We start from the raw sequence: 57,671 nt of genomic DNA, 5'->3' as shown, positions 1-57,671 counted from the left end.
AAGAAGGGCTTAGTCAATTCGATGGCCTATTGAGTGATAATCAGGCGACAGAAGCGGTACTATCTGAAGACGGCAGTACTATCACCCTGTCCATTGCGGGCTCTAATGAAACCGTCTTAACCATCAGTCTGAATACTGATGGTACCTACCAATTTGAGCAATTTAAGCCGTTAGAACAAACAAACGGTGAAGATACGATTGAGCTCTCTTTGCCAACCACAATCGTCGATTTCGACCAAGATACGGCAAGTAACACCTTTACGATGAGCATCCTTGATGGCGATAATCCGGTGATTGCAAACGTGACGGGATTGTCTTTAGACGAGGCGGGGGTTGACCAGGGTTCACAGGAAGGCGCGGTAGTAACAAGTGGCTCTGGGTCGATCACGACAGCGGTCGGTAGTGACATCATTGATCACTATGAGTTGGAACCTACAGAGTTTAATGTTGGTGGTGAACTCCAATCTCAAGGGCAGGTTGTCCAACTTGAACTAGCATCCGAGAGTAATGGCGTGCGTACTTACGAGGGCTTCATCGAGCTGGATGGCGTGCGTATCACAGTATTTGATGTGGCGATTGATGCCCCTGCATTGGGCGAATACCAATTCAACTTGTATGAACAACTCGACCATACGGGTGCTAACGATGACTCGCTTACTTTCTCACTGCCAGTTTACGCAGTAGATGCGGATGGTGATCGCTCCTCGATTACCGACGGTTCGAACACACCAGAAGCGGCGCAAATTGTCATTCAAGTTCAAGATGACGTTCCTACGATTGATGGCGTTGATGCGCTAGCCGTCGATGAAGATGATTTATCAAGCATCGGCTCCGATCAAAGCGACTCTGTGCTCGCGCAAGGCAACTTCACGACGACTCAGGGCTCAGACCGTGTCGTAAGTTATCAATTAGAGAGCGGCACTGATCCACTCAATGGGTTGGAATCACAGGGTCGATCTATCTCTCTGACGGAAACAGCCAACTCAGATGGCAGCTTTACCTATTCTGCAACGGCAGAAGGGGACGCTATCTTCACCTTACAAGTGAACCCTGATGGCTCTTATTCATTTACTCTTGAAGGTCCAATCGATCATGCTGTGGGTAGCGATAGCCTAACCTTGGATTTCACGATTGTTGCAACGGACTTTGACGGTGACACCAGTTCACTTGTTCTACCGGTAACCATTACTGATGATGTGCCAACCATTAACGACGTTGTTGCTCTTGCCGTCGATGAAGATGACTTAAGTTCGGTAGGCTCTGACCAATCACAGCCAACGCTGGTTGAAGGCCAGTTCACGACAACTCAGGGCTCTGATGGCGTCGTACAGTATCAGTTGGATGTAAACGCTGATCCTTTAAATGGCCTGCAATCTCAAGGGCAAACCGTCTCCATTGCCGAAACGCAAAATGCAGACGGCAGTTACACCTACAGCGCAACGGCAAATGGCAGTGCAGTTTTCACATTAATTTTGAATACTGATGGCTCGTACAGTTTTGAGCTGCAAGGTCCAATCGACCATGCGGCAAATAGCGACAGCTTAACCCTTGATTTTAGCGTTATTGCTACCGATTTCGATGGTGACACAAGCCAAATCGTACTGCCTGTTACCATCGTGGATGATAAACCGACCATTACCGATGTCGGTGCGATTACCGTTGATGAAGATGATTTAGGCACGATTGGTTCGGATCAAACTGACCCGATTTCAATCGATGGCAACTTCACTACCACACAAGGCTCTGACCGAGTGGTGAGCTATCAGCTTGATGCTTCTGCAACACCAGTTGACGGTCTTACATCACAAGGCGTGGCAGTCACGCTAACTGAAACCGCAAACGGCGATGGCAGTTTTACCTACCAAGCAACAGCAGGTACTGAGTCGGTCTTTACACTGACAGTGAACACTGATGGCTCTTATAACTTCACGCTAGAAGGGCCAATTGATCATGCTGTCGATAGCGACGAGTTGACGCTCAACTTCCCAATCATCGCGACCGACTTTGATGGTGATACCACAAACGCCACGCTCCCAGTGACGATCGTGGACAATAAGCCAGTGATTACTGATGTGGATGCAATTACGGTTGATGAAGATGATCTAGCATCAATCGGTTCAGACCAAAGTAATCCAATTTCTATTGATGGCAGCTTCATAACCACGCAAGGCTCAGACCGGGTGGTGAGTTACCAACTTGATGCTTCTGCAACACCGGTTGACGGTTTAACATCGCAAGGTGTGGCTGTCACGCTAACAGAAACGGCAAATAGTGATGGTAGTTTCAGTTATGAAGCGACAGCGGGTTCTGAAGCGATCTTTACGCTGACTGTGAATACTGATGGTACTTACAACTTCACGCTTGAAGGGCCAATTGATCATGCGGTTGATAGTGATGAGTTGACACTGAACTTCCCAATTATAGCCACCGACTTTGATGGCGACACAGTAACTGAAATCATTCCAGTCACGATTGTTGATGATGTACCGACTATTACAGCGGTTGGTGCGCTGAATGTTGATGAGGATGACCTTAACGTTGTAGGTTCCGACCCAGGCGGCGATCTGTTTGTTGAAGGCGCATTTACCACCACTCAAGGTTCTGACCGAGTGGTGAGCTATCAATTGGATTCAACAGCCGATCCTGTTGCGGGCCTGACGTCTCAAGGTGAGGCGATTACCTTGGTGGAAACCGCGAATGGTGATGGCAGCTTTACCTATGTCGCGACCGCAGATGGTAATCCTATTTTTACCCTAAACGTCGCAACGGATGGTACGTACGACTTTACGCTTCAAGGACCAATCGACCATGCGGCCAACAGCGACAGCCTAACCATTGATTTCCCGATTATTGCCACCGATTTTGATGGTGATACGGCCACGGCAACTATTCCAGTCACGATCACGGATGATGCACCAGTCATCGATAACGTCGTGCCGCTGGCTGTGGATGAAGATGATCTCTCAGGTATTGGCTCAGACCAAAGCGACGCTGTTTATGTAGAAGGTGCGTTCACGACCACTCAAGGGTCAGACCGTGTGGTGAGCTACCAACTTGACTCAACGGCTGATCCTGTTTTGGGGTTAACTTCGCAAGGTGAGCCTGTTACCTTGGTAGAGACTGCGAATGCCGATGGCAGCTTTACTTACGTTGCTACCGCGGATGGTAACCCTGTCTTCACCATGAATGTGAATGCAGACGGTACATACAACTTCCGTCTGGAAGGGCCGGTCGACCATGCGTTAAATAGCGATGAGTTAGTACTGAACTTCCCAATCATTGCAACAGACTTTGATGGCGATACGACGACCGCGACCATTCCAGTCACCATTACTGATGACGTTCCAAGCATCGACAACGTTGCTCCACTGACAGTAGACGAAGATGATCTCGCCACAATAGGCTCAGACCAAAACGATGATGCGTTTATGTCGGGTTCTTTCAGCACAACTGAAGGCTCGGACAGTGTTGTTAAATACCAGCTTGATGCAACAGCAGATCCAGTAGCAGGGTTGACCTCTCATGGTGAATCTGTCGTGCTTGCTGAGACGGCAAACGGTGATGGTAGCTTTACTTACACTGCTACAGCGGATGGCAATGCCGTATTTGAATTAGTGCTGAAGCCAGATGGCAGCTACACCTTTACTCTGCTAGGTCCACTAGACCATGCGATGAATAGCGACAGCCTACAAATCGATTTCCCGATTATCGCAACAGACTTTGATGGCGACACTTCAACTAAAATACTGCCTGTCACTATTGTTGATGATCAGCCAAGCATCACTAATGTTGATGCGATCAGCGTGGATGAAGATGACCTGGCTACGATTGGCTCTGATCAAAACGAGTCCGTGTCGATTGATGGTCACTTTGTCACGATGGGTTCTGATCATGTTGTGAGTTATCAGTTAGACGCGTCCTCTAACCCTATTAATGGCTTAACCTCACACGGGGTAGTGGTGACAATGACGGAAAGCGCGAATGCGGATGGCAGTTTCACCTATACCGCTACCGCAGGATCAGAAGCCGTATTTACCTTGACGGTGAACAGCGACGGCAGTTACAACTTCACGCTTGAAAGTCCAATTGACCATGCAACAGGTAGTGATGAGCTGACGCTGAACTTCCCAATCATCGCGACAGATTTTGATGGTGATACCACCACAGAAACGATCCCAGTCACCATCGTCGATGACAAGCCGACTATTACTGATGTCGATGCGATTACCGTTGATGAAGATGATTTAGGCACGATTGGCTCAGACCAAACTGACCCGATTTCAATCGATGGCAACTTCACCACAACGCAAGGCTCTGACCGAGTGGTAAGCTATCAGCTCGACGCTTCTGCAACACCAGTGGATGGTCTGACATCACAAGGCGTGGCGGTCACGCTGACTGAAACCGCAAATGGCGACGGCAGCTTTACCTACAAAGCAACGGCAGGCACAGAAGCAGTCTTTACGCTGACGGTGAATACTGATGGCTCTTACAACTTCACGCTAGAAGGGCCAATTGATCATGCTGTTGATAGCGATGAGTTAACGCTCAACTTCCCAATTATTGCGACCGACTTTGATGGTGACACCTTTGCTGAGACAATTCCTGTCAAGATCGTTGATGACAAGCCGACACTTGGTGGCATTGAAGCAACCAGTGTGCAAACGGTTGATGAGGACGATATCCCAACACTCGGATCTGATGGTACGCAGTCGAACAGTATTGCCGGTAACTTCATCGCGACTGATGGCTCTGATGGCATTGTAGAGTACGGTGTTTCTGACCTAACGACGCCAGTACAAGGCCTGACCTCTGGTGGTCAATCACTGGTCATGGTTGAAGTATTGAACACTGGTGGCGTTTCAGTTTACGAAGCACGTATTGATGGCACGACGACACCAGTATTTCGTGTGACCCTTGATGCTTCTGATGATAGCTACACGTTCGATTTGCTCGCTCCTCTCGATCATCCAAATGCTGATGACCAAAATGAACTGGTCATCAATTTACCGATAAACGCGACGGACTTTGATGGAGACGTGTCGAACAACATCACCTTACCAATTACGGTTGTGGATGATGTTCCGACCATTGATGGTTTATTAGCAGGCAGCGAACAAACCGTTGATGAAGATGACCTACCAGCAGGTACTGATGCTGCAAGTGCAGAAGGTACTGTTATTTCAGGTACTTTTGATATCACCGAAGGTGCTGACCAAGTTGCTTCTATTCAGCTGAGTGACCTGACCACGCCTGTTGCCTCTCTGACTTCAGATGGTGATGCTATCACCTTAGTTCTGTCTTCTAGCGCAAATGGCGTGAACGTATACCAAGGTGTCGCTGGCAATCCTGCTGAAGTGGTGTTCGAACTGACGTTGGATGCAACGAACAACACCTACGAGTTCGATTTACAGAAGCCGCTTGATCATCCAGATGGTAATCAGCAAAACGAGATCATTATTAACCTCCCTGTGACGGCGACGGATAATGATGGTGATACGTCACCAGCCTTCACATTGCCAATTACCGTTGTGGACGATGTTCCGGTTGTTACCAATATTGAAAGTCTACGTGTCGACGAAGATGACTTACCTCTTGGTTCTGATGGTACTAAAGAGCCATTAACGGTATCAGGTGAATTTGAAGTCACTAGCGCAGATGGTATTGATGCTTTCGAATTGGATCTAAGCTCAAATCCTATCCCGAATCTGAAATCGGGCGGAGAAGAGGTAACGCTTTCTCAAGACGTTAGTGCATCAACTGCTGACGCACTTGTTTACGTAGGGCAAACTCCGGGTGGAGTGACGGTCTTCACGTTGACACTTCATCAAGATGGTAAATACGACTTTGAGTTATCTGGTCAGTTAGATCACGCGGTTAATTCTGATGAGATTTTGTTGAATTTACCTGTGAAGATTACGGATGGCGACAACGATACCATTACTGCGACCTTGCCAGTGACTATCGTAGATGACAAGCCAACCATTGATGCAATTAGCTCTGGTAGTACCTTGTCTGTGGATGAGGATGATATTCCAAGCCAAGGTTCGGACGACACGCCAGAATCCAATATCATTGGCGGCAATTTTGACGTTACTGATGGTGCCGATTCTATCGTTAGCTTCCAGTTGGATAGCTTAACGTCACCTGTATCTGGACTTACCTCAGGTGGTCAGCAGCTTGAATTGGTTGAGTTTTCAAATTCAAATGGTGTGATTGAGTACCGAGCTTACGTACAAGGTACGACGGATACCGTCTTTAAACTGACGCTAAATGGCTCAGCTGACAGTTATGAATTTGAACTGTTGGGTGCACTTGATCATCCTGCGGGTAACGATGAAAACTCGTTAGTCATCAACTTCCCAGTCAACGCGATCGATTTTGACGGTGATGTATCAAGCAACATCACTTTGCCAATCACGGTTGTGGACGATGTTCCAGCGATTGTGAAATTGACAGACTCTAGTCAGCAAACGGTAGATGAAGATGATATTGCTGGTGGCTCTGACACGACAAGTGGCGATTCGACGGTACTGACTGGCGGATTTGAAGTCGTTGATGGCGCAGATGAGATTGTCAGCTACCAAATTTCTGATCTCAATGCAGTTGTGTCTGGCTTAACTTCGAACGGCAGCAGTATCGAGTTGAATGTGGTGAGCTCGGTTGGTGGTGTAACCAGTTACGAAGCGGTGATTACTGGCACATCAACTAAGATCTTCACGCTGTCTCTTGATGCGAATAATGACAGTTACCAATTTGAACTGTTGGGACCAATCGACCATGACGCTGTTCAAGGTGAAAACAACCTTGTCATTGATATCCCAATTACAGTTACAGATTTTGATGGTGATACGTCATCATCATTGAACCTTCCAATCACCATTGTTGATGACATTCCTGAAATCACATCAGCAGATCCTTTGGCTGTTGACGAGGATGACCTTGCTAATGGCTCTCAGGCAACCAATAAAGACAGCCTAGAAGCAACGGGTAATTTCGATACGGTGGAAGGGGCAGATACGGTTGTCTCTTACCAGTTGGATCTTACTTCTAACCCGATCCCAGGAGTAACTTCCGGTGGGTTAGCGGTGACACTTGTTCAAACTGCAGTAAGCAACAACAACTACACTTATCAAGGTCAAACACCTGATGGTAACTCAGTGTTCACGCTAGTTTTGAACGCTGACGGCTCTTACAAGTTTACGCTTGAGGGGGCGCTAGACCACTCAACCCAAGGCGAAGATACACTCATACTTGATCTCCCAGTCTTCGCGACCGATGTCGATGGCGATACGGCCGGTATTAACTTACCAGTGACGATTACCGATGATGTTCCAACCTTGTACGATGCATCTATTTCGCGTGTTGAGGGGCAAGGCAGCCGCACGGTTCATTTATTCCAAGACCCTGTAGAAGGTGATGACGATCTTGGTGCTGACGGCGCACAAATAACTTCATTTTCGGCTGATGATTCAGGCATTTACTTTAAGCAAAACGGTGTTGATTCTGATTCTGTCGATTTGAACGGCAGCGACCAAGTCGTATTTGTTCACAAGGTTCTTGACGGAGTGGATACTGAAATAGGTCGTTTGGTTGTTCGAACTGATGGCAGTGTGTCATTCCGTCCGAATGACGATCTTGACCATACAGAAACCGACTCGATTGATTTCACCATCAACGTTGTTGCAACCGATGGTGATGGCGATATCGCAGATGCCGATGTGGATATCTCGATAAGAGACCGCAATGCACAAATTGACACGTCTACCGTTATTGCGTTCGAGGACCAAGGGCGTGATGGTGTCGTTGTGGGCGTTGACTCTGCAAATACGCAGGACAACTTGTCGACGCTGGATGTGACGCCGGCGAAAGTCGACTTGGTTATCAATTTACACGATATCGACCGTAACGAGAGCTTAGGTGACATCACGATTCGAGATGCAAGCACGCACAACGGTACTTTCTATTACCGAGATGGCAGCGGTAACTTCATTGAACTGACACCAATAGGCGATACGGTTGTTCTTGATGCCTCGAATGTCGAGCAATCATTTAGTGGCGAGCTTGTCTCTTTAGATAACTTGTATTTTGTCCCAGATCGTCATACCTCAACCGATGCTTCTGGTATCGATCCTCGTATCCGTGTGGAAATTCTTAACAATGGTACGCCAGATCATACGATTAATGGTCGTTTAGACATTGAAGTTGCTGCCGTTGCAGATATTGCAACGTGGACGGCAAACAGTGAATTTAACTACTCGGTTGATGAAGACGGAAACAACGTCTCACTTAATATCACGGCTGAAACTCAAGATACTAGTAACCCTGAAGGCATTGTGTACGAACTCGTCTTTACACAAGGGGAAGATAACGCAGAGTTAGTATATTCGGATGGTAGCGCGATTTCAAAAACTGGTGGTGTTTATCTCGTAGATGCCAGCCGAATTGGTGACGTTCAAATTGATCCAATCGATAATTTCTCGGGCGAAATCAAGATTGATGTAACCGCGATTACAACAGAAAACAATAATCCGTTATCAGGGAAGGAAACGGCACGTTCAGAGACAGAAACTATCATCATTGATGTTAACCCAATCGCGGACCCAGGTAGTTTTACGGTCAACCGAATCAATGTCTTTGAGGATAACGCTCGAACTCAAGATACCGTCAATCCTGTCACGGATCATGATCCACTTCAGTTAAGTGAAGTGATTACCATGAAGCCGTCTGCGGATTTAGATGGTTCTGAAGCACTATTTGTGCGTATTTCTGACTTCTCAATTGATGGCGTTACGTTAGTGTGGCTTGATTCAGCAAACCCAATCCAAATCGTAGAAGTAACCGATTCAAGCGGCAATGTACTCTATTACGAAGTGCCAGAATCTGAGTTAGCCAAGGTCGAAGTGCTTCCTCCGTTGCACAGCAATGATGACTTTACTTTCAACGTTGAAGGTATCGTCAAAGACACGGCATCCTTATCTAATGGGGTTGCCGAAGATATTTTGTCACTAGGCAGCAAAACAGTGATCGTCGGTGTGAAAGGCGTAGCTGACATACCATTTATTGAGCTGAATGATAAATCAGGGATCTGGCATGAGTTTAATGACGGCAATGTAAGAGGTATTGAGACTAATATCGATGAGAATGGTCAAGTAGAGTTGGGCTTTAGTGTCATCTCTGGCGAGTTACCAGATAACCCGAATGACCACTCAGAGTCGGTTACGGTTCTGCTGTCCAATATTCCGGCAGGTGTCGAGGTATTTGATAGCGATGGTGCATCCGTCGATCTGACCTTTGTAGGCTATGACGCGCAAAATCAGCCAATCTATGAAGCCAATATCACCACGGCGAATATTAATTCTGGAATTGTTATTAAACCGGAAGCGTCATCGACGGAGAACATTCATATTACAGCAACGACGATCGTCACAGAGAATGATGGTCACAGTCGAACCTCATCGGGTGAGATCCGAATCATTGTCGCTCCTGTCATTGATGCGCAAGATAACTACACGGTTCAATCAGAAGGTGATGAAGATACACGCTTTAATATTGATTGGAAGCCAACGTTGGCTCAAAGCCCTGATACAGACGAGTTCTTTAGTGATGTGACGATTTCTGGATTTCCTCCAGGCAGCACGGTTTATGTCGATGGCGTAGCACAAACATTGGTTTCTGGAACATTAACACTTTCGCCACTAGCGAACGAGTCGGAGCAAGACTTTTCTGCTCGAATCTCTCAAAGCGGGTATGTCCAGGTGCAATTAGAGCAAGACTCCAGTACTGACTTTGATTTGAATACTACGGTGACGGTAAAAGAGATTGACCACGAATATGTCGATGCTTCTAATCCAGGACAGGGAATTGCAGAAAAAACCATCAATGGCATGGTGCATGTCCAAGTCAATCCAATCGTTGAGCCAGAAAATACAACAGGATCGCTAGACGCCCAGACATGTTTGCTTGTTACTGAAAGCACTGGCGTTGTCACTGACATCGTGAAGTCAGACGGTCAAGGGAACATTGATTTTACGATCAATACTTCAACGGGTGGGGAGTCTGGTGCGAATATCATCAAATACCAAGAGTTTGACGCCTCTTCAGATGAAGTGGTGACTCAGCTTGTTGTTCAGTTCCACAATGTCGACCCTGAGATTCTCAATCAATTGGTCATTGTTGGTGCATTGAACGAAGGCGGCGGTCGATGGACAGTCATTGACGAAGAAAACTTCTCGATTAAAGCGCCTTCGGGTCTTGATTTAACGCCAAACGACGACAGCGATGATGGTGACAACGGCGGTCTATCTCAAATTGGGTTAACCATCTATGCCGAGGTCAACGATTTAGGTGAAGATGCCGTTGAAAAAGACGCAACAGTGGTAAGAGAAACTGACGTGACACTTGAGTTTCCGACGGTTCTCACGCCGCAAACGAGTGTTGCCGCTGAAATTCAGGTGGCTGATGACGTCCAAATTGAAGCATCGGAAGATAATGCGATCGACCTTGGCACTCAATTGACGTCGAAAGTCGATGCGATTAATGCGGATGGTGTGGAAGATGTTTTGACTGTTGTTATTGATCCATCCGCACCCGGTATTCCTCCAGGCTTGGTGATAACAGGCACTGATATCGATTTTGTCAATGGTAAATACGTTTTCCAAGCAGATATTGATGCTAGTGGCAATATCACAGGTTTGGACGGTTTAACGATGCACTTGGCGGAAGATTACGCTGGTGATTTTGAATTGCCTGTGAGGTTTGTCACCAAAGACACAGAGTCTGGCGACGAAAAAGAAAACAACGTGCGAATTCCAGTCCAGGTTTTACCGATCGCAGATGTGCCTAGTTCGGCGGGTGATCAGCCACTAGATGGTGATATTACACCAAATGTGACAGTGGATATCACAGGTACTCTCGGTTTAGACGCGAACAAACAACCTGTTGATGACCTAAATAACGATGTACCAACGGCGGATGGCGTGGGTTATGAAGATGGTTTAATCCAGCTTAATCTGAATGTCGATTTTGCCGACCGTTATAACAATATCCAAGGTGGTCAGGAAACGCTAACGAATATCAAGTTAGAGCTCGATGACACAACACTGGGGGAGTTTGTTGACGCAAATGGCAATAGCTTAGGGACAAGTATTGCGTTTAATGAAGCTGAGATTTTAGCGGGTGCGCTTGATAATGTTCTGTTTAAGCCGAAAGAAAATTATCCCGTAGGTGGGGGACAAAACACCGTCAAGATTAATATCGAAGGAGAGATCACGGACGAGGCTGTATTTGATCAGTCTATCCTAAATAACCCTGGTGATAATATCGACATAAGAACTTTTACTGATGACGTGACATTCGAAGTTACGCCAGTGGTGGACGATATCACGATTACAGGTGCCGATCCTACGCAGCCAATTACCGTGGTTGGTGACGAAGATACTTTAATTTCGTTGAATCAATCGGGCTCAGGGGTTTCGATCAGCTTAAACGATAATGATGGCTCTGAAAGTTTCGTTTCACTCAAGTTAACAGGGATCCCTGATGACTTTGTCGTGCAATCCAATTCCTCTGATTATGTTGTTAAGAACAACGGCGGAGGAGAATGGAGTATTCAGCTAAAAGACCTTACTCAGACATCCGTTGATTTGAGTGACATCCAAATCAAACCGCCGAAAAACTTCAGTGGTGAGGCAGAGATTGGCATTACCGTGTTCATCCAAGAAGAATTGTTACAAGTACCAACTGAGCGAACTAATAACTTTACGCTGGTTGTGAATCCTATTGGCGATGATGTTGATGTGAATCCCGATACTTCAGCTGCGGGGAATGAGGGAGAAGATATTGTTATCAACGTCAATGCGTTGGTGGTTGATAACAAAGAGTCCATCGGAGATGGCGCAACCTATCAGGAAAATGATCCAGAGACGCTGAGAGTTGAGATTTCAAATGTTCCTGATGGGGCGAGTGTTTCATTACCTGATGGAACGGTGTTTACTGACCAAGGAAATGGCGTCTTCGTATTAGAAATCGATGCTCAAGATTTGGATCAAGTGGTCTTTAATTCTGGTGATCGAAACGATAACTCATGGGGAGGGTCACTGCATTTCAAAGTGCAAGCCGTTGATACCGGGCTCAATGGTCGCCAAAATTTAGGTTCAGCCGAGGAGTTTGACGTAGCCGTTGATGTTGAAGCGGTGAATGATCGACCGGACTTCGTGAATGTCATTGACGTTGAAACACCAGAAGACAACGCTATCCTGCTGGATACATTTGGTATTTCGGATGTGGATGCGGTACTTGATGATCCTACCGCAGAGTATGTCTTGAATATTGCTGTCGATAGCGGTTACTTGGCGCTCGAACCATCGATTATTGCCAATTACGGATTGACGATTTCTGGAGACGGCACGGGTTCAATTGAACTGAAAGGAACCGTATCTGACCTTAACGCCGCTATCGCTGATGGTTTAGTGGAGTTTAACCCAGCGTTTAACTTCTTTGGTAACGTCAATGTCGACATCTCTGTCGATGACCAAGGCAACGAAGGGATTGTGATTAGCGGTGTCGATGAAACACTCAATTCAAATAGCAGCCAATTTGTAATTGAAGTCACAGAGGTGAATGATGCGCCAACAACATCGGAAGTGACGCTGACAAGTATTGATGAAGACAGCGGCGCTGTTATTGTTACCGCAGCGGACTTGCTGGTTAATGCGGTTGATATTGAGTCGGACAATTTAACCGTTAGCAATGTTACGCTTGTCGACCCTGCAGCAGGGACGCTTACTCAACTGAGCTCAACGGAGTGGAGCTTTGAACCTGCTCCTGATTTTTACGGGGATGTAAGCTTTAATTACGATATTACGGATGATGGCATGACCAATGGCGTCTCGGATCCGAAGACCGTCAGTGGCTCAGCCGTGATGACAGTGCAGGCGATTAACGATGCTCCGGAGGTTGATGGCTCAATGGTCACAAATACGATTGTGGAGTCATCGGATCAAAAAATCTCAGGTATCGAAATTACCGATGTTGATTTTGCAGGTGTTCATGAGAATGAAATCATGACGGTGTCACTCAGCATCGATGAGGGTGATATAAGTGTCCTTGTCCCGGCTGGGAGTGGCATTACTCAAGGCGTTGGTTTAGCAGGTGAAACTGTACTGATGGGGACTTTGTCTCAGCTTAATAGTCTTTTCGCTTCGACGGATCCGGATATCGGTGTATTTATTGATGCCAGTGACGTGAACAGCAATTCTATTGCGCTTACCGTTACCGCTGATGACAACGGTATCTTCTATGACAACTTAACGGGTACCTCACTACAAACATCAGAAACGTTTGATATTAACGTAACGCCGGTCGCTGACGTACCAAACTTGGCCATTGATCAGAACTTTAGTTACATTCAAAGAATTAGTGCGAGTCAAAGTGCAAGCCGTCAAGGCATCGCGCTGGTGGGTATTATGGCGGCGTTGACCGATGTCGATGAAGTACTGGCCTTAGAGCTCACTGGCGTGCCAAGAGGAGCCACGATCACGAGTGAAGCTACAACATCGAATATCAGCTTTGATGGTACAACATGGACTGTTCCAGAAGATGAAATTGATACGCTACATATCAATAATGCGATCCCGGGAGATTACGATATTACATTGACTGCGGTTTCTACAGCATCAAATGGTGACCAAGCGTATTCAACGCCATTAGATATTAATCTAAACGTTACACTAAATAGTCAAGATATAGATCAGTCTGCTGAAAGTGAAGACAGCTATCTTATTGGTAGTGATGCAGGCATTACTTTAGCAGCAGGTACGGGAGATGATTATATCCTAGGAGGAGATGGAGATGACGTGCTTATCGGCGGACTAGGCTCTGATATTCTGACTGGTGGTGCGGGTAGCGATATCTTTAAATGGACAGAAGACACGGTGGATAATGGTGCGATTGACACCATCACTGACTTTAGCGTCAATGAGGACACCATTGACCTCAAAGACGTGATCGCTGATTTGAATGACCCAACGGCGGGTATTGATGATTTACTTGCGCACATTCAAGCCGATTACGACGCATCAACAGAAAATGTTTCTCTGAACATTACGACGGATGCAAATGTCCAGCAAACCATTGTGGTGGAAAACTTAGGTACATCGATAGACTTCAACGGTCTTAGCTCCAATGAGATTGTAGAGTCATTGCTGAATCACGGTGTTATTGATAACGGATAAATTTGGATTCAACATAAAACGGGCGGCTTTAACAAGGCGTCCGTTTTTATTGGGAGTTATTGGTTTTTATCGAGACTTATTGAATCGAAATAGCACAACATTAGGTAGCAAAAGAGGGCTTGTTACGGATTTGTAGTGACAGGTCGGAACTAAGAAGTTTTAGACGTGAATATCGAGTAAGCTGCCAATGACTTCATTGTTTTTCTCAATGACGGACGCACCCACTCGGTTGTAACCTGCAGCTTGCGTAAGGTTGATGAGTGATTCAACTTTTTGAGAGGGGAGGCTAGGAGTTGAAGCGGTTATTGCGACATCTGCCACTTTAGCCAAATCGATGTTGTGAGAAGCGATCTCTTCTTTTACTTTACCTAAATTATCATTAATGCCATGCGCGGCTTTTTCAGCCATCTGCTGTGACATCTGAACAATTTGGTGCCCAGATTGAATTCCTGATACAGGCATATCACCACTCCCAATACTATGCTAATGAGAGCATAGGTGGAGTTTATAAAACGTTCAAGTGTTTTATATCAATGATTTGATTAAGCAAACAGTTTAGAAAGCATTTCTCGCTCTTCAACTGAAAGTACTGGGTTTTGCGTTTTGTTTAACTTTACGCTTATCTCACCCTGTAATGATTTCAACTGACTCGCTGTTAAATCACTGAGCTTTTGTTTAAGTTCATTAAATTGTTGTGCGTTCATCTCAATACCCTCGTTGTAATTCGGTTTATCCTTCATTTCCCGAAATTCTTCGTCCTTTGGATACAACATATTTATTCAACCTAGATAGATTAGAATTTGATCGATTGCTTTTTGTCCGAATATTGTCAAGGTGCGTTAAGTGATACGTCAGATTTTTCCTATGAAGGTACATAATTACCCACTTTGGGGTAGATAGAAAAGTAGAAAGAAAAAAGGAAGCGACAATCCGCTTCCTTTTTATATGCGTGTGTTATTAGTTAACCCTCACTGCAAACTTACTGGCGAGTGAATGTAGCTCTGGGAGCATGCGATAGATAAGGTGAAGTTGCTGCAATACCATGCGAGCGGAACTATCATCTTCATCTCGCCACTCATTCAAGCGTTGCTCAAGTCCTGCGTCGTCAATATTAGATAAATCGCACTCTTCGCAATGCTGGTGAAGCTGTTTATGGAGAACGTCTAAATGCTGATGAATACAGCGGTGTGCATCTAAAACGAGCTTATGAATTGACTCATCTTCAATGCGAGTTCGGTGCGCACCAAGAGCAGAAATATAGTTTAGCATTGCGTGATTTAACGTTAAGAAGCGGAAGCTCTCATCAACGGCAGCACGATATTTACCAGGTTCCGCAAGCATTGTACTGATGGCAGAAGAAAGTGAGGCATCACTGTTATGGGCCTGACGACGAGCAATGCGATAGCTCAAGTTGTCCTTTTTACCAATTCGATACTGACCAATGATCTGATCGAGATACTGTTTGTTAGCATCTATCGCATCCGACATGACTTTGTGCAGCCTTCTTGATTGCCAATCTGGCAAAATAACCAGCACGGCTCCTACAGCAAGCACACACCCGATGAGGGTATCAGCTAGTCGAGGAAGCACAACCGCGTAACCTTCACCTAACTGGTTGAATAAGAAGAGGACCAGTAGTGTGATAAAACCGGTTGCGTATCCGTAATTGTTCATCCGAAAGGCGAAAAACATCACGCCAGAAATAACGATGAATACTAACTGGCTTTCTTGAGAAGGGAAGAAAGTCAGTAATGGTACGCCAATTAACAAACCAGCTAATGTGCCTATGACTCGCGCTGTCAATTTTTGACGTGTTGCGCTGTAGTTCGGCTGACACACGAAGAGAGTGGTTAAGAGTATCCAGTAACCTCGGTCGATGTTGAATACTTGAATGATTCCATAACCAATCGTCAAGGCAATCGACATACGCAATGCGTGTCGAAACAGCATCGAATCTTTGTGTAAATTCGCGGATATACGCTGCCACATGGCTTTTAATGTGTGCGGGTTAGTATCGGCGAGCGTATCTTCCTCTAGGCCCTCAACATCTGGGTTGTTAATGTTATTCAGTTGCTTTTCTACCGTCGCTAAATTATTGAATAAATATGTTAACTGCATTAGCAGACGTTTCCAGTGTCCTTGCTTTTGTTCTTCTAAGTAAGCAAGTGAATTTTGCACTTCAGCTAAGGCCAAGATGGACTGATCGGTATGTGAGTATTCATTCCCTAGCTGAATCGCTAATGCAATATCACGACACGCTTGGGCTTGAGATTCCAAAAGATATTTAAAACGAAACAGCACATCAGAACGTTCAAATTCAGTTGCTAAATCTTGATAGCGGTAATGGCTAGAGCTGACTCGTTCGTGGATGTCTTGAGCGATGAAGTAGATATTTAAGAATCGGTCACTAGGGCCATCAATGTGGCCGCGTTTCGAGCGGTTTAGTAATGTGGCTTTGCAAGCGTTTAGCGCCATCACCGTCGCTGCGTTGCACTTGGCGGCTTCAATCCGAAGTGGCTGTGGCGTTAGGTTGGTGACAGGGTGAAAAAGCTTGGCTTTCGCATCGAGATAATTTGCCATTTGAAAGAACACATTGGCTAAGCTTTGTTGCACAGGCTGAAGAGGCCAAAATATCTGCCAAATCATCGACATGAAGTAATACCAAGCCGCACCAGTTAAAAGCAGTAGTGGCTGAAACCAAATGTTAGTACTTTCATGCGCACCAAGCATGGTGTAAATGGCGATCAGCAAAGAGCCAAAAGCAATGCTCGCATATTTAGGACCTATCGCCCCAAGAATGATAAAACCAAAGGTTGAGATAAATAACCCTAATGCAAATGCCCAAGGGGTGTCGAACAAGATTTCAATTGAGAAAGCGGCGAGCGCAAAACAGAGAAAGGTCAGAATCAGCGCCTTGATGCGCCCAGTGAAGCTGTCATCACTCTCTGCCAAAGCAGCAGCAATAACGCCCAATATTAGCGGCGTGATCAGCGTGTTTTGCTCGAAGTACCAAGTCGGGATAACCACACCCAGTAAGGTGATTAGGATAAGAACGCTGTAATTTATGGTCTTGTTTGCCCAATAGAGCCGAAATTTAGAAGTTGCTTGCACAATGCGCCTTATGTTTCCGATGAAGAACGGGGGAATACTACCAAACCCACTATAGCGCGTTTATGATTTACTTTAAGAAAAATTCGTTGTTGCTGATAAAATCAACAGGGATGTCATTGACTTATACTAAAGCAGCCATGCAATGTGTCTATAATTGTAAAGTCAGCTTCAAATAGAATGAGCTTTAGGTTACTAAATCGACAGTAATGTGAATTTTATTAAAGAATAAAAGAAGATGCTTACTTAGGTGCTCGCCATTGCTACAATTTGGCGCCTTAAAATGATATAAATCGACAACTTCTAAATTAAAAGGCGCACGTTTCATGCAGCTCACTGCCACTAGCAAAGCACAGTTTTTTATTCAAAATGAGTACCATCACGTCGAAATAAAAGAGAACAGTGTTTTATTAAGCTCAATAGGCAGTGAAGAACATATTCCTTTTACGATCTGGAATGGCAAAGTTAGCGTAAAGCGTGGGTTGTTATGGAGCTCTTTGCAGTTTTTTGCTCATGAGCACGAAGGCAAACAACAAAGCTGGCTAGTACAAGGGCTACCGTGGCCACAATGCCGTAAGTTTGCTCTTGAAGCTGTTCGTCAGTATCAAGAATGGCACAATACTCAGTGCCGAAAACTGGCTGAGTATCTACCTAAGTGGGAAGAAGAGCTCTACAAACTTAAGCATCTTCCTGCCTATCTATCGCACTCTCAAGTGGTCTCCTGGGTGGAAAGTCTTAACCAAGAGTTAAGCGAAATGAAAACCACTCTAGAAGAAGCCAAAATGCGGATGCCGAATCGCATGGCGGAAATCGAACCTTGGCTTGTTGATACGTCTGCGACGCTTGGTGAGCGTAATCGTGATTGGCTTGAGGAAGAACGTCCGAATTGGGAAGTGCTGTTTAATCGCATAGAATCTTCGCCTTTAAACTTATCCCAGCAATATGCGGTGTTGCTCAACGATGATCACAACTTAGTCCTTGCTGGCGCAGGCTCTGGCAAAACCAGTGTTTTAACGGCTCGAGTTGCATACTTGCTGCAAAGCCACCAGGCTCAAGCAGAAGAGTTGCTTATGCTGGCTTTCGGTCGTGATGCCGCGACTGAAATGAAAGAGCGTTTAGTGGATAAAGTAGGCATGGCCGCAGACGGTGTGCGTGTGAATACGTTCCATCAACTAGGCTTATATATACTCAATCAAGTTGAGCAACAGCCTGTTGAGATCAGTCCGTTGGCGTTAGATGACAACCAGCGAACAGCATGGTGTGTAGATTGGCTGAAAAAGCATTGGATGACGCCTACTAACTTTAAACGTTGGCAAAAACATTTAGACAAATGGCCGATTGCCTATTTAAAAGGGGACGATGAGTTAGGAAGTCACTCAGAAAACCCAAAACTGATCGCGTGGCTAGACTCTCAGTTGTCTCACTTAGCTGCGGTAGGGCTAACCAAAAAGCAAGTGCAAGAAAAGCTGGTAAATCACCAAGACTATACTCGTTTAAACAGCGAACTCGCCTTGTGTTGGCCATGTTTTACTGCGTGGCAGAAAATGCTTAAAGAAAGCAATCAAGTGGATTTCCCTACCATGATCAGTCGTGCGACAGATTATGTAAATAAAGGGAAATTTGTCTCCCCATGGCGCTTCATTATGGTCGATGAGTACCAAGATATCTCTCCAGACCGTTTAGCACTGATTGAAGCACTGTGTGAATCCACACAGAAACAAGCGGGTGCGACGTTGTTTGCGGTTGGTGATGACTGGCAGGCCATCTATCAGTTTGCTGGTGCGGACGTCGATCTTATCACTGGGTTTAAAGAGCGCTTTGCTCACTCTACCGTTCATCATCTAGATACGACTTATCGTTTCAACAATCAGATTGGTGATGTGGCAAACACTTTTGTTCAGCAAAACCCATCGCAATTGCCGAAAACACTAAATAGCCACAAGCAACGTAAGCAGAAGAGTGTGCATACCGCACCGAGTAACCAAGTTGAAAAGATCTTGGATCAATTGAATCAACAAGCCAAGCAAACCAAGTCAGTCTTATTGTTAGGACGTAATCATTATCATAAGCCCGACTTGTATGACGATTGGTTGCGACGTTTTCCTAATCTCGATATTCGTTTTATGACTTGCCATGCGAGTAAAGGGCGAGAGGCTGATTTTGTCATTATTCTTTCTGTGGATGAGGGGCAATTCCCTGCGAAGAAGAAGCAAATTCACATTGATGGCGCATTGACCGAGCCCAAAGACAAATTCCCTCACGCAGAAGAGCGCAGGCTGTTTTACGTGGCGATTACGCGTGCGAAAGAGAAAGTTTGGATTACGCACACTGGCGCTGGGTCCGCATTTGTTCAAGAGCTCGTCAATGGTGATTATCCGATCATCACTTCGCGTTGAAGGCAGAGTTCTGAATTTTAGAAATAATAAAGGCGATACTCAGTATCGCCTTTACGTTATTCGGTTGGCATCAAAGCTTACATGCGTTCAGCAAGATACGCTTCGTAATCCGGTACTTCAATATCCACTTCTTGTTCAAGAAGAGGGGAGTTAAACAAGAACTTAGCGGTGGCTCGGTTCGTTGCCACAGGAATATTCCAAACGCTAGCAATACGAAGAAGCGCTTTAACGTCTGGGTCGTGAGGTACGGCGTTTAGCGGATCCCAGAAGAAAACGAGAACGTCGATCTTACCTTCTGAAATGAGCGCGCCAAGTTGTTGGTCACCGCCCATTGGGCCACTGATCATGCTCTTAATCGCCAGTCCAGTTTCTTTGCTCAACATGTGTCCGGTTGTGCCAGTCGCGTAAAGAAAGTGACTCTGCAGTTTTTCTTTGTTTTCTTTTACCCAGCGAAGTAGCTCAGGTTTGCAGTTGTCATGGGCAACCAAAGCCACATGTTTGTGGGTTGGCATGGTACGAATGGTTTTTTGCATCAAGATGTTTCCGTTTGTATGATTTTAAAATTGTTGTTATTTAATAGAACACGTTTTTTGTCTTTCAATCAACAGCCTTAACACGGAATGTCGGCCTATATTCTGACGGAGATAACGATTCTTCGATCGTATCGTCATGAAGTGTCTTCGGAGTCAGTGGTTTGATCGTTGGTGAGGCATGTTTGTCATACTCTTTTCCCCTTAAGTAATGCGCTGCTTGCATGACGGAAAGCCTGCCTTGCTGCACCATTTTATCTGTTGGTGCGAAGAGCACTTTGTTACGCAATAGTCCTCGGTAAACACCATGACTTAAGTACACAGAAACCAAACCGATCTCCTCAGCTTTGCCTGCGCTACGCAGTTCACTGATAGCGGCTTCAATCGCAACCGCGCTGCCAACGATATAATCTATATTTCCCATATCAATCACACGTTGAACCAGATTACGCTGTAACTCTTTGTCGTTGTCTGCCCAAAACGAGTCAACGATGTTGATATCACTTCCTTGGATAGCTTCATAAAATCCGGCAGTCACGGGCTTCGTGCCTCCACGAGTACGCGGCCCCAAAAGTAAGGCAATGTTTGTTTTTCCTGATCCCTTTGGATGGCGAGCAGCCAGATATTTTCCTGCTTCGTATCCCATCCAGTGCCAGTCAACACCGACCGTACCTTTTAACAGCTTACTTTGCTCTTCATCCAGATCGAGTTGGTTTACAGTAGCAAAGACAGGAATGTTTCCGACCCAATTCTTAAGCGAATGTTCATAGGCCTGTGGGTCCACGGTCCCAAGGACAATCGCATCTGCTCCCCATTGGCTGCACAGTGCGAGTTGTTGCTCTTGACGCGTTTTGTTTGGGTAGCCACCCGCTTCAAGGACTCTCAGCTCGACGCCTTCTTTTTTCGCTTCGGACACCATTCCATAGTTTACTGATAACCAGTATGAATCCTTTAGGTGAGGGTAAATGGCACATACTTTTTCTGCTGCAACCACTGGTAAAGAAGCGACAAGGGCTAATGTGACTGCAGAATGTTTGAAAATTGTGCGAAATGCGTGTTGATTTTTAACCATGAAATGAAGTTCGTTGGCATAGATTAAGTAAACACTGCAAAATATAACGTAATATGTCGCTGAACACGAACATTAAGGTCATGAAAATATGTTGCTAGCAACCGCAAGCATCGGTCGTAAACTCTTGTTGTCTTTCATTGCGATGGCAATGCTGGTTATGTTATCGGCACTTATTGGTGTGTCTGGATTTTCTTTAGTTGCCAAGACGGAAAGAAATGTCGTGGATTCTGCAATTCCCGCCATGATTGAAGCGAGGCAAGTCTCTGAGTTGAGTACTCGCATCATTTCGTCTGTACAACTGTTATCAAACGCAAGAAACGAGCAGGAAAGAAAAGAGTCTGGGCGTGTGCTTTTCGAACAGCTCGAATCATTGCTTACTCATATCAAAGAGCTGGGGAGTGAGTCGTTTGATTCTCAATTGCTAGAAAATCTCGAGAGTAACGTCCAGAACGTTATCGACAACTTGGCAGAACTTGGTGTTTCGGTTGAAAGAAAGCTGTGGCTGGCAAAAGAGATTGATACTCGTGTCGAAGAGATGCGCTTACTGAGTGAAGAGTTGGAACAGCTAACTCGCACGCAAGTTCAGAACACGAGCACCATTGCCGTTGCTAACGTCACACATATCTATGACTTATTAGAATCGAATAAAAAATCGCAAGTTTATCAGGCACTAGATGCGCTGGTGGAAGTGGATCTAGATCTGACGGAGCGATTGCATGAGCTGCACTTATTGGCTTTTAAAATGCTGAATCAAATTGAAGAGGCTCGCACATTAACCAATATTGAGCGAATCCAGCAGGTGCAAAGTGATTTTGAAAGTAATCTCAAAATCATGAAGCGCCGTGTGCTTGCGGTGGAAGATCCCACTCGCTCTAAACAAATGAGCCAACTATTAACGGAGCTCGGTAAGCGTCAAGTCGTGTTCACTATTTTGATGCAGCAGTATGAGAATAATGAACAATCTCAACAACTGATGCAAAAGACACTGGAATTGTTTTCGGAGCTGAATGGCACCGTAAACAAATTGGTTGATGACTCAAACAAAACGACAACCGTCGCTGTGGATGAATTGACGAGCACGCTGAAATTCGCTCAGTGGTCTCTAACGGTGATTTCAATTGTTGGTTTGATTGTGTTGGTGCTGATTTTATGGCGTGTTGTATACCTTTCTGTGGTTAAGCGATTGGCAGAGTACTCTGCCGCGCTGCTTTCTGTGGCGCAGGGTAACTTAGCCGTCGAGCTGGAAGTAAAAGGCAAAGATGAGCTAGCGCATATGGGGCAAGCTATCATCACGGCTCGAAATACAGCGCAAGCGCTAAAAGTGGTCGCAGAGGGAGAAGCTCAAGCCAAGCGAGAGCTCGAAGAGCACAAAGAGCATTTGGAAGAGCTCGTTGAGCAACGCACTTCACAGTTAAAACAAGCGAACCGCCGTTTGAATGAAGAGGTTTTGAATCACGCGAAAGCTCGTAAGCAAGCAGAGCAAGCGAGTCGAGCTAAATCAGCATTCTTGGCGACCATGAGCCATGAGATCAGAACGCCGATGAATGGAGTGCTCGGAACGGCACGTTTGTTGATTGATTCAGGCCTCAACCCTATTCAAAAGCGTTATGCGGAAATCATCAACCGCAGTGGTAAAACGTTGCTCGCGATTCTGAATGATGTGCTGGACTACTCCAAGATTGAAGCAGGGCATTTAGAGATTCGCCACATGGGCTTCGATTTACACCAAATGGTTGAAGACACTTTCCAGTTAATGAACAGCCGAGCTCAAGAGAAGAAGCTGTTGTTTTCCTATCATATTGAAAGTGATGTAAGTCGCTATTGGAAAGGGGATGTCACCAGAATCAGTCAGGTGCTGAACAATCTCGTCGGAAACGCGATTAAATTTACTGACGAAGGTGAAATTGATATCTACGTTAGCCTCAACCCAGAGGATGAGTCGCAAGTCCTATTTGAAGTATCAGACACCGGGATAGGTATTGCCAAAAAAGATCAGAGAACGTTGTTTGATGCCTTCACGCAAGCCGAAGGTGGGATGAGTCAAACTGGAGGAACGGGGCTTGGCTTGGCCATCAGTAAACGAATCATTGAAGCGATGGGCGGTATTTTAGAAGTCGATTCTGAAGAAGGAGATGGCAGTCGATTCTGGTTTTCCATTCCATTAGAGGAAAGTGAGCCTGTTGAAACCGGTGCAGTGGCAACCGCGCGCTGCAAAGTGAAAGCGAAAGTCTTGTTGGTAGAAGACAATGAAGTAAACCGAGTGGTTGCGGAAGGCTTTTTAGAAAGCATGGGCCACCAGGTCGTGATGGCAGAAAACGGCTCACAGGCAGAGCAACTGATCAGCACGCAGGATTTTGATATCGCTTTAGTCGACATCAACTTGCCAGACTGTGATGGAACCGAGTTAATCCAACGTTTAAAACAAATTGAATGTAACAAACCAGCCAATAAAGCCCTTGCTGCTACGCCTATGATCGCAGTGTCTGCGCACGTTTTTGCCGAAGAAGTTGAGCGCTATTTAGCTGCAGGTTTTGACGGGTATTTACCTAAACCATTGGCAAAAGAAGCTCTAGCGGCATTGATTCAGGACGTGCTGGATGGAAAACCGTTGTTGTTGCCACAAAATGCCGACTGTACCCCGTTTGATCAAACTTCGCCTCAAGAACAAGCGATACAATCAAAGGTTGTTCAAGTCCCTAAAACAGAGGAATCAGATGTGGTCATCATTAACCCGAGCGTGATTGAGTCCGATATGAAAATCTTGGGCAGAGAGAAGATGTTGCACATCATTAATCTGTTTAGAACGACCAGTGCCGATGTACTAAGCAAGCTGCAAGCGTCTGCTGGTGGTAATGACAGTAAAGAAGTGAAGAACCTTGCTCACAAACTAAAAGGCAGCGCAGGGAGTTTAGGGCTTACGGCATTAATGAACTCTTGCCAAGCAATTGAAGCTGCGCCTCAACCTTTAGAAACCTATATGGCGACTAAAGATCAATTGGCGTCTCAAGTGTCTGAATCAATTCAAGCTCTTGATGAGTTGATGGCGAAGTAAATCAATTGCATCCCAAAAACAAAAACCTCCGGCAAGCCGGAGGTTTTTTCTATTCGGTCATGTCATCTTCCCACTCGAATCGAGTGTCTAGGGCATAAGGGTCGTCATCAAAAGGATGCTCCACTTTGCCACGCAAGTATTCGAGTTGATGCTCAAGCATGTTGACCGTTTCGTAGTCTCCCTCAGAACAAGCAACGTAAATCTGTTGTTCAAGAGCGGCAATGTTATCTCGGATACCCATGAGAACCCCCTTGAATCATCATCGATTCTCAAAACGATTATAGTCAAGTAATCCAAATTCGATCGGTTGTTTTGTACGGTACCAATTGTGCAGACGATCGCTAAACGGCCAGAATTTTTCTGAGCTTCTGCGAATCGCAAAATTATCCAACAACTTAACGTAATCGGATTCATTTTGGATGGCACTAAATTGATCGACAAATTCTTTTACTTGATTTTCGTTGATCGAGAAAAATGCCGCTGGGTAGCTTCCCACAACGCCACGTACGATAGTCATATCATCGTTAGCAAAGTCCCGGTTGCTTTCTTCATCAAACAAGCTAGAAATATTCGTGTGTGCATTATTGTGAAGTAGGGTGAACAACTCATCTTTTCCAGACTGGCTTCTCACCATAAGCATGGTGATTTGCGGAACGGTCTTCAGACCTTCTCCACGAACTTGGCCAATACGTTGGAGCTGTTTTTCACTTTGAGCAGAAAGCTCAGTATCTTTAACCTCGTAGCGCGGAAGAAGAACATCTGAAACTCGTCCTCTAAGCAACTCGACTAACTCTGTTTTTGGATCGTCAGTTTTGTACTCGACGCTGGTTGGTTGGTTAAATGGCTTCACGTTGCGTTGTAAAAAGTCACTTAACTGTGGACTTTGATCTTTATACCAGCTTGATTGCAGTTCATGACGCATGTCGGTTGGCAGCAAAGATATAAAGTTACTTTCGCCTTCCAGACGCAAGAAGTCCATGAACATTCGTGTCATGAGTTGGTGGCCGAAGTTGCCGTACACATCAAACCCAGCAACGAGCAAATAGTGGATGCGTTCTAGTAACGCGTAGTCAAGAATCCATACCGTTTTCGGCTGCTCGCCAACTAACCCTTGTACGACTGACGCGCTGTCAAAGTGGCGGAAAATCGTTAATGCCGCATTGTGGTTGGTGCCATTACCGTCCCAAATTACGTCGGTGGATAGGTTTTCGCCTTCCTTAAACCAGTTATTGGTAAATTCAGACTTGGCTTCTAGGTAGCGAGCTTGCTGACGCGCGTATTTAACCCAGTTGGTAACAGGCAGCGTGTTGCTTTCCTGCTCTGCTGGCAGTCTTAGGTTATCAGCCTGAGAGCGGTAAAACTCATTTACTTCAGGGATATCTGCTTTATCTGGATCTAGAAAGAATATCCAAAAGCGATCATTGATAACGTTCAGTGCAAGTTGGCCACGACAAACAGGCCCTTTAATGTAAGCCATGATCGTGTTTTGCGCGTTGTCCAACATAAACTTGAAGCGTGATTTAACCGGAAGGTCGATAAATGATGTCATCGGGTTTGCAGCAACTTCAGGTTCATAACTCGGTAGTTGATTAACTGTGTAATCAGCATCGATAAACCATGTGTTCCAGTTTTCAATACGTTGCTTGTTTAACGCGAACGGCATGTGCGTTTTATCTACAATCGTCCCTTGTTCTGGAATAATTCGATAAAACACGCGCTCAACCCCGGGGTCATCGTACGGGCGACGTGTTGAAATACGTTTTACTGGTTGCCCCGGTGGAGTAGAAGAACGAACTAACGTAAAGAATCGAGGATCTTCAGTGAGTTCTGAAAAGTAGAGGTGAGACAAAAACAAATGCTCGTAAATATAGCGAGCCATCAGTTGATTTTTTAGATCAGCGCGATTGAGTAAAGTTTCATACTTGTCAATTTGAGCTTGCTCTTGTTCACTAATTGGTTGGTGAACGTTCATTATCGCGCCGTTTTCCAGCCAAGTCATCAGTGTGTGGTATTCACTGTTTGATAGGTTTGGCATACCAAAAGGCATTCCCCAGGTTGGGTTATCTTTTTCGTACTGTTCGTACTCTTCAATTGTTGGACAGGTTTGTTCTCGGTCTATCGAAAAATCAAAACCTTCTAACTGGACTTGATCAGGCAGCGGGTGGCGTTCTTTTTGTTGTAGCAAACGTGCAATGAGGCCTGCATCAATGTTGGCCGCCATGCTCTGATCACGTTCGTTAAGTACCGGATGAAAAACCGCATCGCGCCACTCTTGGGTTGTTTCTGCATCTTCGAATAAGCGTGTTGGCGCGGCGGCAGTAAGTCTTGTTCCTTCATATACCAGTGCTTTGCTCGCGCCACGGTCAATACCCTCAACGGAAGAAAGCTTAAGCTGACATGGTGCATCGTAGCACGCATGACAGACGACACAGCGGTTATCCATAATGGGTTTGACTTCGCTTTGGAAGAAGTTTGCTTGAGGTGTAGCTACGTCTGCCGTACGTTCACGAACGAGCTGTGGACCAAACAGTTGGTCATAGTTAAGGCCCGCATAGGTTGCACAGCCAGCAAACAATGTAGCAATGCAAAGTATAAAAATTAAGCGCAAATTCATTGAGTTATTTTACGTGATTAGAATTTGCATTAATTAAAGCAAAATAAGCGGTCAATTACCAAAAGTTGGAGCAATTCGCCGCGATTTCTTTACTTTTTCGCATGCTTAAATACATAACCTTGTCGATGAACGGTCTGAATTCGATCCGCGTTAATCCCTTCGCTAACCAGTCGTTTTCTTATTCTACTAATGTGCATATCGAGTGCGCGGTCATGCTCTGAGAACGTGCGCTTCAGTACCGTTTCATAAAGGAAAGGTTTGCTAAGCACTTGATCTTGATAATGAGTCAGAGTACGGAGCAGCTCAAATTGAACGCTTGTAAGCTGAACTAACTTTTTGTCTGACGGACGATTTATCATCACAGTATGGCTGTGCTTATCCAGTACGAGCTCATATTCATTATTGAGACCGTTATCGGAAGCTGCCGTCTTAGGAGCCGACGAAAGGGTATACTCAAACATATTGGCATTTTAATTATTAATGATAGTAAAAACTATTATCATTAATGCTAACGTGAAATCAATGCTGTATTTTATTTGTAATGCAATATGTCGGAGTCATATCAAAATTCTGATATGGAAGAAATAACTCTACAGCGGAAAGAGCACCAATTTAAATCGCCAAATCAATAGGTATTACCACAATTTCTAAAGCAAATAATCAGCTATTTTGGGGACTAGAGCAGCTTTTAATGTCTCTAAAGTTCTTATTTCTAAGATTCGCTTATCCACTATTTCTAGACTATACATTCTGTTGCAGGAAGCTCTTTTCTAATACACACAGAGGTTTATATGACAGCGAAATATGGCGTAAAACGTCGATTAGCGATTCTTGCCGCCGCCTTAATTGGCGCGACAAGTAGCAGTATCGCGGCAGAGAAACCTAACATTCTCGTCATTTGGGGTGATGATATTGGCCAGTCCAATCTCAGTGCTTACACCTTCGGCTTGATGGGATACAAAACACCAAACATAGACAGCATCGCGAAAGAGGGCATGATGTTCACGGATTATTACGGTGAACAATCTTGTACTGCGGGCCGTTCTACTTTTATCACCGGCCAGACCGTCCTTAGAACGGGTTTAAGTAAAGTAGGGCTTCCTGGCGCAGATCTTGGCTTGAAGGAAGAAGATGCCACCATTGCCGAAATGTTGAAGCCGATGGGCTATATGACGGGTCAATTTGGTAAAAATCATTTAGGCGACAAAGATGAACACCTGCCTACTAACCACGGCTTCGATGAATTTTTTGGCAACCTTTATCACTTGAACGCCGAGGAAGAACCAGAAAACGTCGATTACCCTAAAGATCCAGAATTTCGTAAAAAATTTGGTCCACGAGGTGTTATTCGCTCGTACGCTGACGGCAAAATTGAGGACACCGGGCCTCTGACTCGCAAGCGTATGGAAACCGTGGATGAAGAGACGTTGGATGCGGCTCTCGATTTTATGGATCGTGCCGTCAAAGCTGAAAAACCTTTCTTCGTCTGGTGGAACGCAACGCGTATGCATTTCCGTACCCACGTGAAAGAAGAGAATTCGGGAAAAACAGGCATCAGTGAGTATGCAGATGGTATGGTTGAGCATGATAATCATGTCGGCCAACTACTGAAAAAAGTGGACGATTTGGGTATAAAAGACAACACGATAGTCTTTTATTCAACCGATAATGGTCCGCACATGAACTCGTGGCCAGATGCAGGTACAACGCCATTCCGTGGAGAGAAAAATACCAACTGGGAAGGTGCGTATCGAGTCCCAGCGATGGTACGTTGGCCGGGTAAAATTAAAGCTGGCTCTGTCTCGAATGATATCATGCACCATATGGACTGGATGCCAACTTTCGTTGCTGCCGCGGGTGATGACAGTATCAAAGAGAAATTACTCAAAGGCTATAGTGCGAATGGTAAGAAATTCAAAGTGCATCTCGATGGTTACAACTTCCTGCCATATTTAACTGGCAAAGAAGAGAAAGCACCGCGTGAAGAGATTTTTTACTTCTCGGATGATGGAGACTTAACCGCACTTCGTTATAACAAGTGGAAACTGGTTTTCATGGAGCAACGAGCAAAAGGTACGCTGCGCATTTGGGCAGAACCATTCACCACACTTCGAGTTCCTAAGATCTTCAACTTACGTATGGATCCTTACGAAGTCGCTGATATCACTTCCAACACCTACTATGATTGGATGCTAGACCGTGCTTATATGCTGGTTCCTGCCCAAGCTTACGTAGGACGATTCCTCGAAACGTTTAAAGAGTTCCCACCAAGGCAAAAAGCGGCAAGCTTCTCACTCGATCAGGTGATGGAGAAATTAAAAGAGAACCCAAATAAGTAGGCTAGTGCTACGTAAGCAATACGATGCAACCATATAGAAAAGAGGCTCATATGAGCCTCTTTTTTTCGTCTAATAAAAGCTTGCAGAGCAACGAATGGCAAAGAAAATGCGAATCAACAAGGCCTACAAGGAAACAGGCTCGTAGTGGGCTGCCGTTAAGTTCGCTTTAATTTTTTCACGTAGCGCAATATGAGCAGGGTTGTTCATCTCTCGCTTGTGGTAAACAAACTTGTAAGGGATAGCGCATATAGAAATAGGGCATTGCAGAACTTGAAGCTTAAGGGCTTTACTCCATTTGTTTGCAAAAGATTGAGACACTAAGCCTAAACAATCGCGTTGCGCGACGTACAACGCCATACCAGCAAGCGAAGATGTGATCAAATCGACTTTTCTCTCTTGAATAGTTTCTTGGGATAGCTGCTCAAAACCGCTCATGTTGTTCCATTTCCCTGAAAACAAACAGTGAGTTTCCTCATAAAACTGTTCTTTTGAGAGCGAGCCTTGTACGCGGGGATGATTCTCACGACAGATAATCACCGCCTCTTCTTCGTAGGCATCTTCAATAATAAACGCCGCATCTTTTGTGATAACAGTATCAATGACAAGATCGACTTTTTGTTGTCTTAGAAGCTCAAATAATAAGAACTTTTCAGGAGGCGATTCATAAAAAATAGTGTTCTTTATCGGGTCCATAATGTGCAATAAAATTTCGGAACAACACACTTCAAAATGATTCTTATCGGATATCGCATTGTCAATGATATTAACCGCTTGCTGGAATTGCGGTAGCAGTTGATAGGCGGTGGATGTTAGTGCGATACCTCGCCCTTTTTTGACAAATAATTGCTTATCGACCACTTGTTCTAAACGCTTTATTGCAGCGCTCACAGCAGGTTGCGTAAGCCCCAATTGTTCCGCGGCTTTTGTATAAGATTGGAACTCCGCGACAACAAGAAAAGTTTGGATCAAATTCAAGTCCATAACGTTACTCATAAATTTAATTTATAGGTTAACTAATTCTGACTGCATTTATCGCCTGAAATTAGTGCTTTATCTTATATCAACAATGGTATTGAAAAGCGAATACCATTTTTACGCACTAGCGAACTCTTGGAGATAATATGAAAAATGCGACCAAAACGAGCAGTAAAAAACTCGTACTTAACGCATGTACGTTAGCATTAGGCGCTGCATCTGCAGTTGCACACGCAGCGGACAAACCCAACATTCTTGTCATCTTTGGTGATGATGTTGGTTACTGGAACCTTAGTACCTACAACCAAGGCATGATGGCGTACAACACGCCGAACATCGATAGCATTGCTAAAGAAGGTGCGAAGTTCACTAACTTCTACGCACAGCAAAGTTCGACAGCAGGCCGTTCTGCATTCATTACTGGTCAAATGCCAAAACGTACTGGTCTATCAAAAGTGGGCTTACCAGGCGCTCCGCAAGGTATCTCGGAAAAAGATCCAACGATTGCAACCGTGCTTAAGCAAATGGGTTATGCAACCGGACAATTTGGTAAGAACCATTTAGGCGACCGAGACGAACACCTTCCTACCAACCACGGTTTTGATGAGTTTTTCGGCAACCTATATCACTTGAACGCGGAAGAAGAGCCAGAGAACGTGGATTATCCTAAAGATCCAGAGTTCAAGAAGAAATTTGGCCCTCGTGGCGTAATCCACTCTTACGCTGACGGCAAAATTGAAGATACCGGTCCACTTACGCGTAAGCGTATGGAAAATGTTGACGGTGAATTCCTTGATGCTGCGGAAACCTTCATAGAAAAACAAGTAAAAGCGGATAAGCCGTTCTTTACTTGGTTTAACACCACTCGCATGCACAACTTCACGCATGTTCCTGAAGAATACAAAGGTAAAACAGGTGCTGGTTTCTACGCGGATGGTGTTAAGCAGCACGATGATCAAATCGGTCAGCTACTTAATAAGATCAAAGAGTTGGGTGTGGATGACAATACAATCATTGTTTACACCACTGACAACGGTCCTATGGTTGATTTGTGGCCTGATGCAGGGATGACACCATTCCGCTCTGAGAAAAACACTGGCTGGGAAGGCAGTTTCCGTGTGCCGATGTTGATTAAATGGCCAGGAAACATCGAAGCAGGTAAAACGTTCAACGGCATGATGTCATTAGAGGATTTCTTCCCGACATTGGTTGCTGCAGCGGGTGACACCAAAGTTAAAGATGAATTACTAAAAGGCAAGAAAGTTGGTGATATGGACTATAAAGTTCACCTAGACGGTTATAACCAACTGCCATATCTAACGGGTAAATCAGACAAATCTGCTCGTAATGAGTTCGTTTACTGGAGCGATGACGGCGATCTTGTGGCATTACGCCAAGGAAAGTACAAGTTCCACTTTATGATTCAAGAGAATGAAACGGGCATGGATGTATGGCGTAAGCCTTTCACTAAACTTCGTGTTCCATTGATCTTCGACTTGAGCATCGACCCATTCGAACGTGGTGACCAAGGTATGGGTTACTCTCGTTGGATGTACGAGCGTTCATTCTTAATGATGCCAGCGATGGATACAGTGAAAGAAGTGATGGGTACATTCAAAGAATTCCCACCTCGTATGGAAGCAGGTTCGTTCGTACCTAAGTCTTCTAAGTAATTAATATTATATAGCGCTTTTCGGAGCGCTATATACCCAAATAGCTTCAATTCCTGCTGAAATGTGATTACGAGGTTATTTGGGTATATTAAATAGTGAGAAACGTATGAGTAAGATTTCCCCTCGCCATTCTACTACCATGCCTATTGTTCCTCTTAAAACGGCTTCTAAAGCACCAGTTTCGGGCGCGTATGACCGTCGATTCCATGTGATGGCAAAGCCGGGCGGAGCAAAATGCAACATCGATTGTCAGTACTGCTTTTATCTGCATAAAGAAAATCTACTGCACCAAGAAAAGCAGCCCAAAATGGACGACGCAACATTGGAAGCGTTCGTGAAAAGCTACATCGAAAGTCAGGATGGCGAAGAAATTGTATTCTCATGGCAGGGCGGGGAGCCAACGCTACTTGGGTTGGACTATTTCCGCAATGTTGTAGCTCTGCAAAAGAAACATCAGCCGAAAGGCGTTCGCATTGAAAACGACCTTCAGACCAACGGCATTTTGCTAAACGATGAGTGGTGTGCGTTTTTAAAAGAGCACAACTTCCTAGTTGGCTTGTCGATTGATGGGCCACGAGAGCTGCACGACAAATATCGCAAAACCCGCAGCGGTAAGCCGACGTTTGATCTGGTGATGAAAGCGGTAGATAAGCTCAAAGCGCATGGCGTGAAATTCAACGCGTTGGTCACGGTGAATCGTCACAATGCGAAATACCCGCTCGAAGTGTATCGATTTTTAACCCAAGAATTGGGTGTGACTTACATTCAGTTTGCACCGGTGGTAGAAGCGAACGACTTCCAAACAACCGCACCGCAGTTTTGGAACGAACAGATGATCCCAACCAAAGGCAGTGATCTGGCGAAACCGGGTCATCCAATGTCTGTTGTGACGGATTGGTCGGTCGATCCTGAAGACTGGGGACGCTTTTTAATGGCGACCTTTGAAGAGTGGGTGAATAACGATCTTGGCCGTGTACTGGTTAACCTGTTTGAAACCGCGGTAGCGCAAGTAATGGGGAAACCGTCTCAGCTTTGCGTGACAGCTGAGTTTTGTGGTAAAGGCTTGGCGATTGAGCACAATGGCGACGTGTTCAGTTGCGACCACTATGTGTACCCAGAATACAAACTCGCCAACATTCATGAACACTCATTGAATGACATGGCCTTCTCTACACGACAATACACCTTTGGCATGGCAAAACGCGAATCTTTGCCGACGTATTGTAAGCAGTGTCCCTACTTGCCTTATTGCTGGGGCGAGTGTCCGAAAAACCGTCTGATCAAAACGCCGAATGGCGAGGCTGGACTAAACTATCTGTGTTCGGGAATCAAAATGTTCTTTGATTACGCGTTACCGATGTTGGTTGGTCTTGCACAGCTTCTCCAATCTGAAGAACCGCAAAGATAACATAGTGAATATAACCTTAAGTTATTTCATTTGTTCTTATACTTAACTATTGAAAAGACGGCTTAAACCACTGAAAAGGTACCCTATGAACCACGCACAACAAGCGATAAAAGAACTCATCGAACAAACAGAAAAAAGCGTCATTGGACAAAGCCACGTGGTTCGAGCTTTAGTCATCGGGTTATTAACGAACGAGCACATTCTTCTAGAGGGTTTGCCGGGAACGGCAAAAACACGTTCTGTAAAATCGTTGGCCAACTTGTTAAACACCAGTTTTGGTCGAATCCAGTTTACGCCAGACCTTTTGCCATCGGACGTGACGGGAACCGAGGTTTATCAAGAGTTGGATGGCAAGCCGCAACTCCATTTTCAGCCAGGGCCAATTTTTAACAGCATAGTGCTTGCCGATGAGGTCAACCGCGCGCCAGCCAAAGTACAAGCAGCACTACTTGAAGCCATGGCCGAAGGCACAATCACGGTAGGCGATAAAACTCACGTATTGCCAGACTTATTTATGGTGCTTGCAACGCAAAACCCAGTAGAACAAGAGGGCACGTACCCGCTGCCAGAAGCGCAAATGGACCGTTTTATCATGAAGGTTACCGTCGATTACCCAGAAGACGACGCTGAACGTGACATCATCCGTTTGGTGCGCAGTGAAGAATTAGGTGCGGAAACCAGCAGCGAAATTATTACGCCAAAACACATCGAGCCAGACGTGGTGCTAGAAGCGCGCCGTCAGTTACCAAACATCGTGGTATCAGACCTAGTGGAAAACTACATTGTAGCGTTAGTGATGGCGACTCGTAAGCCAGAGCGTTATGCCGATTCAAACTTAGCAAAATGGATTGAGATTGGCTCTAGTCCCCGTGCCTCCATCGCACTAGACAAATGCGCTCGTGCGTATGCGTGGATGCAAGGACGTGACCATGTCACTCCTGACGATGTGCGAGCCATGGTTCCGTCTGTACTGGGCCACCGTTTTTCTTTGACCTACGATGCACTAGCAGACGGAGTCGATCACCAACGCGTCGTGCAAGAGCTGCTAGATTGTGTAGAAATTGGATAAGCGGGAGGCATTATGGCTAAGCCAACTCTTGCGCCAAAATCACAGGGGATGGATCCCCGTTTGTACTGCGATTACGCTCGTTTAGTACGTTTGCAAGCACAAGCAGAATCATTCAGTTTACTTCCTCATCTAAAAGCGGGTAGCGTACTCTCAGGCCGCCACAATTCGCTGTTTCGCGGTCGTGGGTTGAACTTCGAAGAGCTGCGCCATTATCAATTGGGTGACGACATTCGTAACCTGGATTGGAAAGTCACGATGCGCACAGGCAAGCCGCACGTACGCAGTTACACCGAAGAAAAAGATCGCAACGTGATCGTGTGTGTCGACCAGCGCAGCGCAATGTTTTTTGCTTCGACGCAAGTAATGAAATCGGTTGTCGCGGCAGAAATCGCGGCCATGTGCGGGTGGCGCGTGTTAAAAGATGGCGACCGAGTCGGTTTTGTCATCGCATCCCAACAGGCGTTGTTTCACAGCAAGGCGCAGCGTTCGCAAAACGAACTTCTGGCTCAACTTAAGCGTCTCGCTAAAGCCAATCAATCGCTCAATGTGGACTCCCGCAATTCCGAAAAAGTGACGTTCAGTCAATGGATTGAGCTCATTAAACGCATGAAGCTCAAACAATCCACTTTGATTTTTATCAGCGACTGGAGCGACTGCGAGGAGCACCATCTTGACCACCTTAAACAGCTACAACAGCACAACGATGTTCTCGCCGTGATGGTCAGTGACCCATTAGAACAAGCGCTACCAGACGATTTGGCAAAATCGAAATGGGTGGTTGGTGATGGGCAGTATCAACTCAATTTAGACAGCAAAGCAAAGGTAGAAGCCGCGAGCGCAAAGCTTGAGGCTCGAACTAGCTTACAGCGTCAATCACTCTCTCAACTTATGGCGATGAAACACCTTCCGCACATCGAACTCGATACGACAGGCGAGCACATTAAACAATTTCAAAAACTGGTAGGAGGGCGTTAAATGAGTGGTCTTCCTACGCCTCCGAGTACCTACATACTCAGAGAGCTACATGATGTGGCCGTGCCACCAAGCGTGAGTTGGTATCCGCAAACTATTGGCTGGAAAATTTTAGCGGCGGTTGCGCTCATTGCATTAGTGTATGTCGCGTATCGTTTGGCTCAACAGTGGTGGTGTAACCGCTACCGACAAGAAGCTCTGTTGACGATTTCGCAAATCAAACCGAGCGACAAAGGCATGCCTAAAGCATTGTTCTCTGTGCTTAAAATTGTGTTGATTCATGTTGATAGCCGTAACGCGAAATTGTTTGATACCGCCTTTTTGCGAAAGCTCGATGCGCTATATCCGCAAACCGGAGATTCTCTAGCAAACTCGCAAGTGGTCTTTAACGATGAGCTTTCAAAGCGCTGGCTACAAAGTATTGTTGACCCAAGCATTATGCTAACCAACGAAGAGCGAGTAACGCTTATTGCTCGTGCGAAAAACTGGGTGAGTGAGCACCGTTGTGATGCTAAAAAAAGCGCGGCAAAGAAATCACCACTATTGAAACGCAAAGCAAATCAGGGAGGTCAACATGAATGATCTTCTTGTATCGCTAACTGGTTTGTCTGGTTTTGAATTTGCTCACCCAATGTGGTTTCTGATTTTGCCGCTGCCATTGGTGGTGTACTACTTGGTGCCTGCATATCGCACTAAGCAAATGGCGATCAAAGTGCCGTTTTTTAGTCAGTTGGTGGAAGCGATTGGCGAGACGCCATCAGAAGGTGCAAGCCAGTTAACCCCAAGCTGGTGGCAACGAGCAACGTTAATCCTCTCTTGGCTTTTGGTGGTGTGTGCGATGGCAAAACCCACCGTGTTAGGCGAGCCTCAAGTTCGCGAGAGTTTAGGGCGCGATGTTATGGTGGTGGTGGATCTTTCGGGTTCCATGGCTGAGCCTGATTTCACGTCTCGTACAGGTGAAAAAATTTCTCGCCTTGATGCGGCAAAAGAAGTGCTGACGGAGTTTGTTCAGTCTCGTAAAGGTGACCGATTAGGCTTGGTACTTTTTGGTGATGCCGCTTTTGTGCAAACGCCATTTACCGCAGACCAAAAAGTGTGGCTCGAACTGCTTAACCAAACCGATGTGGCGATGGCAGGGCAGAGTACCCATCTTGGTGATGCGATTGGCCTAGCGATTAAAGTTTTTGAGCAAAGCAATAAGTCGCGTGGTGCTTTAGAACAAGATCAAAACCGTGAAAAAGTCGCGATTGTATTAACCGATGGTAACGACACGGGCAGCTTTGTCGAACCGATTGATGCGGCGAAAGTTGCGAAAGCCAAAGGCGTGCGAGTGCACGTGATTGCGATGGGCGATCCGGAAACGATAGGTGAAACCGCGTTGGATATGGACACGATTCATCGCATTGCGAAAGAATCCGGCGGTGAAGCGTTTGAAGCACTCAACCGTGATGAACTGTCGGCTGCCTACGACGAGATTGGCAAACTGGAACCTCAACTTTACGAAAGCACCACATACCGGCCGAAACAAAGTCTTCACCATTACTTGATGGCGTTAGTGGTCATCATGCATTTACTCGCGTTCAGCGTCGCGACACTCAAAAGAAGGGCTGCAACACGATCATCATTAGGAGAGAGCGATGTTTGATTCTCTTAGTTGGACGCAATTCTTTACGCAGTTTCATTTTATCCGACCGCTGTGGTTACTGGCTTTGATCCCTATGTTTTTCTTGGTGTGGTTGCGCTGGCGAGAAGAAAGCAAACCAAGCTGGAAGGATATTCTTCCCGAACATTTACGTAATGCTTTGACGATAGGTGAGCGAGGTTGGCGCAAGCAACTGCCGCTTAAGCTCTTGATGCTGATTGTGCTAATCGCCATTGTGATTTGTGCAGGCCCAACGTGGCAACGTGAATCTTCTCCCTTTGGTGAAGATAAAGCCTCTCTGCTTGTGGTGCTTGATAACAGCGACTCGATGCTGCAAAAAGATCTCCCACCAAGCCGCCTTGAGCGTGCCAAACAGAAAGTACGCGATTTATTAGCCGCTCGAAAAGGCGGCAAAACGGGTTTAGTCGTGTTTGCGGGCAGTGCTCATGTGGCGATGCCTGTGACTCAAGACAGCAAAGTATTTGACCCATTTTTGGCGGCCATTACGCCAGAAATTATGCCCGTGCAAGGTAAGCTTGCTGAAAAAGCCTTGCCGTTAATTGATCAACAATTGCAAGGTCAACCAGGCTCCACCGTTTTGTTGGTGAGCGACGGCGTGAACCCGGCCACGATTAAGCAATACCAAGCGTATTTTGCAGGCAAACCTTATCAACTGTTAATTCTTGCTGCGGGGAATACAGACATCGTGAGTAACAACCCGATGGATTTGGATTCTCTGCAAAAACTGGCCAGCCAGACCAACGGTCGATTGGTGGAAGTGACGGTCGATAACAGTGATATCGAACAACTGAATCGATATGTTGAGCGCAATATGCAGCTTAATGGCGAATCTTCAATGCCTTGGAAAGACATGGGTTATCAACTGCTGTTCCCAATCGCGTTGATCATGATGCTGTGGTTTAGAAAAGGGTGGTTAGTGCAGTGGTGCGTGATCGTAATGGTGAGCGGTACACTGTTGATGCCGACCAGTGCAATGGCGGAGAACATTTCTGTGAAAGCCGAGCAGCCACAAGTTGTGCAAAAAGTGACGACCTTCGACAAGGTGGCGCAATGGTGGTGGGATTTGTGGCTGACGCCAGACCAACAAGGACAGCGTTTGTTCAACCAACAAGCGTATTTAGAAGCTGCAAAACACTTTGTCGATCCATTACGCAAAGGCACTGCGTACTACTACGCTAGCGAGTTTGAGCTCGCGCACAGTGCGTTTTTGGAAATGCAAAACGACCCGTCCGAAGAGGTTCGAGATTACGGTCTTTACAATGCGGCGAGCGCATTGGCACGCCAACGTGAATATTTGGCTGCTCGCGACTTGTTAAAATCCTTAGCCAGCAAGCCAACGTTGAGCGAGTCGTTAAGACCTGATGTTGAGCACAACTTGAAAGTGATTGCTGGCATCGTCGATGAGATAAATCAGATGAGTGAAAGTCAAGCCGGAACAGAGCAAGAGGCGTCAACCGAGCTAGGCGACAACCCTCAAACCGCAGAAGGAGCGGATGAACAAACGTCAGCGGAGTTGATGATTAAAGAGACGTTAAGCGCAGACGACATCTTAGGTAGCCAAGAATTAGCCGACAAGTGGCTAAAGCGAGTCGAAGCGGATCCGAAGTATTTCTTACGCGCTAAATTTCAAATTCAATTACGCTCGCCAACAACGGGTAGCTCAACTACGACAACGGAAAACAATACAGAGGAGGCGGCCCAATGATGATGAATGTCCATCGCGTTACCTCTTTTGCACTTCCTGTACGGATAGTGGCATGGTTAGTGGTTTGTTTGAGTCTGTTCGTAAGTCGTCACGTTTTTGCTCAGGATATTTACGATCTTCAACGCAATCATGGTGTTGAGTTGCAAGCGTGGGTTGGTCAACAACCAACGGCAGGAGAAAAGCGTAAAACGCCAAGTTTTAGTGTCAACGAGCAAGTCATTTTAACCATCGAAGTGGCAACGCCGCGCTGGTTTACGGGTGGGACGCGAATTGGCAGTATTGAAATGCCCAATGTTATCGCCAAACAGCGTAATCAGTTAGCCACTAACTTCACGGAGCACAAGGGCGGACAAACTTGGTCGCGTCAACGCTGGGAAGTGACTTTGTATCCGCAAGCATCTGGTGATTTTGTGATTCCACCTGTCGCAGTGGGCGTTCAGGTGTCGGCGCCGGACGGCGAGAAGGTGTCAGGCACACTTTACACGCAGCCGATTAAGTTCAAAACTGTCTTGCCATCGGGATTGTTAAGCGGTGATACGCCTTGGTTTTCTGCAACGCGCGTAGACGTAAAGCAAGAGTGGGAAACCTCCACTGAGACACTCAAAGCTGGGGATGCAATCACGCGTAAAATCACTATTTCAGCTCAAGATTCGCTATCTGTGTTGCTACCAGACTTGTTGAAAGGAGAATCAACAACCCGTTACCAAGCGTATCCTCAACCCCACCGTCTGACAGATACGCAAACACGTGGTGATTACCAGTCAACACGCACAGAAGAGAGCGTGTACGTGATTCAACAAGGTGGTGAACTAACCCTGCCAGATTATGAGTTCCGTTGGTGGAACAGTAAGACTCAACAAGTGGAAACGGTGGTGTTAGAGGGCAAAACATTTGCTGCGAAGCACACGTTGAAATCCTTCATCAAAACGTACTTTGCATGGATTGTTTCCACGCTTGTATTGCTAGGCTTTGTGACTGTTTCATTGGTAGCCATTAAACGTTACTACCGCAACAGACCCACACCAGCATGGTTGACGTTCCACCGTTTGTTAAAGGCTAAACGTTGGTCTGAAGCAAGGACCGTATTGTACAAACAATTGCGTTTAAATACGGCAGAGCTGGAAATGACCAAAGCCGATATGAGTGAATCGTGGCAAGAAAGTGCGTCGCGAATGCAAAATGGTGAAAATAGCGCTCATTTAATGAAGTCGATGTGGCGCAAGATCCAGACCAAACAACAACGTTTTAAATTCTGTATTCCGCGAGCGTTACCAGAACTGGACAAAGTCATTGGAAGAGATGGCAATGAATAAAACGGGGCGCTAATATAGCGCCTCGTTTTTATTAGAGAATAGAGTTCAAATGAGCCAAGAGTTTATGCTCCGCGCATTGGAAGTGTCCAAAAATGCGCTTCCTGAATGTCAACCCAACCCGCCGGTTGGCTGCGTGTTAGTGAAAGACAATCAAATCGTTTCAGAAGGTCATACTCAAGCTATTGGTGGCAACCACGCGGAAGTAGAAGCGCTGAATGCATATCAAGGCTCGTTAGAAGCGGTGACGGCATACGTTACGCTCGAACCGTGTTCGTTTGTAGGTCGTACGCCAGCTTGCGCGGTGACATTAGTGAAATCCGGTATTGGCAAAGTCGTCGTAGCCATGTTGGATCCAGATCCGCGCAACAGTGGTCGAGGTATCGAGATTCTAAAACAAGCCGGTATTGAGGTAGAAATTGGTTTATGCGGCGAGGAAGTCAGCGAGTTTCTTACCCCATATTTAGGCAAATCTTAATGTAAGCTTTGGCTTGCACGATAGCTACTCACTTATGCGGTGAATGGAGTACGTCAAAATTGAGTTAAAACTCATTAAAACAGGTCGTACCGCCCATTTCTTGTACTTGGCTACGTTAACAATCATGCTGTTAGATTAAAATAGAAAAAGTGATTTTCGAAAAATTTAATAGCATGAAACCGACCGATCTTAATCTTATCCCCATCTTTATTGCCATTTATGAAGAGGGGAACTTATCTAAAGCGGCAGCACGTCTTAGTATCACGCAGCCCGCAGTCAGCAAAGCGTTGGCACGCCTTCGTGATATTTATGACGAACCTTTATTTCATCGCTGTACCAAGGGGGTAGAACCTACCTCTTTTGCAATGGATATTTACCCTGCGCTGCTTACTTCGGTGCAAAACTTTACTTCAACTCTGGCGGCTTCTAGCGAATTTGACCCTAAAGTGTCGAATCGAGTGTTTTCCATTGCTTGTGTCTCTGTTGCAAGTTTTGAGTTGCTCCCTCAAGTCATGAAACAGATCCGTGAGTTGGCACCACATATTGCTTTAGAGGTTCATCCACTCTTTACAGAAGATTTTGAAAGCGATCTGCGTTTGCAACGTTACGACTTGATCATTGATATCGCGCCAAGAGCACGAACAGTTTTAAAAGTTGAAACTGTGCTTACTGAGCGCTTGGTGGTGGTGTGTAGCGAGGAGCACCCACGCTTAAAGAACGAGATTACGGCTGAACAATTTTTTGAAGAAGAACATGTGGTGGTTTCGCAGTGGCAGAGTCGTAAGAGCTTGTTAAACGCCGATGATATTGTCGACTTGGACAAAAGAAAGATAAAGTATCGAGCTTCTGGCGTGTTGGAAATGCTACCTGTTATCTGTGGTAGTGAATATATTGGTTTAATGCCCGAGTCGATGATCAACTTGTTCAACAACACCTATCATGTTAAATCTTTATTTATGCCATTTGATGAACAAACCTATGAGCTCTGCACAATATGGCATCCTAGTCGGACAAACGACAGTGCCCATCAATGGTTGCGATCACAGATTAAACGAGCAGGGAAAACCATCAACCAATAGGAAGTGCAATGAAGAAGACAATACGTGCCATCCTTAACGGCAAAAAAGCTGGGAACCCAGAGTTAAGAGATGCAATCATGAAAATGAGAGACAAGGGCGTCGATCTGCAAGTGCGAGTGACTTGGGAATCTCAAGACATGCCGCGCTTGGTGAAAGAAGCGGTTGATGAAGGGATTGAACGTATTGTTGTCGCTGGTGGCGATGGGACCGTCAATGAGGCGGCTTCTGCGATTATCCAAATTGAAGAAGAAAAACGCCCTGAGTTAGCCATTATCCCTCTTGGTACCGCAAATGATTTTGCCACCGCGATTCAAGTGCCAGCTTCTATCAAGGCGTCTTTATCTCTCGCCGTAGAAGGGCAGTCTGCTTTGGTTGATTGTGTCAAGGCTAACGATCGCTACTTTATTAACGTGGCAACAGCAGGGTTTGGCGCAGAAGTTACGGCAGAAACGCCTGTTGAACTTAAAAACTTTCTTGGTGGCGGCGCTTATACACTAACCGGTGTTGTAAAAGCGCTCGGCTTTAAACCTTATGACGGAACAATAACAATTGAAGGCGGGGCTTATCAGGGAGAAATGTTGCTTGGCGCTTTCTGCAATGGTCGCTTAGCTGGAGGTGGGCAAGAGTTAGCATCGAAAGCGATGATTAATGATGGCTTGATGGATCTAACATTGGTGCGTCCATTCTTACCTCATGAGCTGCCGAAAGTTATCGAAGAGATCAATAATCCTAGCGAGAAAGGTGAGTTTGTAAAACACACAAGAGCAAGCTGGTTAGAGATAGACTTCCCAAATCCACTACCGCTTAATTTAGATGGTGAACCATATCATTCGAGAACAATACGGTTTGATGTTCAGCCTAAGAGTATACGATTAGTCTTGCCGCAAGATTGTCCTTGCTTGACCAGCTAAACGAGTAGTTTCAAGGCCCATAAACAACACAGCCTCCAATATGTGGCTGTGTTGTTTGTGTTGAGGTGTCAGGCGAATTAAAGCTTTTGAATGGTTTCTACGTCAATCTGCGTGGTTGTCCACTCTGAGTCAACTTCGCCTCGAATCGTCACTTTATCGTTTGGACCAACGTCTAGCCCCATCCAATCTTCATTGTCGATTTCCACTTCGATTTCACCAGTCTCATCTTTGAACAAGTAAGTCTCGTTACCAAGAGATTGAACAATGTGCCCGGTTAACATGACGGCGCTGTCGTCGGTTGCGTTGTGCGCCTCTTTCACCGAATTAATTACGCTTATTTCTGGACCATTAAACGCGGCGAAAGCTGAGCTTGAAAGTAGGGCAAACATGGATGCTAAAATCATTTTTTTCATTATCGTCTCCTTAAATTAGAAGTAGTAAGTTGTGCCTATGTTAAAGGATGCCGTGTTTGCGTAGCTGTCTAGTTGATATTTTGCGTTTGCACCAATGGTGAACTGCGGGAAAATTCGGTATTCCGCACCCACTGAGAATATTGCGCCTAGCTCGTTGTTTTTCTCCGTGCTATGGAAAAGCGTGTTGTTCATTTCCACATCGTCATTCGCGACAAGCTCATATTCTTGATGTTTCGAAACTTTGGCGTCGTATTGCGTGTACGTTAGACCCGCTTTGAATTTTGTTGTCCATTTATCATTTAATGCATAGTTAAACACAGGTGCCAGCGACACTTGCTTGGCTTTGATTGACGCATCCCAATCCATTTCATGATGGTAATCTTTGCCATCGATTGACTTGATACCTAGGTTTTTTGAACGACTATCATCAAGGTCAAACTGGCTGTAACCCAGTTCCAATGCCCAGTTGTCATTAAATGCGTAACCGACAAAGCCTGAGAAAATACCGTCTTCAAGCTCAGGGTTGAGTGTTACGTTGTCAGTTGAAAAGTGAGGTTCCAAATCATGGTCAGTGGTGCCTAGTCCATATTCCAGACCTACATAAGGAGCCGCAGATACCGAAACAGAGCAGGTAACAAGTAACGCAAGAAGTGTTTTGTTCATTTTATTTTTCCTCTTCAAGTCAACTTAGTGAGTAGAAGCGCATTTTGTGTGAAGAAGCGTGAAGCGATCGTGAAGAAACGAAAAAATGTTTAGAAAAAAGAGCAAGGGGCGATAACCGAGGGGCGGTTTGAGTGAACAAACACCAAGCTCTTTATATAGAGTAAGTTAAGTTGCTGCGACGTAACACACCGCAAACGGGACATTAAGGCGAGTAAACTCTTTGATCCAACGCCATTGGTTATCCTGGAGTTTATCGCCAGGGCCTTTCACTTCAATCCACTCGAACTCATTTTCTTTAAAAGCAATGAGATCCGGCATCCCATTGCGGTAAAGCTTAAGGTCGCTCAATTGTATTTTGAACAGAGCCATCAGCATATTGGTTGGTATAGTGTTGAGCGCTGTTTCGAGTAGCTCTTTACTTATTAAATTCCAATGTACAAATGGATTACTGATGCCAAACTTCTCATCGTATTTTGCCAATAACGTCTGGGTGCTGCCTGCTTCTAGTTCGGCAAAAGCGGTGTCTATCAAAGCTTGGCGCTTGGTAACAAAATCCGAGTGATATAAATCTAAAGGACGATGTTGATAAGCGTTAATGAATGCCCCTTCAATAGGAGCAAAAATCGCATCCCAGAATGTAAGCCCCAGTAGCGAGTTGAGCAACGCATTTTCAGCGTAAAACACATTCCAGCCTAAGGACTCAAAATACGCTTTACTGGCAAGCTCGACTCGTTGTTGAGATAAATCCAGTTCAATATGGTATTCGGAGCAGAGTGGCTTCGCTACTCTTGGTACTTTCGCGCCTTGTTTTCGCTTCAACCGTTGCTCAAGTTTTTGTGCGACTTCGAGCTCAGACACATCAATTGGCGACTGCAGCATCTCTGTGACAATGTCACTAAATAAATCATCATGGTTCAGTTTGTCATAGATACGTGCACGTCGTTCTCGGCTCGGAGTGAGCTGAGTTTGGCTAAATAGAGATAGGGCGGTCTCTAGCTCATTAATACGCTCATAGTCTCGCGCAATGTCATTCAACATGTGTTCGCGTTTACGATCTACGTAATGGTGACTAACTGGATGAGGCATTGCCTCAATTAATAAGTCGAGGTTCGCTTTGTCTTTTCGATCAAATTGCCAGTACAGGTTGGCTAGTTGGCTCAGTTCAATTAAGCGGTCTATTTGCTCACGTGAATCAAAGAAACGGCGCACTTTACTCAATTGGTATTGCTCGAACTGATGTAGACCTAAGTCATCAAGCACGAACTGACTTAAGTCTTGATGGGTGTTGGCAAAAAATAGGGTGAGTAAAACGTCGATCATGTGGGCGGAATTGAGTTTGATGATCTTAAACTCAAGCTGCTCAAAACGATCAAATTCCGTGTTGCTTAAACGCTCTACAAGGGCATCTTTCTTTAATGACTTCGGTAGCTCTGGGTAAAGTGCAGAGATCTCCGGTTTCGTCAGTAAGTTAGACGCTAACTCTTGATGAGAGAGTGTTGGGGAAAGGGCCACAAACTCATGTTGACTCAATTCTGCCAGTGCTTCATTGATAGAAGGTATTTCTTGATAACTCAGCTTATCACTTCGAAACCAACACCCTTTTCGGCTGTATAAACGCACCAATAGGCATTGGGCGTGTTTGCTCAAGGAATCAAACGAGCAAAGCCAAGCGTGTTCTTCCTCGGTCAGTAAATCGCTGTACCAGGTTACTGTGTGGTGAGTCAGCTTAAAGAAGTTTTCTAGATAGTAGTCTGGTGCAAGTTCGATAGGGCTTTCCATAAACGACCGATAACAAAAAAGGCTTAACCCATAGGTTAAGCCTTTTCGCTATCAAATCAATTTGCAATTATGCGTTTTTTAGCTGCGCTACTTTCGCTTCAGACAGTGGCTTAGTGATGAACGCAAGTACGATACATACTGCCATCATTGCTGAAGAAATAGTGTAAGCCAAGGTGTAGCCTTCGCCGTTCGTCATAGAGAAGCCAACAACTGCTGCGCCGATTGCACCACCGATACCCCATGCAGTGTAAAGCACGCCGTAGTTAGTTCCGTAGTTTTTCAAACCGTAGAACTCGGCCGTTAGAGTAGGGAATACCGCTAGAAGTGTACCGTAACCTACCGCTGCGATCGCAGTACCAATGATCAGAGTGAACTCAGAGTCGAACGTTGCGAACAGCACCATGTTTACGCCTTGTAGGACGAACGCAAGTAGAAGCGTACGTACACCGCCTATTTTATCTGCAAGCATACCCGCAGCAACACGGCCGCCTGAGTTGAATACAGCAAGAATAGACGCTAGGTAAACGGCGTTTGGTAAGTTTGCTTGAACGCTTGCGATTGTCGTGATGTTACCGATGATCATTAGACCAACAGAAGCTGCGAATGCGTACATGATCCATAGAGAGTAGAACTGTGGCGTCTTCAGCATTGCTTTCCAAGTTAGGTCATCTGACTTTTTCACCGCTTTAGGTGCTTGACCTTCTTTTACTTTCGGCTCTGCAGGCGTGTAGTCTGCTGGTGGGTTATTGATGGTTGCAGCAAGAGGAACTGCAATTGCCAAGATACCAACACCAAGAACCATAAAGCTCGTTTGAATGCCCATGCTGTCGATCAATGATGATGTTACTGGTGCTAGGTAGATAGCCGCTAGACCAAAACCAGCCGCAATAATGCCGTTAACCATGCCTTTCTTCGAAGCGTGGAACCATTTCATTGCAGAAGGTGATAGGCATGCGTAGCCAAAACCGATACCTGCACCTGTGATCACACCGAAGGTAATGTTCAGCATGAGTGGAGTGTCAACAAAGCCAGACGCGATCATGCCTAGACCTGTAAGAACAGTACCTAGGATAAGGATCATACGCGGACCCATGCGGTCTTGCAGAATACCTGCAACAAGAAGACAGATAGAGAAAGTGATGGTTGCAGTTGCGTAAGGTGCAGAAGCTTCTGCAGCACTCCAGCCTGATTCAGTTACCAGTGCCTTGTTGAATACACTCCAAGCATACAGGATGCCAAGACAAAGGTTGATACAGAACCCTGCTAACAGGATGCGCATAGCTTTATCAATCTTGCTCATTTTCATTCTCAGTTTTTCCTCTTGTTGGCAATGCCGCAAAGAGGGTTGGTTTAAAGATGTTTTTTCTCAAAATTAGTTTGCGTTTTTCAACGATTAACGCAATGAGCGCGGATTATAACCAATAAATATGTGATTGGAATCTCTTTTTGCCGTTACTGATAAAATAATTTGAAACATTAAAAGCGGATGTGAATTCATGGTTTTGTATGTGGTTGGAGTGTTATCAAAAAGTGATGATTTTTGTTGTGAGGAACGAGGAACTAGTCAAAACAGAGAATTCAGTGCGCAGTTGGGTGCACAGCTCACATTTCATATAAAAAATTTCAAAATGTTACCGTGTTAACTCCCTGTAACAAAAATGACTGAAATATCGTCTTGTCGCCGTAAGTATTGGATGTAAAGGGTTTCTTAAATTTAAATTGTTAACCTTTTGTAATAACTAGGGCTGATTAGGTTTTTTGTGCATTAAGTGAACAAAAAAGTCACTTGTAATTGCAGATTATAGGAGCAGAATATAGCGAAAAATGAGATTTCATTTATGAAGGGATGCTTTTTTAGACTTGTTGTGAGGTGACTTATGAAACTGTTCCTATTACTCATGGCTTCGGTATCTGCTGGTGTCGCATCTGCAGACCACATCCATTCATTTATGTTGGGTCTATCTATTGCTTCTCTAGCGGTAGGGAGCTGTTATTTCTTTGCATTCCGTAGCTCGCGCTTTCCACAGCTTGCTTTATTCTTACTAATTTGCGGCATGCTTTCTAAGTTGACGATAACGGTTGTTGGTGTGATGTGGGGAATGTCGGCTGAATTAATTACATCTCCAATCGTATTCGCACTTTCGTATTTATTCTTCTCTCTCGCCGTGACCTACTTATGGTTTAGTTATCGAGAGAGTATCACTAAGATCCCTGATCGATTTAAGTCAGCGTAAATCGTCAAATCAGAAAACATAATGAAAAAACGCCAGCAAAAGTGCTGGCGTTTTTGTTTAAAGCTAAGTCAGTTAGCTTGTTGTGTTTGGCTCGGTAGGGTTTGTCCTGTATTGACTGATACTGTTAGTGGCGGCTCTGGAACTTCTAAGAAGCAGGCGATTACTCTATAGAGTTCTCCTTCCGCAACGGTAACCTTTCCATCCGATTCAATCGCTAATCGACACGCTTTTACGAACAAGCGACGACTTTTCGGTTTGAGTTGCAGTAGGAGCTCTAAAGCGGCGCGATTTAGGCCCCAGTTCTTATTTGCGGGTTGTAACTCTGCATCATTAAAGCCCAAACAGGTTAGGGCGCTGCTAAATGCACGTTGAGCGTCTTCCGGTTGAGAGTGACTAACCCAAGCCAATTCGCGCAGTAGCCAAAACACACTCTCTTTTAATTGCTTTAAAGACTGGATCTGTTTTGTACATCCATACGATTCGAGTAGTTGTTTCTCCAATAAGTTGATGACACACCATTCTGCGAGTGAGTAGTGGTCATCAGTTTGAGAGAGTTCACGTAGCACCTGGCACAGTCTGTTTTTCTGACCCTCACTCAGCGATTTCAAGGCAGGGATGGAGAGTTCGAGTAATGGAAAGCGTAGGTGAAGAGGCAAATCATAATCTAGCCATGGTAATAATTGTGCTTGAGACACATTTGGGATATGACTTTTTATCATCTCTCGCTGGAGTTTACTGCCATCAAATATCAAGGCAAAAGCAATAAAGCGCGCACTGTATGGTTCACGAGCGATGTCGACAAGTTCGGAAGGAAGTTGGTTAAGTAGTTGTTGACCTACTTCGCTGAGTTCTGCAGTGGTTGGTTTCTCAGGTTGTGTCGACGTCCCTGATGAGAATCCACTAACGTTATCATTCTCAAAGCTTGTCGTTGGACGATGCGAACTTTGAGAAAAACTTCCATCCCAACCAGGTTCAATTCGGCGAATCCGCTCTTCTAGTGGAGGGTGAGTAGCAAATAGGCCAGAAAAGCCGGAGATTTTGCTTTGACCAAACATCATATGGCTCATCTCATCGCTTGCTTTTGTATTCAATGAAGAACCCACCATATGACTACCAATTTTCTTGAGTGCACCAGCAATGCCTTGATCGTTTCGAGTAAATTGAACGGCACTGGCATCAGCGAGAAATTCACGTTGACGAGAGATTGCAGCTTTGATCATCGAGCCAAACAAGGTGCCAATCCAGCCCAGAACCAAACAGATAATCGCAATCAGCATGATAACCGCAAAGCCTTTATCGGAATCGGAAGAACTTCTTGATACGCGGCTCGTATGATGAGTGTTATCTAAGACCAAGTGTCCAAAATGTGCAATGCAAGTGATGCCAAACAGCACGCCGATAAGACGCGTATTCAAACGCATATCTCCGTTTAAGATATGGCTGAATTCATGAGCAATGACACCTTGTAGTTCATCTCGCGTGAAGCTATCCAGTGCGCCTTGTGTGACGCCGATGACGGCATCATCAATGCTCATGCCTGCTGCGAAAGCATTGATACCACGCTCTTCCTGCATCACATAGACGGGAGGAACCGGAATACCAGATGCAATTGCCATCTCTTCCACAACGTTGAGCAGTTGTCTATGTTTTGCATCTAAGGTGTTTGAGGAAATCAGCTTGCCACCTATGCTCTCAGCAACCCCTCGGCCTCCATTGGAGGTGAGGGCGGATAAGCGAACCATTGAACTTATCGTAACAACCAGCAATACGCCAGCAAAGCACAACAAGACGTAGGTAAGTGCTGTTTCTTGATCAAAGTGTTCGCCTGTTACTCCGTAATAGATACCAATCGATAATACGCTTACCAAACCAGTGATGGTGACAACTGCTAAGGAAAACAGGAACACCAAAAGCCCAGTGCGTTGACGCGCGGTATCTTGATGGTCAAAGAAATCCATTAGAACTCAACCTTCGGGGCCGCTTGTATTTCAGCACTGTCAGAAAACTCTAACAGTTTGCCATCTTGGAATCCGAATGCGTTGGAAAACAACACTGGCGGGAACGTTTGTTTGTATGTGTTGTAGCTGGTTACCGCATCATTAAATGCTTGGCGAGCAAACGCAACTTTGTTCTCAGTGCTGGTTAATTCTTCTTGAAGCTGACTCATGGTTTCATTCGCTTTAAGCTCAGGGTAGGCTTCCACTACAACATTAAGTTTGCCCAACGCACTTTGCAGCATGCCTTCTGCTTGGTTTAGTTGGCTAATTGCCGCATCACTACCAGGTGCGTCACTGGCTGCTTTCAGGCCAGCAATTGCTTGATTACGAGCTTGGATGACACGTTCAAATGTTTCTTTTTCGTGTTCCATATAGCCTTTTGCAGTATTAACTAAGTTCGGAATCAAATCGTATCGACGTTTTAATTGAACCTCTATTTGAGCGAAGCTGTTTTTGAAACGGTTTTGTAGAGTAACGAGCTTGTTGTAGATACTGACGGCGTACACCACAACGAGCAGGACAATAACGATAAAGACAATAAATGCAGTCATAATAAATCCCATTTTTTTAATGTATTCAGTTCTTATATAAACTGTTGAGATATTAAGCAAATGCTTCTGAAGAAGCGATGTAATAACCGAGAAATATGTCACGAGTTGAGTAACAATTAAAATGCATTTACAAAGCAATACAGAAAGAATAATGGCACTGGAGAGATGAAAGAAAAAGGCCCAGCTAGAAGCCGGGCCTTGTCGATAAGCGATATTGGCGATGCCGTTAGGCACTCATTGGAACAAGTACCATAGTACCAATAATAACTGTGATAAGACCTGCAAGAACCGGAACAGATGTTCGTTTTACAACCTCAAACGGGCTGATGTTCGCCATACCGGATGTCGCAACGATTACGCCAGACACTGGTGAGATAGTACGACCTAGGTTTGATGCTTGAAGCATCGGGATAATTAGGAACGCTGGGTTTAGTCCCATTTTCGCAGCCAAAGATGGTGCCAACTCTACAAATGCATAGAAAGGCGCGTTACCAGACCCCGTTGCAATTGCTGCTGCAACTGTCAATGCAGTAAGGATAAGCATTAAAGCAACACCGCCTGCGCCTGCATTGTCTGCAAGGTGAAGTAGGTTATCGATAGCGCCGATAGACATTAGACCTTGCGCAAAAACCCCCGCTGCAACCAAAAGCATCACAACGCCTTTGAACGCGTCAGCCATGCCAGCGTGACAAGAATCTAAATCTTCTAGTGATTTCTTACCATCAAACTTATTTACAACGTAATGGATCAGAGCGCCAAGGAAAATCGAACCGACCACAATAGTATAAATGTCTAGGCTAAGTCCTGGAATGGTACGACCGTTGAATAGGAACACGCCGATGATAGGTAGAAATGGCAGTGCCGCATAAAACGCTGGTGCATCGGCTTTGATCTCTGATACGTCAATTTTTTCCATTGGCGTATTTTCTTTCTTATCTAAGTATTTGTTCCAGAAGAAAGCCGCGGTAGCCATCACGATGATTGCGCAAATAGAAACAGGCAACACTGTTTGTACCGCAAAAACATCAAGCGCCAAGCCAGATTTTTCGGCGGCGATCACCACATCACCAGAGGTTGGAGAAAGAATGATTGCCGCAGGAGAGGCACAAACTGCAACCGCTGCTGGACGAGAGATCCCCATCGCGACCATCATTGGGAACAATGTCGCCATTAATAGTACGCCAAGGCCAGTTGCAGAACTTACCGCAAGAGACATCAAACACGCCACAATGTAAGCCGCTACCAAAAGGACATAAGGGGATTTGATAACAGAAAGCGGTTTAGAGAACTGTTTCACTACAACGTTATTCGCGCCGATGTGAGTCATATAGGAAGCGAAGCCACATAGCAACATGATTTGCATACCAAGGCCGCCGCCGCGGTATTGTAGCATGTATTTCACGTATTCTAGCGCGTCTGTCACCATGTTACCGGTTGAGGTGATTTTTGAGGGCAGAACGTCATGCCCCAATACGCCAGTCATAAGAAGTAAAGCAATACCAGCCGTCAGTAACACGCCCGCTGCTTTATAGCCTTTGACGATAAAGTAACCCACAGCAATGGTGACAACTAAGCCAATTAAGAGCTCTAACATAGGGATCTCCGAATGTTATGAAAAAAAGAAAGAAACTGTTTCAGTTTATGACAAGGAATTTACAGAATTCTTAACTGTGGCACGAGACAAATATGGGGCTTGCATGATCTGAGACAAATAATAATTTAATAATTAATTTCGTTAGATTGTATTGTTGGAATTTGGTTTTCTAAGTGTTATGTGCTGGTTTGAAGCTGTTTGCAGGAAGGAAAATATGACCAGAAATTTGAATAAATAGTGAGGGAATTGATTCAAAATGAGAAAAAGAAACAACTCAGTGAGTTGGGAGAGGGTAATAATCCTTGCAACAAAAAAGCTTCGCCGAAGCGAAGCTAAATCGTAAGGATGGGTTAAGTTAAGCGTATCGGCGCACCATGAGGTTCCAACTGCGTTGTTGCCGTTCGAACTCCGCTTTGATTTGCTGATACTTTATCTTTGTCACAGAGCACTCGTATTTTTTTACCACACTGGCTGTTTTTGCACCGAGTACTTCCTTGCGCATTTCATAATATTCCTGCATGTGATGAACTAGCGCATCAAACTCGTGTTGTAACTGATCGAGAATCGTCTGCGTATTCGGTTTTGCTCCCAGTTTTTCTTTTGCTTTCTTCAAGAGTTGAGTTGCGCGAGCTTTTTCTATTCTAAATGTTGGCGTTGTGCGTAATTTAGATGTCAGTCCTAGCCAAGAGCATGACTTAATCAACCACTTTGTTGGGTCGTAATGCCACCAATACACACCATTACGATAGTCATTCTCGAAGATATGATGGAAATTGTGGTAGCCCTCACCAAATGTGAAAAAGGCTAACACGCCGTTGTCGCGAGCGGTGTTTTTGTCCGTGAAAGTCTGTTTTCCCCAAACATGCGCAAGTGAGTTAATGAAAAAGGTCGTGTGGTGGCTCATAAAGAGTCGAGCGGCACCAACTACTAATAACATACCCCAAATATCGCCGTAGATAATTCCAAGAGCGACCGGAAAGCCAATATTGGTGAGTAGAGCAAGTGGAACATAGTACTTATGTTGCCACATGACGATTTTGTCACGTTTTAAATCGCGGCAGTTGGTGTATTCGTTTTCCTGCGATTTGTTGTAGTCGCGTAACATCCAGCCAATGTGAGAATACCAAAAGCCACGTTTCGCTGAGTAAGGATCTTTGTCGTTATTGTCGACATGCTTGTGGTGTACACGATGATCAGAAGACCAGTGTAATGCACTATTTTGCAAAGAAAATGCTCCTCCAATCGCAAAAATAGCACGTAAAATTGGATGAGCTTCGTATGTTTTGTGGCTCCAGAGTCGGTGATAGCCTGCGGTAATAGAAAGATTCGTAAAACTGAATGCCATCACTCCCCAAACTAGATGCTCCCAACCCAGTCCAAAATGATATGCATACCAAGGCATTACAATAAAAGTCAGAACAAAACTGGAAGAAAATATCAACGTATTCAACCAGATAATGGGTGGTTTGTTTTGAGTCACAGGTGTATTCCTAACTTTGAGCTAACAACTGTTCGCCAGAATATCAGCGTACACGTGTAAGTCAAATTAAAGTTAGACAAATGTGACTGTTCCTTTGGATGTACATTAAGGAACTTGATGGGATATTTTGCTTTTAATTGAATAATGAGTAGTATTAAAAAATGAGCTCTGGCTTAAGGTGTATAAAATCTGCCAAGAAACAAGTGTTATAAAGGTGGAATATGCCGAGACTCTATAAAGAAGTAAAAAATGTAAGAAAATAGGAATACGTAATGGATTTACGATTAGCGGAATATAAGGACTACGAGCGCATTGCGCATCTTCATGCGGATAGTTGGAAGCGTCATTACCGTGGCATTCTTAGTGATAACTATCTTGATAAAGAGGCGATTGACGACAAACTACTGATCTGGCAAACCCGTCTGACCAACCCACCATTCAACCAGCACATTGTCTTGGCGGAAGAGGGTGGTTTATTGCTCGGCTTCGTTTGTGTGTTTGGCAACCATGACTTCGAGCGTGGAACCTTTATTGACGCACTGCATGTTGATGACAGCTACCGTGGTCGTGGTATTGGCAAGCAGCTATTACTTGCTGTCGCAGAATGGCAGCAACAGTACTTTAAAGACACTGGTCTTTATCTAGAAGTCGTATCGCAAAACATTTCTGCAATTGAATTCTACCGCCATATTGGAGGTCAAGAATGTCAAGAGCGAACTTGGCGTGCGCCAGGTGGTACAGAAGTATTGGAGAAGGTATTCCGTTGGAAGAATGCTCAGTCATTAGTTAGTGGGATAGAAGAAAACGTTATTTACTCCTAGTCTGACGTTTTAGCTTAGCAATAAGAGCAGCATCAACGCTGCTCTTTTTTGTGCCTGTCCTAAAGTTTAGTGTTTCAGTGGGCGACTTAAAAGCAAAGCCCCATGGCTTTTAGCTCTGACTCGCATTGCTGAGCATTTTCAAATTGAATGGCTTCCATGCCTACCGCTCGGGCCCCTTCGACGTTGTATGGCATATCATCAAGAAATACCGTTTCCTCAGCCTGAAGCTGATACGTTGAAAGTAGGGCTTGGTAGATCTCAGCTTGTGGCTTTAGTAACTGCACTTCAGAAGAGATGATTGCACCGTCAAACAGCGGCCAGAATTCATAGGTAGCACGAAGATGCTCAACAATTTCGTTGACGTTGTCTGTGAGCGCATAAACGCGATATCCTGCACTTTTTATTCTTTTTAGCAGTTCGACACTGCCGTAAAGTAATATTTGTGTATGTTTTACGTAGTAAAAAAAGCGGTCCATTTCTTCCGCTGTCACTTTGTGCTCACGTTGATAGCACAGTTTGGCTTCCTCTTCGGAAATGATTCCTTTGTTTAAGTCTTTCCAGATTTGTGATGAAAACAGCAACTGGGCCATTTTTTCCGCTTCTACTGCGTGACCAAATGTTAAGCGAACAATCTCTACCGGAGACCAGCGTACTAATACATTTCCCACATCAAAAATTACGTTTTTTATTTGTAAAGGTTCCATAACACACCCCAAGCCAATTGTTCATCACCGCGTTACATCCACAGTGAGTGCTGTCATTAAATCTTTGGAAGTTCGAGCCAAAGGCGCTGTTTAAATGTCTCGAACGTATATGAGATTAACATCCCTTAGGATACAACGCGATTATCGCAAAATTACACTAAACTATATGCAACTTCATTTATTTGGTTGTAAATCAAGTGTCGCTATCTTAAAAGATTGAAATTAAAGACAAGCGTCGCGAAATATTTGCGCCATTTCGCGCTGCTTATAAGCGTTAAGTAATATATAATTACTTAATAATAAAACGATAAGAATGAATGCAAATCACACTATTGGGACGTCAGGCGGAGTAGGCAAAATAGATAATATGGACTCGATACGTAAGGTTTATCAATATGCAGAACCCAACCTGACTCTCGTTGGTTGGATGGGGTTTCTTGGCTTTCCGCTGTACTACTTTGTTTGGGATTTTGTTTTCCCACAGGCTTATGAAAACTTGCCGCTCAGATTGTTTTGTTCACTATTGTTCTTTGGCATCATTTTTAGAAATCGCCTGTCGTCAACGTGGCGAAAATATATCCATATTTACTACCAAGTGACGATAACGATCTGCTTACCGTTTTTCTTTTTCTATATGTTACTGATGAATGACTGGTCCAATGTTTGGGTCATGTCCTTTATGTCCGCGATTTTCTTGCACATTCTATTGGTTCATGTCACAAGAGTTATGTTCGCTCAAACTTTTGCCGGAATAGGTTTAGCGACGTTCTTTGCTTGGGTGGCGAAAGGGTTTCATCTCGATTTAACAATGGACTGGACGCATGTGCCAATCTTTCTCTTTATTTATGTATTTGGCAATTTATTCTATTTTCGGAACCAAGTGGAGCACGAAGCGAAGGTGTCGCTGGCTAAGTCATTCGGGGCCGGAATTGCGCATGAAATGCGTAACCCTTTAAGTGGCCTTTGCACGTCAATCGATGTTATCCAATCAGTCTTACCCAATAAAAAAGAAGCCGAGAAAGACCAATATCTGATGAGCGGAGAGGATGTCACCCTGCTGCGTGAAGTTAGTGAGGATGCGATGAACATCATCCAGTCGGGCAACGAGACGATAGATTTACTTCTGACATCGATAGACGAAAACCGTGTCTCGCGATCCAGTTTTCAAAAGCATTCTGCTCACTCTGTGGTTGAAAAAGCGATTGAAAGCTTTAGTTATAAGCGTGCGACGGATCGCTTTGCTATATCCCTAGATGCGAGAAGTGAGTTTGATTTTCTTGGTAGCGATACCTTACTCAAATACGTTATGTATAACCTTTTCAAGAACGCCTTCCATCATCGCACGTCTGAAGATTTCCACATACATGTGTCCATGACGAGCACGGAGCAATCAAACCAAATCGTTGTAACCGATAATGGTGCCGGTATTGCTCCTGATGTCCTACGTAATATATTTCAGGACTTTTACACAACTGGTAAGTCAGGCAGCTATGGTTTGGGTTTGCCATTTTGTAAAAAAGTGATGCGTTCTTTTGGAGGTAACATTGAATGCCAGTCTCAGCTAGGTGAGTGGTCTCAGTTCACGTTAACTTTCCCGCCGATCACATCTGATATCGTGACTGAAATTAAAAACGATTTGACCAAACTCAAAACCATCCTAACGGTGACTAATCAAGATATTCTTGTGTCGAAAGTGACGGACATTAGCCGTTTTATGGGTTTTGAATCAACGATCTTAGATGTTAATCAAGTGCTCAAAAAGAAAGAGTATGAGTTCGAATTCGACCTGATTTTTATCGATCTTGAGAGCTTGGATGCAAGAGCAAACCAATTGGATAGATTAGAATCTCTTTTGTCTTTCACGGAAGCTCGTATCGTTTATCTTTTTGAGCATCACCCGACACAGAGAGCATGCAAAGCGGCATATGAGCCTATTTGGGTCGAGACTCAAGCCTGGTTATTGAATACTAAGCCAACCATTGACCGTCTCTTGTATGATTCAAGCTATGTATCGACACCAACGGCCTCAGTGGCTTTGGATACGTCAAATAAGCGGACAATTATGGTCGTGGATGATAACGAATCTTTGCGAAAATTTACCGCGATGTTACTCGAAAAGCAGGGCTTTGAAGTGATTCAGAAAGAAGACGGGCAGCAAGCACTGGATACATTAGAGCAAGAGAACGTTGACCTCATTCTTATGGATATCGAGATGCCCATCATGGATGGTGTAGAAGCTTCAAGGCGAATTCGAAGCTCGGATAAAAACTATGCGTCGGTACCTATTATTGCGCATACTGGGGATAGCTCACCTGTTACGCTGGACAAAATAGGCTCTTCTGGCATGTCTGACTTTATCGTGAAACCAGCGGATAAAAATCGCTTATTCGACAAAATCGCAAACTGGATTTAATCACTCGCAACTGTGTTATCTTGAGACGAGTTGATCATAACGCGAATACGGATAAAGAGCTCAGCAAAACTGCTGAGCTCTTTATTTTTACCTACACTATAGCTTATACAAACTCTAGATCGGGATGAACAAACGCTTCTTGGCAGGCGGAAAGAACGTGATCGACTTCGGCGGCAGTCATGTCCGCATTGACAGAAAAACGAATGATGTTCTTGTTTCTTCCTGTTGCAGGGCGACAGAAAACTGCACCAAAGACATTCCTTTCTTCTAGAAAGTCGCGAACTCGCTCAGTGTTTCTTTCGTTGCCACATTCTAGCGCGATAATTTGCGACTCACTGCGAATAGTAAACCCAATACGTTTTAAACCAACGGCTAGAGACTTCGCTCTTTTAAACAAAATCTCCCGCTTGTCATCGGCTTTTTTTATGACGTCC

Annotated in this window: 37 protein-coding genes (2 of these 37 cut by a window edge); 18 read left to right on the top strand and 19 right to left on the bottom strand. The window is 45.0% G+C overall.

What is annotated here, in order from left to right:
• Positions 1-14,234: the 3' portion of a retention module-containing protein gene (locus tag MTR11_RS14500; RefSeq protein ID WP_243327914.1), read on the top strand. 1,138 nt of this gene lie to the left of the window's left edge; 14,234 of the gene's 15,372 nt are visible here — the last part of the coding sequence; the start codon falls outside the window, past its left edge; it ends in the stop codon at positions 14,232-14,234.
• Positions 14,235-14,393: 159 nt separating this feature from the next.
• Here the strand turns inward: MTR11_RS14500 and MTR11_RS14495 are convergent, their stop codons facing one another.
• From MTR11_RS14495 to yccS, 3 genes are all read right to left on the bottom strand, one after another.
• Positions 14,394-14,696 (bottom strand): hypothetical protein, encoded by a 303-nt coding sequence (locus tag MTR11_RS14495; RefSeq protein ID WP_005396673.1) that lies wholly within the window; start codon positions 14,694-14,696, stop codon positions 14,394-14,396.
• 80 nt (positions 14,697-14,776) lie between these two features.
• Positions 14,777-15,007 carry a hypothetical protein gene (locus MTR11_RS14490; RefSeq protein WP_041853076.1) on the bottom strand — a complete coding sequence of 77 codons (231 nt, stop codon included), beginning with the start codon at positions 15,005-15,007 and terminating at the stop codon, positions 14,777-14,779.
• Between the two features lie 184 nt (positions 15,008-15,191).
• Positions 15,192-17,345, bottom strand: a complete 2,154-nt coding sequence (yccS, locus tag MTR11_RS14485; protein WP_005396670.1) for a YccS family putative transporter — start codon at positions 17,343-17,345, stop codon at positions 15,192-15,194.
• A 323-nt stretch (positions 17,346-17,668) separates the two neighbouring features.
• On the opposite strand from yccS, the gene helD reads away from it, so the two are divergent.
• A complete protein-coding gene (helD, locus tag MTR11_RS14480) occupies positions 17,669-19,738 on the top strand; it encodes a DNA helicase IV (RefSeq protein ID WP_243327913.1) in 2,070 nt (689 codons plus the stop codon).
• Between the two features lie 77 nt (positions 19,739-19,815).
• On the opposite strand, the gene MTR11_RS14475 is transcribed toward helD, so the two are convergent.
• Together MTR11_RS14475 and torT are read right to left on the bottom strand one after the other, a co-directional pair.
• On the bottom strand, positions 19,816-20,271 hold the full coding sequence (locus tag MTR11_RS14475; protein ID WP_005376571.1) for a methylglyoxal synthase: 456 nt from the start codon (positions 20,269-20,271) through the stop codon (positions 19,816-19,818).
• A gap of 64 nt (positions 20,272-20,335) precedes the next feature.
• Positions 20,336-21,385 (bottom strand): TMAO reductase system periplasmic protein TorT, encoded by a 1,050-nt coding sequence (gene torT / locus MTR11_RS14470; RefSeq protein ID WP_319941536.1) that lies wholly within the window; start codon positions 21,383-21,385, stop codon positions 20,336-20,338.
• 43 nt (positions 21,386-21,428) lie between these two features.
• Here torT and torS point away from each other — a divergent pair, with 43 nt between their 5' ends.
• On the top strand, positions 21,429-24,392 hold the full coding sequence (torS, locus tag MTR11_RS14465) for a TMAO reductase system sensor histidine kinase/response regulator TorS (protein ID WP_243327911.1): 2,964 nt from the start codon (positions 21,429-21,431) through the stop codon (positions 24,390-24,392).
• A 49-nt stretch (positions 24,393-24,441) separates the two neighbouring features.
• Here the strand turns inward: torS and MTR11_RS14460 are convergent, their stop codons facing one another.
• From MTR11_RS14460 to MTR11_RS14450, 3 genes are all read right to left on the bottom strand, one after another.
• Positions 24,442-24,633, bottom strand: coding sequence for a hypothetical protein (locus MTR11_RS14460; RefSeq protein WP_005376565.1), 192 nt, complete (start codon positions 24,631-24,633; stop codon positions 24,442-24,444).
• 18 nt (positions 24,634-24,651) lie between these two features.
• Positions 24,652-27,006 carry a fatty acid cis/trans isomerase gene (locus MTR11_RS14455; protein ID WP_243327910.1) on the bottom strand — a complete coding sequence of 785 codons (2,355 nt, stop codon included), beginning with the start codon at positions 27,004-27,006 and terminating at the stop codon, positions 24,652-24,654.
• Positions 27,007-27,095: 89 nt separating this feature from the next.
• Positions 27,096-27,467: a winged helix-turn-helix domain-containing protein gene (locus MTR11_RS14450; protein WP_243327909.1), complete on the bottom strand. Its 372-nt coding sequence runs from the start codon at positions 27,465-27,467 to the stop codon at positions 27,096-27,098.
• 330 nt (positions 27,468-27,797) lie between these two features.
• Here MTR11_RS14450 and MTR11_RS14445 point away from each other — a divergent pair, with 330 nt between their 5' ends.
• Complete coding sequence (locus tag MTR11_RS14445; RefSeq protein ID WP_046875994.1) at positions 27,798-29,345, top strand: arylsulfatase; 1,548 nt, start codon at positions 27,798-27,800, stop codon at positions 29,343-29,345.
• Positions 29,346-29,468: 123 nt separating this feature from the next.
• Here the strand turns inward: MTR11_RS14445 and MTR11_RS14440 are convergent, their stop codons facing one another.
• On the bottom strand, positions 29,469-30,326 hold the full coding sequence (locus tag MTR11_RS14440; RefSeq protein ID WP_005396661.1) for a LysR family transcriptional regulator: 858 nt from the start codon (positions 30,324-30,326) through the stop codon (positions 29,469-29,471).
• Positions 30,327-30,466: 140 nt separating this feature from the next.
• Between MTR11_RS14440 and MTR11_RS14435 the strand changes: the two genes are divergently transcribed.
• The 11 genes from MTR11_RS14435 (at position 30,467) to yegS (ending at position 42,588) form a co-directional block, all read left to right on the top strand.
• Positions 30,467-31,993, top strand: coding sequence for an arylsulfatase (locus MTR11_RS14435; RefSeq protein WP_104973610.1), 1,527 nt, complete (start codon positions 30,467-30,469; stop codon positions 31,991-31,993).
• Between the two features lie 106 nt (positions 31,994-32,099).
• Positions 32,100-33,401 carry an anaerobic sulfatase maturase gene (locus tag MTR11_RS14430; protein ID WP_025586834.1) on the top strand — a complete coding sequence of 434 codons (1,302 nt, stop codon included), beginning with the start codon at positions 32,100-32,102 and terminating at the stop codon, positions 33,399-33,401.
• Positions 33,402-33,486: 85 nt separating this feature from the next.
• Positions 33,487-34,470 (top strand): AAA family ATPase, encoded by a 984-nt coding sequence (locus MTR11_RS14425; protein ID WP_243327908.1) that lies wholly within the window; start codon positions 33,487-33,489, stop codon positions 34,468-34,470.
• A gap of 12 nt (positions 34,471-34,482) precedes the next feature.
• Positions 34,483-35,445, top strand: coding sequence for a DUF58 domain-containing protein (locus MTR11_RS14420; protein WP_243327907.1), 963 nt, complete (start codon positions 34,483-34,485; stop codon positions 35,443-35,445).
• A complete protein-coding gene (locus MTR11_RS14415) occupies positions 35,446-36,024 on the top strand; it encodes a DUF4381 domain-containing protein (protein ID WP_120459380.1) in 579 nt (192 codons plus the stop codon).
• Positions 36,017-37,087, top strand: a complete 1,071-nt coding sequence (locus MTR11_RS14410; protein ID WP_243327906.1) for a vWA domain-containing protein — start codon at positions 36,017-36,019, stop codon at positions 37,085-37,087. Before MTR11_RS14415 ends, MTR11_RS14410 begins: the two co-directional genes overlap by 8 nt.
• Positions 37,080-38,810: a vWA domain-containing protein gene (locus MTR11_RS14405; protein WP_243327905.1), complete on the top strand. Its 1,731-nt coding sequence runs from the start codon at positions 37,080-37,082 to the stop codon at positions 38,808-38,810. Before MTR11_RS14410 ends, MTR11_RS14405 begins: the two co-directional genes overlap by 8 nt.
• Positions 38,807-40,123, top strand: a complete 1,317-nt coding sequence (locus MTR11_RS14400; RefSeq protein ID WP_243327904.1) for a BatD family protein — start codon at positions 38,807-38,809, stop codon at positions 40,121-40,123. Before MTR11_RS14405 ends, MTR11_RS14400 begins: the two co-directional genes overlap by 4 nt.
• A gap of 49 nt (positions 40,124-40,172) precedes the next feature.
• Complete coding sequence (locus MTR11_RS14395) at positions 40,173-40,598, top strand: bifunctional diaminohydroxyphosphoribosylaminopyrimidine deaminase/5-amino-6-(5-phosphoribosylamino)uracil reductase RibD (protein ID WP_243327903.1); 426 nt, start codon at positions 40,173-40,175, stop codon at positions 40,596-40,598.
• A gap of 173 nt (positions 40,599-40,771) precedes the next feature.
• Complete coding sequence (locus tag MTR11_RS14390; RefSeq protein ID WP_191907364.1) at positions 40,772-41,677, top strand: LysR family transcriptional regulator; 906 nt, start codon at positions 40,772-40,774, stop codon at positions 41,675-41,677.
• 8 nt (positions 41,678-41,685) lie between these two features.
• Positions 41,686-42,588, top strand: coding sequence for a lipid kinase YegS (gene yegS, locus MTR11_RS14385; RefSeq protein ID WP_243327902.1), 903 nt, complete (start codon positions 41,686-41,688; stop codon positions 42,586-42,588).
• 77 nt (positions 42,589-42,665) lie between these two features.
• Here the strand turns inward: yegS and MTR11_RS14380 are convergent, their stop codons facing one another.
• The 4 genes from MTR11_RS14380 to MTR11_RS14365 form a co-directional block, all read right to left on the bottom strand.
• Positions 42,666-43,001 (bottom strand): NirD/YgiW/YdeI family stress tolerance protein, encoded by a 336-nt coding sequence (locus MTR11_RS14380; protein ID WP_104973619.1) that lies wholly within the window; start codon positions 42,999-43,001, stop codon positions 42,666-42,668.
• Between the two features lie 15 nt (positions 43,002-43,016).
• The gene (locus MTR11_RS14375) at positions 43,017-43,664 is read right to left on the bottom strand and encodes an AcfA family outer membrane beta-barrel protein (RefSeq protein WP_243327901.1); all 648 of its coding nucleotides are present in this window, start codon (positions 43,662-43,664) and stop codon (positions 43,017-43,019) included.
• Between the two features lie 165 nt (positions 43,665-43,829).
• Positions 43,830-45,443: a VRR-NUC domain-containing protein gene (locus MTR11_RS14370; protein ID WP_243327900.1), complete on the bottom strand. Its 1,614-nt coding sequence runs from the start codon at positions 45,441-45,443 to the stop codon at positions 43,830-43,832.
• Positions 45,444-45,510: 67 nt separating this feature from the next.
• A complete protein-coding gene (locus tag MTR11_RS14365; RefSeq protein ID WP_031780690.1) occupies positions 45,511-46,743 on the bottom strand; it encodes an OFA family MFS transporter in 1,233 nt (410 codons plus the stop codon).
• 577 nt (positions 46,744-47,320) lie between these two features.
• Here MTR11_RS14365 and MTR11_RS14360 point away from each other — a divergent pair.
• The gene (locus MTR11_RS14360; protein ID WP_005398137.1) at positions 47,321-47,677 is read left to right on the top strand and encodes a hypothetical protein; all 357 of its coding nucleotides are present in this window, start codon (positions 47,321-47,323) and stop codon (positions 47,675-47,677) included.
• 68 nt (positions 47,678-47,745) lie between these two features.
• Here the strand turns inward: MTR11_RS14360 and MTR11_RS14355 are convergent, their stop codons facing one another.
• The 4 genes from MTR11_RS14355 to MTR11_RS14340 all read right to left on the bottom strand — a co-directional run bounded on the left by MTR11_RS14355 (position 47,746) and on the right by MTR11_RS14340 (position 53,299).
• Entirely contained in the window at positions 47,746-49,635 is a 1,890-nt protein-coding gene (locus MTR11_RS14355) for a M48 family metallopeptidase (RefSeq protein ID WP_243327899.1), read from the bottom strand.
• Positions 49,635-50,225, bottom strand: coding sequence for a LemA family protein (locus MTR11_RS14350; RefSeq protein ID WP_006742324.1), 591 nt, complete (start codon positions 50,223-50,225; stop codon positions 49,635-49,637). The genes MTR11_RS14355 and MTR11_RS14350 overlap by 1 nt, the downstream gene beginning before the upstream one ends.
• A 226-nt stretch (positions 50,226-50,451) precedes the next feature.
• Positions 50,452-51,819, bottom strand: a complete 1,368-nt coding sequence (dcuC, locus tag MTR11_RS14345) for an anaerobic C4-dicarboxylate transporter DcuC (protein ID WP_243327898.1) — start codon at positions 51,817-51,819, stop codon at positions 50,452-50,454.
• A gap of 355 nt (positions 51,820-52,174) precedes the next feature.
• Entirely contained in the window at positions 52,175-53,299 is a 1,125-nt protein-coding gene (locus tag MTR11_RS14340) for an acyl-CoA desaturase (protein WP_005398197.1), read from the bottom strand.
• A 272-nt stretch (positions 53,300-53,571) separates the two neighbouring features.
• On the opposite strand from MTR11_RS14340, the gene MTR11_RS14335 reads away from it, so the two are divergent.
• On the top strand, positions 53,572-54,120 hold the full coding sequence (locus tag MTR11_RS14335; protein WP_005398196.1) for a GNAT family N-acetyltransferase: 549 nt from the start codon (positions 53,572-53,574) through the stop codon (positions 54,118-54,120).
• A gap of 86 nt (positions 54,121-54,206) precedes the next feature.
• On the opposite strand, the gene MTR11_RS14330 is transcribed toward MTR11_RS14335, so the two are convergent.
• A complete protein-coding gene (locus tag MTR11_RS14330) occupies positions 54,207-54,824 on the bottom strand; it encodes an HAD family hydrolase (RefSeq protein WP_243327897.1) in 618 nt (205 codons plus the stop codon).
• A gap of 367 nt (positions 54,825-55,191) precedes the next feature.
• On the opposite strand from MTR11_RS14330, the gene MTR11_RS14325 reads away from it, so the two are divergent.
• Complete coding sequence (locus MTR11_RS14325) at positions 55,192-57,237, top strand: response regulator (protein ID WP_225461055.1); 2,046 nt, start codon at positions 55,192-55,194, stop codon at positions 57,235-57,237.
• 103 nt (positions 57,238-57,340) lie between these two features.
• On the opposite strand, the gene cqsA is transcribed toward MTR11_RS14325, so the two are convergent.
• Positions 57,341-57,671: the final stretch of an alpha-hydroxyketone-type quorum-sensing autoinducer synthase gene (gene cqsA / locus MTR11_RS14320; protein ID WP_006742320.1), read on the bottom strand. 851 nt of this gene lie beyond the right edge of the window; only the last 331 of its 1,182 coding nucleotides appear in the window; its start codon lies off the right edge, out of view — the gene reads right to left on this strand; it ends in the stop codon at positions 57,341-57,343.

It is taken from the genome of Vibrio sp. CCB-PB317 (assembly GCF_022808245.1).
Classification (GTDB): domain Bacteria; phylum Pseudomonadota; class Gammaproteobacteria; order Enterobacterales; family Vibrionaceae; genus Vibrio; species Vibrio diabolicus.
This window is presented reverse-complemented; position numbering and strand designations above follow the sequence as displayed.

What these genes read in the sequence shown, in the direction of transcription:
- MTR11_RS14495 (WP_005396673.1), bottom strand. Translation starts at nt 14,696, where the DNA reads ATGCCTGTATCAGGAATTCAATCTGGGCACCAAATTGTTCAGATGTCA.
- MTR11_RS14490 (WP_041853076.1), bottom strand. Translation starts at nt 15,007, where the DNA reads ATGTTGTATCCAAAGGACGAAGAATTTCGGGAAATGAAGGATAAACCG.
- helD (WP_243327913.1), top strand. Translation starts at nt 17,669, where the DNA reads ATGCAGCTCACTGCCACTAGCAAAGCACAGTTTTTTATTCAAAATGAG.
- MTR11_RS14475 (WP_005376571.1), bottom strand. Translation starts at nt 20,271, where the DNA reads ATGCAAAAAACCATTCGTACCATGCCAACCCACAAACATGTGGCTTTG.
- torS (WP_243327911.1), top strand. Translation starts at nt 21,429, where the DNA reads ATGTTGCTAGCAACCGCAAGCATCGGTCGTAAACTCTTGTTGTCTTTC.
- MTR11_RS14460 (WP_005376565.1), bottom strand. Translation starts at nt 24,633, where the DNA reads ATGGGTATCCGAGATAACATTGCCGCTCTTGAACAACAGATTTACGTT.
- MTR11_RS14455 (WP_243327910.1), bottom strand. Translation starts at nt 27,006, where the DNA reads ATGAATTTGCGCTTAATTTTTATACTTTGCATTGCTACATTGTTTGCT.
- MTR11_RS14450 (WP_243327909.1), bottom strand. Translation starts at nt 27,467, where the DNA reads ATGTTTGAGTATACCCTTTCGTCGGCTCCTAAGACGGCAGCTTCCGAT.
- MTR11_RS14445 (WP_046875994.1), top strand. Translation starts at nt 27,798, where the DNA reads ATGACAGCGAAATATGGCGTAAAACGTCGATTAGCGATTCTTGCCGCC.
- MTR11_RS14440 (WP_005396661.1), bottom strand. Translation starts at nt 30,326, where the DNA reads ATGGACTTGAATTTGATCCAAACTTTTCTTGTTGTCGCGGAGTTCCAA.
- MTR11_RS14435 (WP_104973610.1), top strand. Translation starts at nt 30,467, where the DNA reads ATGAAAAATGCGACCAAAACGAGCAGTAAAAAACTCGTACTTAACGCA.
- MTR11_RS14430 (WP_025586834.1), top strand. Translation starts at nt 32,100, where the DNA reads ATGAGTAAGATTTCCCCTCGCCATTCTACTACCATGCCTATTGTTCCT.
- MTR11_RS14425 (WP_243327908.1), top strand. Translation starts at nt 33,487, where the DNA reads ATGAACCACGCACAACAAGCGATAAAAGAACTCATCGAACAAACAGAA.
- MTR11_RS14420 (WP_243327907.1), top strand. Translation starts at nt 34,483, where the DNA reads ATGGCTAAGCCAACTCTTGCGCCAAAATCACAGGGGATGGATCCCCGT.
- MTR11_RS14415 (WP_120459380.1), top strand. Translation starts at nt 35,446, where the DNA reads ATGAGTGGTCTTCCTACGCCTCCGAGTACCTACATACTCAGAGAGCTA.
- MTR11_RS14410 (WP_243327906.1), top strand. Translation starts at nt 36,017, where the DNA reads ATGAATGATCTTCTTGTATCGCTAACTGGTTTGTCTGGTTTTGAATTT.
- MTR11_RS14405 (WP_243327905.1), top strand. Translation starts at nt 37,080, where the DNA reads ATGTTTGATTCTCTTAGTTGGACGCAATTCTTTACGCAGTTTCATTTT.
- MTR11_RS14400 (WP_243327904.1), top strand. Translation starts at nt 38,807, where the DNA reads ATGATGATGAATGTCCATCGCGTTACCTCTTTTGCACTTCCTGTACGG.
- MTR11_RS14395 (WP_243327903.1), top strand. Translation starts at nt 40,173, where the DNA reads ATGAGCCAAGAGTTTATGCTCCGCGCATTGGAAGTGTCCAAAAATGCG.
- MTR11_RS14390 (WP_191907364.1), top strand. Translation starts at nt 40,772, where the DNA reads ATGAAACCGACCGATCTTAATCTTATCCCCATCTTTATTGCCATTTAT.
- yegS (WP_243327902.1), top strand. Translation starts at nt 41,686, where the DNA reads ATGAAGAAGACAATACGTGCCATCCTTAACGGCAAAAAAGCTGGGAAC.
- MTR11_RS14380 (WP_104973619.1), bottom strand. Translation starts at nt 43,001, where the DNA reads ATGAAAAAAATGATTTTAGCATCCATGTTTGCCCTACTTTCAAGCTCA.
- MTR11_RS14375 (WP_243327901.1), bottom strand. Translation starts at nt 43,664, where the DNA reads ATGAACAAAACACTTCTTGCGTTACTTGTTACCTGCTCTGTTTCGGTA.
- MTR11_RS14370 (WP_243327900.1), bottom strand. Translation starts at nt 45,443, where the DNA reads ATGGAAAGCCCTATCGAACTTGCACCAGACTACTATCTAGAAAACTTC.
- MTR11_RS14365 (WP_031780690.1), bottom strand. Translation starts at nt 46,743, where the DNA reads ATGAGCAAGATTGATAAAGCTATGCGCATCCTGTTAGCAGGGTTCTGT.
- MTR11_RS14360 (WP_005398137.1), top strand. Translation starts at nt 47,321, where the DNA reads ATGAAACTGTTCCTATTACTCATGGCTTCGGTATCTGCTGGTGTCGCA.
- MTR11_RS14355 (WP_243327899.1), bottom strand. Translation starts at nt 49,635, where the DNA reads ATGGATTTCTTTGACCATCAAGATACCGCGCGTCAACGCACTGGGCTT.
- MTR11_RS14350 (WP_006742324.1), bottom strand. Translation starts at nt 50,225, where the DNA reads ATGACTGCATTTATTGTCTTTATCGTTATTGTCCTGCTCGTTGTGGTG.
- dcuC (WP_243327898.1), bottom strand. Translation starts at nt 51,819, where the DNA reads ATGTTAGAGCTCTTAATTGGCTTAGTTGTCACCATTGCTGTGGGTTAC.
- MTR11_RS14335 (WP_005398196.1), top strand. Translation starts at nt 53,572, where the DNA reads ATGGATTTACGATTAGCGGAATATAAGGACTACGAGCGCATTGCGCAT.
- MTR11_RS14330 (WP_243327897.1), bottom strand. Translation starts at nt 54,824, where the DNA reads ATGGAACCTTTACAAATAAAAAACGTAATTTTTGATGTGGGAAATGTA.
- MTR11_RS14325 (WP_225461055.1), top strand. Translation starts at nt 55,192, where the DNA reads ATGGACTCGATACGTAAGGTTTATCAATATGCAGAACCCAACCTGACT.